This is a genomic window from Janthinobacterium sp. MP5059B (assembly GCF_001758645.1).
In the GTDB taxonomy this organism is placed as follows: Bacteria; Pseudomonadota; Gammaproteobacteria; order Burkholderiales; family Burkholderiaceae_D; genus Janthinobacterium; species Janthinobacterium lividum.
Genome location: NZ_LRHX01000007.1, coordinates 225,747 through 281,154 on the forward strand (window position 1 = coordinate 225,747; position 55,408 = coordinate 281,154).

56 protein-coding genes and 1 riboswitch (2 of these 57 only partly in view) are annotated in these 55,408 nt (G+C 62.8%); of the genes, 33 read left to right on the forward strand and 23 right to left on the reverse strand.

Annotated features, from left to right (window positions below):
- From JAB1_RS11510 to petA, 4 genes are all read right to left on the reverse strand, one after another.
- Nucleotides 1-136, reverse strand: the 5' portion of a protein-coding gene (locus JAB1_RS11510) for a glutathione S-transferase N-terminal domain-containing protein (protein ID WP_010394154.1). Its footprint begins 476 nt before the window's first position; 136 of the gene's 612 nt are visible here — the first part of the coding sequence; the start codon lies at nt 134-136; the stop codon falls past the left edge of the window.
- Nucleotides 137-256: 120 nt separating this feature from the next.
- On the reverse strand, nt 257-1,021 hold the full coding sequence (locus JAB1_RS11515) for a cytochrome c1 (protein WP_070280020.1): 765 nt from the start codon (nt 1,019-1,021) through the stop codon (nt 257-259).
- Nucleotides 1,022-1,057: 36 nt separating this feature from the next.
- On the reverse strand, nt 1,058-2,470 hold the full coding sequence (locus JAB1_RS11520; protein ID WP_034783596.1) for a cytochrome bc complex cytochrome b subunit: 1,413 nt from the start codon (nt 2,468-2,470) through the stop codon (nt 1,058-1,060).
- Between the two features lie 2 nt (nt 2,471-2,472).
- Nucleotides 2,473-3,081: a ubiquinol-cytochrome c reductase iron-sulfur subunit gene (gene petA / locus JAB1_RS11525; RefSeq protein WP_034783594.1), complete on the reverse strand. Its 609-nt coding sequence runs from the start codon at nt 3,079-3,081 to the stop codon at nt 2,473-2,475.
- 412 nt (nt 3,082-3,493) lie between these two features.
- Between petA and mscL the strand changes: the two genes are divergently transcribed.
- From mscL to JAB1_RS11545, 4 genes are read left to right on the forward strand one after another with little or no spacing between them, the layout of a single operon-like run.
- Nucleotides 3,494-3,943, forward strand: coding sequence for a large conductance mechanosensitive channel protein MscL (gene mscL, locus JAB1_RS11530; protein ID WP_070280021.1), 450 nt, complete (start codon nt 3,494-3,496; stop codon nt 3,941-3,943).
- A 41-nt stretch (nt 3,944-3,984) separates the two neighbouring features.
- Nucleotides 3,985-5,145 carry a Do family serine endopeptidase gene (locus JAB1_RS11535; protein WP_070258533.1) on the forward strand — a complete coding sequence of 387 codons (1,161 nt, stop codon included), beginning with the start codon at nt 3,985-3,987 and terminating at the stop codon, nt 5,143-5,145.
- Nucleotides 5,146-5,166: 21 nt separating this feature from the next.
- Entirely contained in the window at nt 5,167-5,859 is a 693-nt protein-coding gene (locus tag JAB1_RS11540; protein ID WP_070258534.1) for a DUF2461 domain-containing protein, read from the forward strand.
- A 15-nt stretch (nt 5,860-5,874) separates the two neighbouring features.
- Nucleotides 5,875-6,219, forward strand: coding sequence for a hypothetical protein (locus JAB1_RS11545; protein WP_254672057.1), 345 nt, complete (start codon nt 5,875-5,877; stop codon nt 6,217-6,219).
- Nucleotides 6,220-6,229: 10 nt separating this feature from the next.
- On the opposite strand, the gene JAB1_RS11550 is transcribed toward JAB1_RS11545, so the two are convergent.
- The 5 genes from JAB1_RS11550 to JAB1_RS11570 all read right to left on the reverse strand — a co-directional run bounded on the left by JAB1_RS11550 (nt 6,230) and on the right by JAB1_RS11570 (nt 9,195).
- Nucleotides 6,230-7,270 (reverse strand): NAD(P)H-dependent glycerol-3-phosphate dehydrogenase, encoded by a 1,041-nt coding sequence (locus JAB1_RS11550; RefSeq protein ID WP_070280022.1) that lies wholly within the window; start codon nt 7,268-7,270, stop codon nt 6,230-6,232.
- A gap of 36 nt (nt 7,271-7,306) precedes the next feature.
- A complete protein-coding gene (locus JAB1_RS11555) occupies nt 7,307-7,768 on the reverse strand; it encodes an SH3 domain-containing protein (RefSeq protein ID WP_070280023.1) in 462 nt (153 codons plus the stop codon).
- 83 nt (nt 7,769-7,851) lie between these two features.
- Nucleotides 7,852-8,325, reverse strand: coding sequence for a protein-export chaperone SecB (secB, locus tag JAB1_RS11560; RefSeq protein WP_034783580.1), 474 nt, complete (start codon nt 8,323-8,325; stop codon nt 7,852-7,854).
- Nucleotides 8,326-8,486: 161 nt separating this feature from the next.
- The gene (grxC, locus tag JAB1_RS11565; protein ID WP_070220900.1) at nt 8,487-8,753 is read right to left on the reverse strand and encodes a glutaredoxin 3; all 267 of its coding nucleotides are present in this window, start codon (nt 8,751-8,753) and stop codon (nt 8,487-8,489) included.
- 25 nt (nt 8,754-8,778) lie between these two features.
- Complete coding sequence (locus tag JAB1_RS11570) at nt 8,779-9,195, reverse strand: rhodanese-like domain-containing protein (protein ID WP_070220898.1); 417 nt, start codon at nt 9,193-9,195, stop codon at nt 8,779-8,781.
- 106 nt (nt 9,196-9,301) lie between these two features.
- On the opposite strand from JAB1_RS11570, the gene gpmA reads away from it, so the two are divergent.
- From gpmA to JAB1_RS11655, 17 genes are all read left to right on the forward strand, one after another.
- Entirely contained in the window at nt 9,302-10,048 is a 747-nt protein-coding gene (gpmA, locus tag JAB1_RS11575) for a 2,3-diphosphoglycerate-dependent phosphoglycerate mutase (RefSeq protein ID WP_070280024.1), read from the forward strand.
- A gap of 77 nt (nt 10,049-10,125) precedes the next feature.
- Nucleotides 10,126-11,589: a peptidoglycan DD-metalloendopeptidase family protein gene (locus JAB1_RS11580; protein ID WP_034783576.1), complete on the forward strand. Its 1,464-nt coding sequence runs from the start codon at nt 10,126-10,128 to the stop codon at nt 11,587-11,589.
- Nucleotides 11,590-11,636: 47 nt separating this feature from the next.
- Nucleotides 11,637-13,130, forward strand: coding sequence for a S41 family peptidase (locus JAB1_RS11585; RefSeq protein ID WP_070280025.1), 1,494 nt, complete (start codon nt 11,637-11,639; stop codon nt 13,128-13,130).
- A gap of 8 nt (nt 13,131-13,138) precedes the next feature.
- Nucleotides 13,139-13,900: a molybdopterin-synthase adenylyltransferase MoeB gene (moeB, locus tag JAB1_RS11590; protein ID WP_070280026.1), complete on the forward strand. Its 762-nt coding sequence runs from the start codon at nt 13,139-13,141 to the stop codon at nt 13,898-13,900.
- A 93-nt stretch (nt 13,901-13,993) separates the two neighbouring features.
- A complete protein-coding gene (gspG, locus tag JAB1_RS11595; protein ID WP_034783572.1) occupies nt 13,994-14,446 on the forward strand; it encodes a type II secretion system major pseudopilin GspG in 453 nt (150 codons plus the stop codon).
- A 12-nt stretch (nt 14,447-14,458) separates the two neighbouring features.
- Nucleotides 14,459-14,953 carry a GspH/FimT family pseudopilin gene (locus JAB1_RS11600; RefSeq protein WP_046681998.1) on the forward strand — a complete coding sequence of 165 codons (495 nt, stop codon included), beginning with the start codon at nt 14,459-14,461 and terminating at the stop codon, nt 14,951-14,953.
- Nucleotides 14,953-15,333 carry a type II secretion system minor pseudopilin GspI gene (gspI, locus tag JAB1_RS11605; protein WP_240317643.1) on the forward strand — a complete coding sequence of 127 codons (381 nt, stop codon included), beginning with the start codon at nt 14,953-14,955 and terminating at the stop codon, nt 15,331-15,333. The genes JAB1_RS11600 and gspI overlap by 1 nt, the downstream gene beginning before the upstream one ends.
- Nucleotides 15,333-15,956, forward strand: a complete 624-nt coding sequence (locus JAB1_RS11610; protein WP_034783569.1) for a prepilin-type N-terminal cleavage/methylation domain-containing protein — start codon at nt 15,333-15,335, stop codon at nt 15,954-15,956. The genes gspI and JAB1_RS11610 overlap by 1 nt, the downstream gene beginning before the upstream one ends.
- On the forward strand, nt 15,953-16,927 hold the full coding sequence (gene gspK, locus JAB1_RS11615) for a type II secretion system minor pseudopilin GspK (RefSeq protein WP_070280027.1): 975 nt from the start codon (nt 15,953-15,955) through the stop codon (nt 16,925-16,927). The genes JAB1_RS11610 and gspK overlap by 4 nt, the downstream gene beginning before the upstream one ends.
- A 19-nt stretch (nt 16,928-16,946) precedes the next feature.
- Complete coding sequence (gspL, locus tag JAB1_RS11620; protein ID WP_070280028.1) at nt 16,947-18,176, forward strand: type II secretion system protein GspL; 1,230 nt, start codon at nt 16,947-16,949, stop codon at nt 18,174-18,176.
- Nucleotides 18,173-18,706 carry a type II secretion system protein GspM gene (gene gspM / locus JAB1_RS11625; protein ID WP_034783565.1) on the forward strand — a complete coding sequence of 178 codons (534 nt, stop codon included), beginning with the start codon at nt 18,173-18,175 and terminating at the stop codon, nt 18,704-18,706. The genes gspL and gspM overlap by 4 nt, the downstream gene beginning before the upstream one ends.
- Nucleotides 18,703-19,485 carry a type II secretion system protein N gene (gene gspN, locus JAB1_RS11630; protein ID WP_070280029.1) on the forward strand — a complete coding sequence of 261 codons (783 nt, stop codon included), beginning with the start codon at nt 18,703-18,705 and terminating at the stop codon, nt 19,483-19,485. Before gspM ends, gspN begins: the two co-directional genes overlap by 4 nt.
- Complete coding sequence (gene gspD / locus JAB1_RS11635) at nt 19,482-21,731, forward strand: type II secretion system secretin GspD (protein WP_070280030.1); 2,250 nt, start codon at nt 19,482-19,484, stop codon at nt 21,729-21,731. Before gspN ends, gspD begins: the two co-directional genes overlap by 4 nt.
- Nucleotides 21,732-21,741: 10 nt before the next feature.
- On the forward strand, nt 21,742-23,163 hold the full coding sequence (gspE, locus tag JAB1_RS11640) for a type II secretion system ATPase GspE (protein ID WP_070280031.1): 1,422 nt from the start codon (nt 21,742-21,744) through the stop codon (nt 23,161-23,163).
- A 10-nt stretch (nt 23,164-23,173) separates the two neighbouring features.
- Nucleotides 23,174-24,394, forward strand: coding sequence for a type II secretion system inner membrane protein GspF (gene gspF, locus JAB1_RS11645; RefSeq protein ID WP_034783560.1), 1,221 nt, complete (start codon nt 23,174-23,176; stop codon nt 24,392-24,394).
- 15 nt (nt 24,395-24,409) lie between these two features.
- Nucleotides 24,410-24,967, forward strand: a complete 558-nt coding sequence (locus tag JAB1_RS11650; RefSeq protein ID WP_070280032.1) for a type II secretion system protein N — start codon at nt 24,410-24,412, stop codon at nt 24,965-24,967.
- Nucleotides 24,968-25,025: 58 nt separating this feature from the next.
- Nucleotides 25,026-27,287: a patatin-like phospholipase family protein gene (locus JAB1_RS11655; protein WP_070280033.1), complete on the forward strand. Its 2,262-nt coding sequence runs from the start codon at nt 25,026-25,028 to the stop codon at nt 27,285-27,287.
- Here the strand turns inward: JAB1_RS11655 and JAB1_RS11660 are convergent.
- Nucleotides 27,260-28,045 carry a helix-turn-helix transcriptional regulator gene (locus tag JAB1_RS11660; protein ID WP_034783557.1) on the reverse strand — a complete coding sequence of 262 codons (786 nt, stop codon included), beginning with the start codon at nt 28,043-28,045 and terminating at the stop codon, nt 27,260-27,262. The genes JAB1_RS11655 and JAB1_RS11660 overlap by 28 nt on opposite strands.
- 167 nt (nt 28,046-28,212) lie before the next feature.
- On the opposite strand from JAB1_RS11660, the gene JAB1_RS11665 reads away from it, so the two are divergent.
- A complete protein-coding gene (locus JAB1_RS11665) occupies nt 28,213-28,827 on the forward strand; it encodes a porin family protein (RefSeq protein WP_034783555.1) in 615 nt (204 codons plus the stop codon).
- A 151-nt stretch (nt 28,828-28,978) separates the two neighbouring features.
- Here the strand turns inward: JAB1_RS11665 and JAB1_RS11670 are convergent, their stop codons facing one another.
- From JAB1_RS11670 to JAB1_RS11705, 8 genes are all read right to left on the reverse strand, one after another.
- Complete coding sequence (locus JAB1_RS11670; RefSeq protein WP_070258561.1) at nt 28,979-29,173, reverse strand: hypothetical protein; 195 nt, start codon at nt 29,171-29,173, stop codon at nt 28,979-28,981.
- Nucleotides 29,174-29,191: 18 nt separating this feature from the next.
- Nucleotides 29,192-30,544, reverse strand: coding sequence for an ATP-dependent protease ATPase subunit HslU (hslU, locus tag JAB1_RS11675; protein WP_070280073.1), 1,353 nt, complete (start codon nt 30,542-30,544; stop codon nt 29,192-29,194).
- A gap of 43 nt (nt 30,545-30,587) precedes the next feature.
- Nucleotides 30,588-31,124 carry an ATP-dependent protease subunit HslV gene (hslV, locus tag JAB1_RS11680; RefSeq protein ID WP_034753065.1) on the reverse strand — a complete coding sequence of 179 codons (537 nt, stop codon included), beginning with the start codon at nt 31,122-31,124 and terminating at the stop codon, nt 30,588-30,590.
- Between the two features lie 211 nt (nt 31,125-31,335).
- Nucleotides 31,336-31,788, reverse strand: a complete 453-nt coding sequence (dksA, locus tag JAB1_RS11685) for an RNA polymerase-binding protein DksA (protein WP_034753066.1) — start codon at nt 31,786-31,788, stop codon at nt 31,336-31,338.
- A gap of 481 nt (nt 31,789-32,269) precedes the next feature.
- Nucleotides 32,270-33,364, reverse strand: coding sequence for a GTP-binding protein (locus JAB1_RS11690; protein ID WP_070280034.1), 1,095 nt, complete (start codon nt 33,362-33,364; stop codon nt 32,270-32,272).
- A gap of 135 nt (nt 33,365-33,499) precedes the next feature.
- A complete protein-coding gene (locus JAB1_RS11695; RefSeq protein ID WP_034783547.1) occupies nt 33,500-34,447 on the reverse strand; it encodes a tyrosine recombinase XerC in 948 nt (315 codons plus the stop codon).
- Nucleotides 34,448-34,454: 7 nt separating this feature from the next.
- Nucleotides 34,455-35,132, reverse strand: a complete 678-nt coding sequence (locus tag JAB1_RS11700; protein WP_034783545.1) for a DUF484 family protein — start codon at nt 35,130-35,132, stop codon at nt 34,455-34,457.
- Nucleotides 35,133-35,311: 179 nt separating this feature from the next.
- A complete protein-coding gene (locus JAB1_RS11705) occupies nt 35,312-36,391 on the reverse strand; it encodes a porin (protein ID WP_070258567.1) in 1,080 nt (359 codons plus the stop codon).
- Between the two features lie 415 nt (nt 36,392-36,806).
- On the opposite strand from JAB1_RS11705, the gene JAB1_RS11710 reads away from it, so the two are divergent.
- Entirely contained in the window at nt 36,807-38,309 is a 1,503-nt protein-coding gene (locus tag JAB1_RS11710) for an SEL1-like repeat protein (RefSeq protein WP_070280035.1), read from the forward strand.
- A 24-nt stretch (nt 38,310-38,333) separates the two neighbouring features.
- Here JAB1_RS11710 and dapF read toward each other — a convergent pair whose 3' ends face one another.
- From dapF to JAB1_RS11725, 3 genes are read right to left on the reverse strand one after another with little or no spacing between them, the layout of a single operon-like run.
- On the reverse strand, nt 38,334-39,197 hold the full coding sequence (gene dapF / locus JAB1_RS11715; RefSeq protein ID WP_070280036.1) for a diaminopimelate epimerase: 864 nt from the start codon (nt 39,195-39,197) through the stop codon (nt 38,334-38,336).
- Nucleotides 39,198-39,208: 11 nt separating this feature from the next.
- Nucleotides 39,209-40,084, reverse strand: coding sequence for a lipid A biosynthesis acyltransferase (locus JAB1_RS11720; RefSeq protein ID WP_034783539.1), 876 nt, complete (start codon nt 40,082-40,084; stop codon nt 39,209-39,211).
- Complete coding sequence (locus JAB1_RS11725) at nt 40,081-40,950, reverse strand: lysophospholipid acyltransferase family protein (protein WP_070280037.1); 870 nt, start codon at nt 40,948-40,950, stop codon at nt 40,081-40,083. The genes JAB1_RS11720 and JAB1_RS11725 overlap by 4 nt, the downstream gene beginning before the upstream one ends.
- Nucleotides 40,951-41,138: 188 nt before the next feature.
- Between JAB1_RS11725 and metK the strand changes: the two genes are divergently transcribed.
- From metK to metF, 4 genes are all read left to right on the forward strand, one after another.
- Nucleotides 41,139-42,305 (forward strand): methionine adenosyltransferase, encoded by a 1,167-nt coding sequence (gene metK / locus JAB1_RS11730; protein ID WP_070280038.1) that lies wholly within the window; start codon nt 41,139-41,141, stop codon nt 42,303-42,305.
- 123 nt (nt 42,306-42,428) lie between these two features.
- Nucleotides 42,429-42,497: riboswitch (S-adenosyl-L-homocysteine riboswitch) on the forward strand.
- Nucleotides 42,498-42,524: 27 nt separating this feature from the next.
- Entirely contained in the window at nt 42,525-43,949 is a 1,425-nt protein-coding gene (gene ahcY / locus JAB1_RS11735) for an adenosylhomocysteinase (RefSeq protein ID WP_070258574.1), read from the forward strand.
- A gap of 192 nt (nt 43,950-44,141) precedes the next feature.
- The gene (locus tag JAB1_RS11740; RefSeq protein ID WP_034783534.1) at nt 44,142-44,498 is read left to right on the forward strand and encodes a phage holin family protein; all 357 of its coding nucleotides are present in this window, start codon (nt 44,142-44,144) and stop codon (nt 44,496-44,498) included.
- Nucleotides 44,485-45,315: a methylenetetrahydrofolate reductase [NAD(P)H] gene (metF, locus tag JAB1_RS11745; RefSeq protein WP_070280039.1), complete on the forward strand. Its 831-nt coding sequence runs from the start codon at nt 44,485-44,487 to the stop codon at nt 45,313-45,315. Before JAB1_RS11740 ends, metF begins: the two co-directional genes overlap by 14 nt.
- Before the next feature lie 15 nt (nt 45,316-45,330).
- Here metF and JAB1_RS11750 read toward each other — a convergent pair whose 3' ends face one another.
- Entirely contained in the window at nt 45,331-45,930 is a 600-nt protein-coding gene (locus JAB1_RS11750) for a 5-formyltetrahydrofolate cyclo-ligase (RefSeq protein WP_175445048.1), read from the reverse strand.
- A gap of 32 nt (nt 45,931-45,962) precedes the next feature.
- Here JAB1_RS11750 and JAB1_RS11755 point away from each other — a divergent pair, with 32 nt between their 5' ends.
- From JAB1_RS11755 to JAB1_RS11770, 4 genes are read left to right on the forward strand one after another with little or no spacing between them, the layout of a single operon-like run.
- Nucleotides 45,963-47,951, forward strand: a complete 1,989-nt coding sequence (locus JAB1_RS11755; protein ID WP_070280041.1) for a lytic transglycosylase domain-containing protein — start codon at nt 45,963-45,965, stop codon at nt 47,949-47,951.
- Between the two features lie 12 nt (nt 47,952-47,963).
- On the forward strand, nt 47,964-48,680 hold the full coding sequence (locus JAB1_RS11760; RefSeq protein WP_034783529.1) for a glutathione S-transferase family protein: 717 nt from the start codon (nt 47,964-47,966) through the stop codon (nt 48,678-48,680).
- A 12-nt stretch (nt 48,681-48,692) separates the two neighbouring features.
- On the forward strand, nt 48,693-49,805 hold the full coding sequence (locus JAB1_RS11765) for a hypothetical protein (protein WP_070280042.1): 1,113 nt from the start codon (nt 48,693-48,695) through the stop codon (nt 49,803-49,805).
- On the forward strand, nt 49,802-50,506 hold the full coding sequence (locus JAB1_RS11770) for a GNAT family N-acetyltransferase (RefSeq protein WP_070280043.1): 705 nt from the start codon (nt 49,802-49,804) through the stop codon (nt 50,504-50,506). The genes JAB1_RS11765 and JAB1_RS11770 overlap by 4 nt, the downstream gene beginning before the upstream one ends.
- Here the strand turns inward: JAB1_RS11770 and JAB1_RS11775 are convergent.
- The gene (locus JAB1_RS11775; protein ID WP_034753092.1) at nt 50,498-51,022 is read right to left on the reverse strand and encodes an Lrp/AsnC family transcriptional regulator; all 525 of its coding nucleotides are present in this window, start codon (nt 51,020-51,022) and stop codon (nt 50,498-50,500) included. The two genes, JAB1_RS11770 and JAB1_RS11775, sit on opposite strands and share 9 nt — an antisense overlap.
- Nucleotides 51,023-51,147: 125 nt before the next feature.
- On the opposite strand from JAB1_RS11775, the gene hppD reads away from it, so the two are divergent.
- Together hppD and JAB1_RS11785 are read left to right on the forward strand one after the other, a co-directional pair.
- Nucleotides 51,148-52,275 (forward strand): 4-hydroxyphenylpyruvate dioxygenase, encoded by a 1,128-nt coding sequence (gene hppD / locus JAB1_RS11780; protein ID WP_034783523.1) that lies wholly within the window; start codon nt 51,148-51,150, stop codon nt 52,273-52,275.
- Nucleotides 52,276-52,470: 195 nt separating this feature from the next.
- Nucleotides 52,471-55,408 carry the 5' portion of an indolepyruvate ferredoxin oxidoreductase family protein gene (locus JAB1_RS11785; protein ID WP_070280044.1) on the forward strand. 659 nt of this gene lie beyond the right edge of the window, so the window shows 2,938 of its 3,597 coding nt (coding positions 1-2,938); its start codon is at nt 52,471-52,473; its stop codon lies beyond the right edge, outside the window.

Here is a 55,408-nt window from a genome sequence, read left to right on the forward strand (position 1 = left end):
GATTCATGGTCGAGATGTCTTCCGGTTTGTTGAACAGGTCGACGTCGCGCACTTCGAAGTCCATGCCTTTTTCAAACAGGACCAGGCGGCAGCGTTGCGAAAATGGGCAGGTTGTACCCGAATAGAGAACCATCATTTTTTATAGTTCCTTAGAAACAAAGGGGGTGAAGCCGCGAACGGCTCACCCCAGGTCGCTTGTCCACTCATGCGGACAACGCAGAAACAGGCATAAACCGGCCTATGGCCGGCGCCTCACTTATTTGACTTCCTTCCAGAACGACGCGTTAAGGCGCCATGCCAGCAGAGTAAAGACCGACAGGAACAGCAGCACCCACACGCCCAGGCGCTTGCGTGTTTGCTGTGCCGGTTCGGCCATCCACTCCATGTAGCCGACCAGGTCGGCTACCGCATTGTCATACTCGATCTTGTTCAACGTACCTGGCTTGACCTGCTCGAAGCCGGCAAATTTGTGGATCTTCTTGCCAGCTTCGTGCGGATCATTCTCTTCCACGAACTTGGCAGTCTGGACACCTTGCAATTCCCATAATACATGCGGCATGGCAACATTCGGCACGACCATGTTGTTCCAGCCGGTCGGACGAGTGTCGTCTTTATAGAACGTACGCAGGTAAGTATACAGGTAGTCGCCGCCTGTGCCAGCGGAAGATGATTTCGCGCGCGAAATTACCGACAAATCCGGCGGTACGACGCCAAAGAAGGCCTTGGCGTCCTGCGGTGCCAGGGCCGTCGTCATCAGGTCGCCTACTTTATCACCTGAGAACAACAGATTCTCCTTGATCTGGATTTCCGTCAAGCCCAGGTCGCGCAGGCGGTTGTAGCGCATCGACACGGCGGCGTGGCAATTCAAGCAATAATTGACGAACAATTTGGCGCCATGTTGCAGCGCTGCCATGTTGGTCTGGCGGTCAGGCGCCTTGTCCAGCGGAAAGCCGCCTTCGCTGGCGAGAGCCATGGCGGGCACGAAGGCCAGGATGGCGAGCAGTTTTTTTGCAATCTTCATATGATGTATGTCCTTTGAGCGTGGCGTGAGAGCGGCTTAGTGCGGGTGAAACGTCACACGCGACGGCACGGTCTTGAACTGGCCCATTGCACTCCACCATGGCATCAACAGGAAGAAGCTGAAGTAAATCAGGGTGCACACTTGCGACACGATGGTCTTCGTATCCGTTGGCGCCTGGGTCCCGAGGTAGCCGAGGATCAGGAACGACAGGCCGAAGATGGCATAGATGTATTTGTGCCAGGTCGGACGGTAGCGGATCGATTTCACGGGCGAATGGTCCAGCCATGGCAGGAAGGCCAGGATCACGACGGAACCGCCGAAGAACACCACGCCCCAGAATTTCGCATCGAGCACCTGCGGCAGCATGCCGATGATGGCGACGATGGCGATGCCGGCGATGATGGATTTGACGGTTGTCGACAGGCGCGACTTGAGCCAGATGAACACCACGTAGGCAGCCACGACACCCATCAGCACGTACATGAAGTCGGCCGTGGTGGCGCGCAGCACCGAGTAGAACGGCGTGAAGTACCAGGTTGGCGCGATGTGCAGCGGGGTTTTCAGCGAGTCGCCCGGCAGGAAGTTGTTGTATTCCAGGAAGTAGCCGCCCATTTCCGGCGCGAAGAAGACGACGGCGCTGAAAATGACGAGGAAGATCGATACGCCGAACAGGTCATGCACGGTGTAGTACGGATGCGATGGAATCGAATCGACCGGGTGGCCGTCGGCGCCCAGGTTTTCCTTCACTTCGATGCCGTCAGGATTGCTCGAACCGACTTCGTGCAGGGCGATCAAGTGCGCTGCAACCAGGCCCAGCAGTACCAGCGGGATGGCGATCACGTGGAAGGCGAAGAAGCGGTTCAGGGTCGCGTCGGAGACGACGTAGTCGCCGCGGATCCACAGCGACAGGTCAGGGCCGATCAGCGGGATGGCGCCAAACAGGTTGACGATCACTTGCGCGCCCCAGTACGACATCTGGCCCCATGGCAGCAGGTAGCCGAAGAATGCTTCGGCCATCAGGCACAGGAAGATGGCGAAACCGAACAGCCAGATCAATTCACGTGGCTTGCGGTAGGAGCCGTACAGCAGGCCGCGCGTCATGTGCAGGTAGACGATGATGAAGAAGGCCGAGGCGCCCGTCGAGTGCATGTAGCGCACCAGCCAGCCCCACGGTACTTCGCGCATGATGTACTCGACGGAATTGAAGGCCAGGGCCGCATCCGGTTTGTAGTGCATGGTCAGGAAGATGCCGGTGACGATCTGCAGCACCAGCACCAGCATGGCCAGCGAGCCGAAGATGTACCAGAAATTGAAGTTTTTCGGGGCGTAGTACTTGCCCCATTGGTCGTTCCACAGCTTGGTCAGGGGAAAGCGGTCATCGACCCAGCCCAGCGCTTTTTCGGCGACGGGAGCGTCTGCCGGGAACTTCGTTTCTTTGAAAGCAGCCATGATCAAGCCTCGCCTTTCTCGTCTTTACCTATCAGCAATTTGGTGTCGCTCAGGTACATATGGCGCGGCACTTGCAGGTTGTCCGGCGCCGGCTTGTTCTTGAACACGCGGCCTGCCATGTCGAAGGTGGAGCCGTGGCAAGGGCACAGGAAGCCGCCTTCCCAGTCATCGGGCAGCGACGGTTGCGGGCCAGGGGTAAATTTCGAGGAAGGGGAGCAGCCCAGGTGGGTGCAGATGCCGACGGCGACGAGAATTTCAGGCTTGATCGAGCGCGCTTCATTCATGCAGTATTCAGGCGTGAATTCGGCGGGATTGCGTTGTGAATTGGCATCGGCGACCTTGCCATCGGTTTGCTTGAGCGACGCGATCATTTCCGGCGTGCGCTTGAGGATCCAGACCGGCTTGCCGCGCCATTCGACGGTGCGCATTTCGCCGGGTTGCAAGGTGGTGATGTCTACTTCGACCGGCGCGCCAGCCGCTTTCGCGCGCTCCGACGGCTGGAAGGTGCTTACCAAGGCTCCCGCGGTTGCCAATCCAACTACACTGCCCGCCGCGCACGTGGCGACGAGCAAGCCGCGACGGCCTGAATCGACCTGCTTTTCGTTACTCATGCAAACCCCAATCAGTCAAAATGCGAATCTTTATTATGAGTGGCAGCCGCGAAAAACCCGTCGCCGAAGCTCTTTCCCACTGTTTGCCGCAACCCGCATCTTTGTACGGTAAAGTGGCAACATCCCTGCGGAACTTCGGCCAATGGCGCAGCCCGTGCCAGTTTCTTGTTGATTATCCGGAAGTGAAAAAGCCACTTCTGGCAACCGCAAATTATAAGTGAAGCAAACAACGAATAAAACAAAAACGTTGCTTGTACCATAATTTATATACTTTTGCAGGAGGTGGCTAGTTCTTTCGAACTAGATGCGCACGGCTGTGCCGGAATTGGTCCTGCTGGCAACCACAAGTTGGTGTCCCCAGGAATCAATAGTATGATCGGCATGTTTTTATATCTATCCGAAGGAGAAATTCATGGCAATGATGAAGGAATTTAAAGAATTTGCAATGAAAGGCAATGTCGTCGATCTGGCGGTCGGTGTCATTATCGGTGGCGCCTTCGGCAAGATTGTCGATTCCCTGGTGCAAGACGTGATCATGCCGCCCATCGGCCGCATTTTCGGCGGCCTCGATTTTGCCAATTACTACCTGCCCCTGAATGGCCAGGCGACAACGATGACCCTGGTGGAAGCGAAAAAGGCGGGCGCCGTGCTGGCCTACGGTAACTTCCTGACCATTTTGCTCAATTTCATCATTCTTGCTTTCATCATTTTCCAGATGGTGCGCCTGATGAACAAGGCCCGCCGCAGCGAACCGGTCGCGCCGGCGCCGGCACCGGCCACGCCGGAAGACATCGTGCTGCTGCGTGAAATCCGCGACTCCCTGCAGAAGAACGGACAGAATAGCAACGATCTGGCAAAATAAGTCGTTCCGGCACGGGCCGGCTGACCTGGGCAGAGAACTGTATGCGACGATTCTGGTTATTGTTTGCGCAAACCGTGACGATCGCGTTGGCGCTGTACTTTGTGTACGGCGCGCTGCGCCCGGCCAGCCGGGTACAGCAGCTGGGTTCTCCTGCGAAACCGGTGCCCGTGGTGGAAACGGCGTCCAGCAGCCTGGCGCCCGGTTCCTACCGCGACGCGGCGGCGCGCGCCATGCCCGCCGTCGTCAATATCCTCACCCTGCAAGTACCCAAGCGCGGCGCCCATCCGCTGGCGCGCGATCCCTTCTTCAAACGTTTCTTCGGCGACCGCGACCCGGACGGCGAGGATGGCGAGGACTTGAAAAACAGCCTCGGCTCGGGCGTCATCGTCAGCCATGAAGGCTATGTGCTGACGAATAACCACGTGGTCGAAGGCGCCGACGAAATCGAAGTCGTGCTCACGGATGGCCGCAAGGCGCCCGCCAAGGTCGTGGGCCTGGACCCGGAAACGGACCTGGCCGTCATCAAGATCGACCTCGACAAGCTGCCCGTCATCGTGCTGGGCCAGTCGGAACTGGCGCGCGTGGGCGACGTGGTGCTGGCCATCGGCAACCCCTTCGGCGTGGGCCAGACGGTGACCATGGGCATCATCTCCGCCCTGGGCCGCAACAACCTGCACATCAACAGCTTTGAAAACTTCATCCAGACGGATGCGGCCATCAACTTCGGCAATTCGGGTGGCGCCCTGGTCGATACGCGTGGCAATCTGATCGGCATCAATACGGCGATCTACTCGCAAAGCGGCGGTTCCGTCGGCATCGGCTTCGCCATTCCCGTCTCGACGGCCAAAACGGTGATGGAAGCCATCATCAAGGATGGCCACGTGGTGCGCGGCTGGATCGGCGTGGAAACGCAGGACATCACCCCCGAGCTGGCGCAAAGCTTCAACTTGCAGCGCACCAGCGGCGCCATCATCGCCGGCGTGGTGCGCAATGGCCCGGCCGACAAGGCGGGCATCGTGCCCGGCGACATCCTGCTGACGGTGGACGGCAAGCCCGTGGGCGATACGACGGAAATGCTGAACCTGATCGCCCAACTGCCGCCCGGCGGAAAAGCTAAAATGACGGTGCTGCGCAAGAATCGCGAAGCGGCGCTCGACGTGATGGTGGGCAAGCGCCCCATCCCGAAAGAGCTTTCCAAATAGTTGCTGATCGGAATTTGACACATGCATGTGCGTGATTTGACCCAATTTTTACGTGAACTGAGCGACAACAACAACCGTCCCTGGTTTGTCATGAACAAGCCCCGCTACGACATCCTGCGCGAGGAATTCCTTGCCCTGGTCACCAGCCTGATCGGTGAGCTGGGCAAGTTCGACCCGGCCGTGAAGTACTGCAATCCGAAGAAGGCGATGTTCCGCATCAACCGCGACGTGCGTTTCGCGCACGACAAGAGTCCGTACAAGACGCGTTTTTCGGCCGCCATCGCGCCGAACGACATGCGCCGTCCCAGCAAGGCGGGCGGCCCCACGTATTATCTGCAGATCGATGGCCAGGGCAACCTGCTGTTCGGCGCCGGCGAATACATGCCGCCACCGGGCCGCCTGAAGGCGCTGCGCGAGCACATGGTCAACGACGCGCCAGGTTTCTCCAAAGTGCTGAAGAATAAGCGCTTGAAGGCCCGCTTCGGCACCATCCAGAACGAGGGCAAATTGCAGCGCCCGCCCAAGGGTTTCGAGGCGGATGCGGAACATATCGAATTCATCAAGCTGAAAAGCTTTTTTGTCTGGACCGAAGTGCCGCTGCCCGTCAACGAGCCCGAGAAACTGCTGCCGACCCTGGCGGAAGGCTTGAAGGATGCATGGCCGCTGGTCGAGTGGATGCGCGGCGCGAAAGAGCCGGAGGAAGTCACCGAGTAATTGCGGAAGGAGCACATGATGGCACTGGAGCACGCAAGTTCAGGACAGGTGATCGAGGTGCTGCGCAGGGACGGCGACGACCTGTCGCAGTTTTCCGCCATTGCGCTGGCCAAGACGGACGAACTGGAATTGATCCGCATGTGCATGCCCAAGGGCAAGACCATGCCCGAGCATCATGTGCTCGGTGAAATCACCCTGCTGTGCCTGCAGGGGCAGGTGGCGGTGACGGCGCATGGCGGCGTGCAACTGCTGGGGCCAGGGCAGCTGCTGTACCTGCTCGGCGGCCAGGCGCACGCCCTGGAAGCGCGCGAAGACAGTTTATTGTTGCTGACTATACTCATGCACAAGGCTGGTCGCTAGGTTTTTCCCGTCAAGCTGCCTCGGCGCGCGGATCGCGCGACAGCAGTTGCTGCACCATCACGTGCGGCAGATCGCCGTCGAACAGCACGCCGGCCACCGCGTTGGTGATCGGCATGTCGACGCCCATGCGGCGCGCCAGTTCGCGCACGGCCTTGGCGCAGGGCACGCCTTCTGCCACATGACCGAGTTCGGCCACAATGGTGGCCAGCGCCTTGCCTTGCGCCAGGCCCAGGCCGACGCGGCGGTTGCGCGACAGGTCGCCCGTGCACGTCAGAATCAAGTCGCCCATGCCCGTCAAGCCCATGAACGTTTCCGTCTGGCCGCCCAGGGCCGTGCCCAGGCGCGTGATTTCCGCCAGGCCGCGCGTGATCAGCGCGGCGCGCGCATTCAAGCCCAGGCCCAGGCCGTCGGCCACGCCCGTGGCAATGGCCAGCACGTTCTTGACGGCGCCGCCCACTTCCACGCCCACCAGGTCTTCGCTCGCATACACGCGGATGGTGCCGCCATGCAAGGCCGAGACGACGGCGCCGCGCAAGGCGGCGCTGTGCGAGGCGATGGTCAGCGCGCACGGCAAGCCGCGCGCCACTTCCTGCGCGAACGAAGGGCCGGACAGGGCGCCTCCGGGAATATTGTCACCCAGCACTTCCTGCACGATCTGGTGCGGCAGCAAGCCCGTGCCGCCTTCAAACCCTTTGCACAGCCACACCAGGTTGCCGATGGCCTTGTCTTTCAATTGATGCAGCATGGGCCGCAAGCCCGCCACGGGGCAGGCGGCGATCAGGATGCCGTGTTCGCCGCCGGCATGCGCGACGGCGGCGTCGAAATCGGCACCGATGCGCAGTTGCGGCGGCAAAGGGAAGCCGGGCAGATAGCTGTTTTCACCGCTGGCGGCAATGGCGGCCATGGCGTCGCCATTGCGGCCCCACAGCAGCACGTCGTGGCGGCCGGCCAGGGCCATCGCCACGGCCGTGCCCCAGGCGCCAGCGCCCAGGATGGTGATCTTGCGGGCGGTGGGAATGATATCGGGAGTGACTTCAGGAGAAACTTGCATGCAACCTCAATGGGGCAGGGGGAACGGGTGCGGTGCTTACATGCCCCACACTTCGCTGGTCTTGACGTAGCCGCTCTGGCCATCCTTGTGGCGCACCTTGACCCAGCCGGAGGTCGGTTGCTCGCTCATTTCCAGCAGCACGCCCTTGTCGACGAGGATGATGGCGGAGGCGGTGTCGTCGGGGCTGGCGCGAACCTTGAGGTTCGCGGCGCGTGCCACGAGGTTGCGCTTGGCCGACAGGCCCTTGGCTTCCGTCCAGGCCATTTCGCCGCTGGCGTCGCGTACCTTGACCCATTCGCCGTAGCTGAGCACGACTTCCAGCGGCATGCCGCGTGGCGCCACGTACAGCTTGCCGCCCTTGGAGGACGGTGCGTCGTACAGGATCACGGGAGCCGCGCCCACCGTTTTGAAATCGACGGCATGGCTGGCGGCGGTCGCCAGCAGCAGTATGGCGCCGGCCATCCAGCGGAACTTGCTCAAGAGCGCACTTTTCAACATGATATTTTTGAACCTTAACGAAACACGGCGGCCAGGCCGCCGTGTCAGGCCAGCCTTGACGGCCGGCGGGGTCTTGCAAGAGCTTAGTGCGTTTCGCTGGCTGCTGGAGCTGCGGCAGCGGCGTCAGCAATAGCTTGCAGACGTTGTTGGTAGAACACTTCGAAGTTGATCTCGGCCAGGTGCACTGGCGGGAAGCCGGCACGGGTGATCACGTCGGCGATGTTGGCGCGCAGGTAAGGGTAGATGATGTTCGGGCAGCCGATTCCCAGCAGCGGATCGAGTTGATCAGCAGGAATGTTGCGTGCTTCGAAGATACCGGCTTGCTTGCCTTCAACCAGGAAAGCGACTTTTTCGCCGACTTTGGCGGTCACGGTGATGGTCACGGTGGCTTCGAAGATGCCGTCGGCCAGAGGCGCAGCGCCCACGTCCAGAGCTACTTCGATCGCTGGTGCTTCTTGTTCCAGGAAAATAGCTGGGGAATTTGGTTGTTCCAGCGACATGTCTTTCAGGTAGACGCGTTGGATTTGGAAGACTGGTTGCAGATTTTCGTCAGACATGGAACGCTTTCGTTGTAAAGGACAAGAACGGCACACCGTTCAAATATGGTGCTTGCGGTATTCAAAACCGCGCCGGGTAGGCGCGGCCAGATCAGGTGCGAGGGCAATTGTATCAAAACAATACGACAAAAAACCAAGCAATTTCTCGAACCTGCTTTATATCAGGCTGCCGTGCCATTTAACAAGGGGTCCAGCTTGCCGGCTTGATCGAGCGCATACAAATCGTCGAATCCGCCCACGTGGGTATCGCCTACATAGATCTGCGGCACTGTGCGGCGGCCCGTGCGTTCCATCATCTTGATGCGCTCTTCCGGGTCGAGGTCCACGCGGATCTTTTGCACGGCGACGCCCTTGGCTTCCAACAGGCGCTCTGCGCGCACGCAATACGGGCACACGGCGGTGCTATACACAATTACTGGGACGGTCATGATGATTCCTTCAGTTAAGGCCGGCTTATTTCGCCAGCGACAAGGTTTTCAATGGCAAACCCTGCTTTTTCCATTCGTCGAGGCCGCCTTCCAGGCTCGTTGCCTCAGCGAAACCGGCTTTGCCCAGCAGGCCGACGGCGGTTGCCGAACGCGAACCTTTCTGGCAAACCACTACAATGGGGCGCGTTTTGAATTTTTCCAGCTCGCCCATGCGTTTTGCCAGTTCCGGCAGCGGAATATTTTTTGCGTCAGGCAAGTGGCCCGTGGCGAATTCTTCCGCGCTGCGCACATCGACGATGATGGTTTTGCCACGGTTGATCAGTTGCGTGACTTCCAGCACGGTCGCGCGCTTGCCGCGCATCGACAGCAGTGGCCAGAGGAGGGCGCCGCCGGAAATAATGACGATGGCAAACAGAAAAATGTGGTCGATAATGAATTTCACGTAGGGTCCAATGGTTTAAGTCAATCCGCGCATTATAAAATAGAAGCTGGACGAGGTCTTTTTACGTTTTGCTTTTTTGATTTGAACCCCTTGAGAAGATAGAACTATGTACAAAATCGTTTTCATGCGTCACGGCGAGTCCACCTGGAACCTCGATAACCGCTTCACCGGCTGGACCGACGTTGATCTGACGGAAAAGGGCGTCAACGAAGCCAAGGCCGCCGGCCAGATCCTCAAGCAGGAAGGTTTTACGTTCGACGTGGCCTACACTTCCGTCCTGAAGCGCGCCATCCGCACCCTGTGGCTGGCGCTCGACGAGATGGACATGATGTATTTGCCGATCAAGAACGACTGGCGCTTGAACGAGCGCCACTATGGCGCCCTGCAAGGCCTGGACAAGGGCGAGACGGCCGCCAAGTATGGCGACGAGCAAGTATTGGTATGGCGCCGCAGCTACGACACGCCGCCGCCGCCGCTGGCGGAAGACGACGACCGCGCCTCGTTCAACGATCCGCGCTACGCTGGCTTGCCGAAAGCGTCGATTCCGCTGACCGAATGCCTGAAAGACACCGTGGCGCGCGTGATGCCGGCCTGGGATGACGAAATCGCCCCGGCCATCCGCGCCGGCAAGAAAATCATCATTTCGGCCCACGGCAACAGCCTGCGCGCGCTGATCAAGATGCTCGATGGCATCAGCGACAGCGACATCGTCGGCCTGAACATCCCGAACGGCCAGCCGCTCGTGTATGAACTGGATGCCGACCTGAAACCGATCCGTCATTACTACCTGGGCGACCCGGCAGCGATTGCGGCAGCGCAAGCGGCCGTGGCGAACCAAGGGAAGGCCAAGTAATTTTGTCGTCTTTCTTCCGCGGCACAGCCATCGCCCCCTCTGCTGAACGACCCCTGCCGGCGTGGCGCGCCGGTGCCATGCTGTGCCTGGCGCTGCTGCTTTCCAGCGGTGCCGCGCAGGGCGCCAAGCCCACCGAACGCAGCAAGCAGAAGGCGGCCGCGGAAGCACAACGTGCTGGATTGCAACAAAAACTGACGGCGCTCAAGCGCGACATCAGCCGCACGGAAAGCGCCAAGGATGACGCGGCCGATACCCTGGCCGAGTCGGAAGAAGCCATTTCCAACGCCAACCGCGCCTTGCGCGACCTGGCGCAGGAGCAAAGCGAGACGGGTGTGAAACTCAATGCGCTGGGGCAAGAGCACCAGCAATTGACGGCCACCGTCGAGAAACAAAAGACGCAGCTGTCGAAGTTGCTGCGTGAACAATATGTCGCCGGCAACGAAGACCGCATCAAGCTGCTCTTGTCGGGCGACAACCCCAACCGCATCAACCGCGACTTGCAATTGATGGCATATGTGTCGCAGGCGCAGGCGCGCCTGCTGGAAGCCTTGCGCGCCAACTTGCTGGCCGTGGAGAAAAACCAGGCGGACGTGCAGAACGCCAAGGATGAGCTGGAAGAAATCGCGCAGGAAGAGCGCGACCAGAAAGCCCTGCTGGTGCAGGAGAAGGCGCGCCGCGCGGCCTTGCTGACGAGCCTGTCTCAGCGCCTGGTGGCACAGCGCAAGGAAGTGGGCAATGTCGAGCGCGACGAACAGCGCATGGGCAACCTGGTCGACAAGCTGGCAAAACTGATCGAAGAGCAGGCCGCCGCTGCCGCAGCGGAAAAGAAACGCCAGCAATTGCTGGCCGAGCAACGGGCCGCCGCCAAGGCAGCCGCCGACGCCAAGATAGCGGCGGAAAAACGCGAACGCCTGCTGGCCGCGCGCGCCAAGGCCGCACAGGCGCAGGCTGAACGCGAACGCATTGCGAAAGAGCAACAAAACAAGTCGGGCAAGATCAAGCCGCAAACGCCGCCACCACCGCCCGTGAAACTGGAACCGATCGACGACGACGAACCGCCGCAAGTGGCGAAGGTGACGCCGAAACCCGAACCGAAGCCGGAACCGGAGCCCGAGCGCCCAAGCCTGGGACCGGCCGCGCCAGCCGGCGCCTTTGCCAGCCTGAAAGGGCAGCTGCGCGCCCCCGTGGCGGGCAAGATCGCGGCCCGTTTCGGCAGCAAGCGCGGTGACGGCCCCAGCTGGAAGGGCGTGTTCATCCGCACGGGCGAAGGCAGCGAGATCCACGCCATCGCCGGCGGTCGTGTCGTGTTTTCCGACTGGCTGCGCGGTTTCGGCAATTTGATCATCGTCGATCATGGCGGCCAGTACATGAGTATTTATGGCAATAACCAATCGCTGCTGAAACGCGTGGGTGACGCCGTCAAGGGCGGCGACGCCATTGCCAGCGCGGGCAACAGCGGCGGCAACGAGGAATCAGGGCTATACTTTGAACTGCGTCATCAGGGCCGCGCCTTCGATCCAGCCACCTGGGTGAAGTTTTAAGTTCCCACCATTGCTGCGGCAGCGAATTTGTAGATTGCGAAGAATACATGGGTATCAAAGTCAAAAGTATCGGCCTGATCGGTCTGGGCGTATTGGCCGGCATCGGCATGTCGCTGCAGTTCCCGGCCGTGGCGCAGAAAATCACGAATGCCCCGCTGCCGCTCGACGAGTTGCGCCAGCTGTCCGACGTCTTTGGCCTGATCAAGACCGATTACGTCGAGAAGGTGGAAGACAAGAAACTCTTGACGGAAGCCATTTCCGGCATGGTGTCGTCGCTGGACCCGCATTCTGTCTACCTCGATAAGAATGCCTTCAAGGAAATGCGCGAAAGCGTGCAGGGCAAGTTTGTCGGCATCGGCATCGAAGTGAGCATGGAAGACGGCTACGTGAAAGTCGTTTCGCCCATCGAGGACAGCCCTGCCGCCAAGGCCGGCATCCAGGCGGGCGACCTGATCACCCGCCTCGACAACATCCCGCTGAAAGGCTTGCAGCTGGAAGAAGTCATCAAGAAGATGCGCGGCCAGCCTGGCAGCAAGCTGGTGCTGACGATGTCGCGCAAGGGCGAGAGCAAGCCGCTGGTGTTCCCCATCGTGCGCGAGGAAATCCGCGTGCAAAGCGTGAAGGCCAAGATGGTCGCGCCCGGCTATGCCTGGCTGCGCATCGCCCAGTTCCAGGAACCGACCGTTGATGACATGGTCAAAAAGATCAACGCGCTGTATGCGCAAGACCCCAAGCTCAAGGGCCTGGTGCTGGACTTGCGCAACGATCCCGGTGGCGTCGTGCCGGGCGCTATTGGCGTGGCAACTGCATTCCTTCCAGGCAACTCCGTGATCGTGTCCACCAAGGGCCAGTTGCCCGAGTCGAAACAGGTGTTCTATGGCCGCCGCGAATTCTATGCGCCGCCGGGCGCCAAGGCCGACCCGCTGGCCAAGTTGCCGGCCGCGCTGAAAACCGTGCCGCTGGTGGTGCTGGTCAATGCCGGCTCCGCTTCCGCCTCGGAAATCGTCGCCGGCGCCTTGCAGGATTACCAGCGCGCCACCGTCATCGGCACGCAAACGTTCGGCAAGGGTTCCGTGCAAACCTTGCGCCAGATCACGGCCGACACGGCCGTCAAGCTGACGACGGCCCGCTATTACACGCCGAAAGGCCGGGCCATCCAGGCGCGCGGCATCGTGCCCGACCTGCTGGTCGATGAAACGGCCGAGGGCGATGGCTGGAACAGCCTGCGCATCCGCGAGGCGGACCTGGAAAAACACTTGAGCAGCAACGATGGCAAGCCGGAAGCGGCCAAGCCGACGATGGAAGGCATGCAGGATCAGCTGGAAGAAGAGCAACGCCTGATCGCCACGGCGAAAAAGCGCAAGCCGCTGGAGTACGGCGCCAAGGACGATTTCCAGCTGCAGCAAGCCTTGAACCACTTCCAGGGCTTGCCGGTGCAGCTGGCCAAGGTGAACCCGAAGGCGGAGAAGATCGGCGCCAAGCCGGAAATTGCTTCCGACATCAAGGCCGATGACAAGAAGACTCCTGTACGGAAACCGTAGTCGCCGCCATGAACGACCATCAGCTGCTGCGCTACTCGCGCCACATCCTGTTAGACGAGATCGGCATCGAAGGCCAGCAAGCCTTGCTCGATGCGCATGTGCTGGTGATCGGCGCGGGCGGGCTCGGCTCGCCCGCGGCCATGTACCTGGCGGCCAGCGGCGTCGGCAAGCTGACCCTCGTCGATGACGACACGGTCGACCTGACCAATCTGCAGCGCCAGATCGCCCACACGACGGCGCGCGTGGGCCAGCCGAAAGTGCTGTCGGCGCGCGAAACCTTGGCCGGCATCAATCCCGAGATCGACATCATCGCCTTGCAGGAACGCCTCGACGGTGCGCGACTGGCCGAACTGGTCTTATCCAGCACGGTGGTGCTCGACTGCACCGACAACTTCGCCACGCGCCACGCCGTCAACCGCGCCTGCGTGGCGGCCGGGGTGCCGCTGGTGTCGGGTGCCGTGATCCGTTTCGACGGACAAGTGAGCGTGTTCGACCCGCGCACGGGCACGCAGCCATGTTATTCCTGCCTGTTTCCGCAGGAGCAGCAGTTCACGGACGAGGCATGCTCGACCATGGGCGTCTTCGCGCCGCTGGTGGGCGTGGTGGGCGCCATGCAGGCGGCCGAAGCGCTGAAACTGATCATGGGCGTGGGAGAGTCCTTGGCCGGACGGCTGCTGCTGCTCGACGGTTTGCACATGGAATGGAGCAGCATGCGCGTCGCGCGCGACCCCGGCTGCGCCGTTTGCGGCGAAGTGGTCTTGCCGGCCTGACAGCCCCCGCAGAAATTTTTCCCTATATGACAGGCTTTGTCATATTTCCGCTTTATACTCTGCACTCATTACTCACCTTCTTCTCTCTTTCTTATGCAAAACGCAGCAAACCGTTCGATACGCCAGCGCCGTGCGCGCGGCTTCACTTTGATCGAAATCATGGTCGTGGTGGTGATCATGGGTATCCTCGCGTCGCTGGTGGTGCCCAAGCTGATCGCCCGCACGGGTGAGTCGAAAGTGGCGGCGGCGAAGGTCGACATCGCCACCGTGATGCAAGCTTTGAAACTGTATCGCCTGGATAACCAGCGCTACCCGACCACCGAACAGGGCTTGCAGGCGCTGATCGAAAAACCGACCACGGGACCGGCCGCGAATGGCTGGAAAGCGGGCGGTTACCTGGAAAAGATGCCGAAGGATCCATGGGGCAACCCGTACCAGTTCCTGTCGCCGGGCGTGAAAGGCGAAGTCGACATCATTTCGCTGGGCGCCGACGGCCAGCCTGGCGGTAGCGGCGACGATGCCGATATCGGCTCGTGGGAACTGTAAGTTTTCCATTGCATGCCTGCCATGACCACCGGCCGTGCACTGCCCCGGCCCCGCGCCAGCGGCTTCACGCTGATCGAGCTGCTGGTGGTGATGGTCATCATTGGCGTCACCCTGGGCCTGGTGTCGCTGAACGCCATGCCGAATGGCCAGCAAGCGCTGCAGAAGGAAGCCGAGCGCATCGCGCTGCTGCTGCAACTGGCGCGCGATGAAGCCATCGTGCGCAGCCGGCAGGTGGCGTTCGAGGCTGACGAAAATCAATACCGTTTCCTGGTCCTCAATGAAAAGCTGTGGCAACCCGTGACGCAGGACGATTTGCTGCGCGAGCGGGCGTTTGCCAACACGCCCATGCTGCTCAGCGTGCAGCCGTCGAACAGCGTAGCCCAGCCTTTGCGCATCATCTTCGGCCGCGAACCGGTCGACAAGCCTTTCGTGCTGACCCTGGCCAGCGGCGAACGCAGCGTGGCCATCCGCGCCGACGGCATCGGCCACTTCACGGTCGAGCAATGATGCGGCTCCCACGTCATGGCCGCCAGCGCGGCTTCACTTTGCTGGAAGTCCTAGTCGCCCTCGTCATCGTCGGCACGGCCCTGGGCGCCTCGCTGCGCGCCGTCGGCAGCCTGACGCAAAACAGCGATGGCTTGCGCAGCGCCATGATGGCCACCTGGTCGGCGGAAAACCACCTGGTGCGCTTGCGCCTGGCAAAAACCTTTCCGCAGACGGGCAAGCGCACGGTCGACTGTCCGCAGGGCGACCTGAAACTGATCTGTGAAGAAGAAGTGGTGGCCACGCCGAATCCCCGCATCCGGCAAGTGCGCGTCAACGTGTATGACGCGCAATATCCGGCCCGGCGCATCGTGCGCCTGGTGTTACTTTCCTTTAACGACTGATGGCGCGCCGCACTGTTCCTGCTGGCGGTTTCACCCTGATCGAGCTGCTCGTGGCGATCGGCATCCTGGCCATGGTCGCCGTGCTGGGCTGGCGCGGCCTGGACAGCATCATGCGTTCGCGCGAAGTGCTGACCAGCCAGCTGGAGCAGGCGCGCGGCATGCAGCTGGCGTTTGCCCAGATGCAGAGCGATTGCGACCACCTGGCCGGCGCCGGCTTGAGCACGAGTTTGCTCAATGGCCGCATCAACCTGTCGGCGGAAAATGACCGCCTGACTCTGGTGCGCCTGGCCGCGTCGGAACAGGAACCGCAACAGTTGCAAGTGGTCACTTACCGCCTGCGCGGCGGCGTGCTGACGCGGCGCGAGTCGAACGGCACGCGCGACCTGGCCGTACTCGACACCTTGTGGCAGGCCGCGCGCGACGATACGGATACCTCCAGCGCCGACGTGGCCCTGATGCAGGGCGTCGACAGCATGGTCATGCGCGGCTGGAGCAATGGCGCCTGGAACGTGCTGACGGCGGGCGCCACCATCTCCAAGCAGGTGCCGGGCCTGGAAGTGACCTTGCAGATGCCGGGGCAGGACGCGGGCCTGTCCAAAGTCTTTTTACTGGGGCCGGGATGAAGCCGTTTACGCGCCCCTCGCGCCAGCGCGGCGTAGCCGTCATCACGGCCTTGCTGCTGACGGCGCTGGCGATTACCGTCGTTGCCAGCCTGTTCTGGCAGCAGCAGGTGCAAGTGCGTTCGATGGAAAACCAGCGTTTGCGCCTGCAGACGCAGTGGGCCATGCGTGGCATGGTCGACTTTGCCCGCTTCTGGCTGCGCCAGGACAATCCCATGCTGACGGCCGCCGACGGCGTGTGGGCCACGCCCATCGAGGAAGCGCGGCTCGACGATTATGTGGACCGCGAAAAGGTCGACACGGAAAAATTCGACGCCACCGTCTCGGGCCGCGCGCTCGATGCGCAGGCGCGCTTCAATATCACCAACCTGGTCGACGCCACGGGCAGCATCAATCCGAAACAGGTGCTGGCCTACCAGCGCCTGCTGGCCAACATGAAGCTCGATAGCGGCCTGGCGCAAGCGACGGCCGACGCCGTGCTGCGCGCGCGGCCGAAACCACGCGCTGCCGACAGCGGCGCCGATGGCAAGACGCCCGTTGCCACGCCTGCCACAGGCGGCGGCAGCGAGCCGGTGGCCTTCACGCAGGTCGAGGATTTGCTGGCCGTGCCCGGCTATACGCCGCAGATGGTCGAGCAGCTGCGCGATGTCGTCATCATCTTGCCGGAGATCACCGGAGTCAACGTGAATACGGCGCCGGCCGAGGTGTTGGCGGCCGTGACGATGATGTCGCTGTCCGAGGCCAGCGCCCTGACCTTGAGCAATCCGCGCAAAAAGTTTGTCGATAAAGCAAATTTCCAGAATAATATTAATGCTGAACTGATTGAAGGCGTGGAACTCGATGTGAAGAGCCGCTATTTCCTTACCGTCATCCGCGTGCGGCTGGACCGTGCCGCCCTGGATGCCGTGGCGCTCATCAATCGAAAAACGGATCCGCAGCGCACCACCAGCCTGGTCTGGTTGCGGGAAAATTAACAGCTGAAAGCGAGTCACTTTGACAATATTGTATATCCGTCACCCGGCCAAGGCCTCCACCGACAGCGCGCCTGCCTGCTCCTTCGTGCTGGCCGGCGACGGCGGCGCCCTGCTGCAGCAAGGCAGCGCGCCGCTGGGCAGCCTGGGCCAGCTGATCGCCGGCGCGAAGCAGGTGGTGCTGCTGCTGGCTGCGGCCGACGTGACCCTGCTGCGCCTGAAAACGCCGCCGCTGGCCGGCGCCCGCTTGCGCGCGGCCTTGCCCGGCCTGGTGGAAGAACACATCCTTGGCGACACCCAGGATTGCCTGCTGGCCGCCGGCGCGCCCGATGCCGCCGGCATGCGCACGGTGGCCGTGGCGCAGCGCGCCTGGGCCGAGGTACTGGTGAAGGCCTTGCTGGCGCAGGGCGCGCGCAAGGTGGCGCTGCTGCCGTCGCAGCTGTGCCTGCCTTTGCAGCCGGGCAGCGTGACGGCCGCCCTGCAGGCAAGCGGCGACGGCCTGGAACTGGCCTTGCGCCAGGCGCCGCAAGAGGGCCTGGGCCTGGTCTTGCCAGCCCAGCCGCAGCAGGCGCTGCTGACGACGCGCGCCTTTGCCGGCGACGTGCCCCTGACGGTGTACGTGGCGCAGGCCGAGCTGGCGCAGTATCAGCAGCTCGCTGCCGGCATGGATGGCGTGACGGTGGAGCTTGACCATTGGGCGCACTGGATCGCCGGCGCCAAAAATGCGGGGCTGGACCTGGCCGCCGCCCTGGGCACGGCGACGGGATCGGCCACCGAATGGCGCCGCTGGCGCTGGCCGCTGCGCCTGGCGTTGCTGGCCGTGATCGTCAACCTGGCCGGCATGAATATCGAATGGATGCGGCTGAAGCGCGAGGCCGCCACCGTGCGCACCTCGATGCAGCAAACCTTCAAGGCTGCGTATCCGAACGAAGCGCCCGTGTATGGCCTGGAAGCGGAGCAGATGCGGCGCAATATCGCTGCTGCCCGCCTGCAGGGCGGGCAAGCCAGCATGGATGACTTCACCAGCATGAGCGCGGCGCTGGGCGAAGCGCTGGGCGGCCTGGCCGGACGCGGCGTGGTGGCGTCGCTGGAATACCGCGAGCGCAGCCTGATCGTCAGGCTGAAGCCGGACATGGTCGACGCCAGCGCCCAGGCGCAGGTGCGCGACGGCCTGGCCGCGCGCAAGCTGGCCTTGAATGAAACGGCGCCGGGCGTGTGGAAGATCACGCCGGCCACGGGAGCAAAAGCATGAGTGCAGCAGTCAACAAGGCGCGCGCCGCGTGGGCGGGGCAGCAGCAGGCCGTGCAGGCCTTCTGGGCCGAACGCACGCAGCAGGAGCGCAAGCTCTTGAGCATCGGCGGCGTGGTGGCGGGGCTGGCCCTCGTCTACGCCGTATTCTTCGAGCCGGCCTGGACGGGCCGCATCGCCTTGCAAAAGAGCTTGCCCGAGCTGCGCCAGAACGCGGCCCAGCTGCAGGCGCTGGCGCGTGAAGCGGGCGACCTGGCGCGCCAGGCGCCCGTGCAGGTGGCACCCATGAGCCGTGACAGCATTGACGCTTCGCTGAAAGCGCGCGGCCTGGCGCCGCAATCGCTGTCGCTGACGGGAGAGTACGCGCGCGTGCAGCTGAATGGCGTGCCATTTGCCAGCGTCATGCTGTGGCTGGACGGCTTGCGCCGCGAAGGCCGCGTGGCGGTGCAGGAAGCAAAAATTACGGCGCAGGGCAAGGCGGGACTGGTCGATGCCAGCCTGACCCTGCACCAGAGCCCGGGCGCGGCGCGATGATGCGCTTGCTTGCCTGGCTGCTGGCCATCATCGTCAGCGTTTGCGTCACCCTGCTGGTGTTTTTCCCGGCCGGCTGGGTGGCCAGTATCGTGGAAAAGCAGACGGGCGGACGTTTGACCTTGGGCGACGCGCAAGGTACCCTGTGGCGCGGCTCGGCCTTTATCGGCGGGGCGGCCAGCGCGAATGGCGCCGTGACGCCGCTGCTGCCGGGGCGCTTCAGCTGGCGCATTTCGCCATCCGTGCTGTGGGGATCGGTGGATGTGGAATTGCAGAATGCCCAGGCGCTGTCGCAGGCGGTGAACCTGCGCGGCTCATGGTCGCACTGGCAGGTCAGCCCGGCGGCCCTGCTGCTGCCGGCCGATGGCCTGGGCGGCCTGGGCGCGCCCTTGAATACCGTGGCGCCGACGGGCAGCATGCGCCTGTCGTGGAGCACCTTGCAGCTGGCACTGGAAAAAGCAGCAGTTTTTTTTCCCGCCGTCGGCCGCACGACCTTGCAAATGACGGACATGGCGTCGCGCCTGTCGTCCTTGCGTCCGCTGGGCAGTTATGAGCTCGATTTCGATTGGCAGGGGCAGCAGGCGGCATTGACCTTGCGCTCCATCAGGGGACCGCTGCTGCTCGACGGCAGCGGCAGCCTGCAACAGGGGCGCATGCAGTTTTCCGGCCAGGCCCAGGCCGCAGCAGGATATGAAGAGACCTTGGCGAGTTTGTTGAATTTGCTGGGACAGCGCCGTAGCAATAGCGAAAAAAACATCATCGCCTTAGAGTTCAGACAATGAAAAAACCATCCGTGAGCCCAAATAAATCCACCTTCTCGCTGCGCCGCCTGTCGGCCGCCGCCTTGCTGTGCTGTTCCGTGGCCGGCATGCCGGCGCCCGTCTGGGCCGCGCCCGGCGACGAAGCGGCGCTCAATTTTGTCGGCGCCGACATCGAGTCCGTGATCAAGGCGGTGGGCCATTACACCAACATCAATTTCGTCATCGACCCGCGCGTCAAGGGCACGATCACGCTGGTGTCGGAAAAATCGATCAGCAAGACGCAGGCCTTCGCCCTGCTGGCATCGGCCTTGCGCCTGCAAGGCTATGCGGTGGTCTCCGGCGACGGCTATGCGAAAGTGGTGCCGGAAGCGGACGCCAAGCTGCAATCCGTGCCGACCCAGGTGGGCAACGGCGCCAGCCAGGTGAAGGGCGACCAGATCGCCACCCAGGTGTTTTACCTGAACTACGAATCGTCGGCCAACCTGCTGGCCGTGCTGCGCCCTTTGATTTCGCCGAACAACACGATCAACGCCAACCCGGGCAACAACTCGCTGGTGATCACCGATTACGCGGATAACCTCAAGCGCCTGGCGAAGATCATCGCCGCGCTCGACGTGCCCGCCTCGACGGATCTGGACGTGATCCCCGTGCGCTATGCCATCGCGTCCGACCTGGCCTCGATGGTGAACAAACTGATGGAAGGCGGGAATGCGGGCGGCGCTGCAGGGGCCGATGCGGGCAAGGTCTCCGTGCTGGCCGATCCGCGCACCAATTCGCTGGTGCTGCGCGCACCGTCGGCGGCGCGCGCCAACCTGGCCAAGTCGCTGATCTCGAAGCTGGACCAGCCCACCACGCAGCTGGGCAATGTGCACGTGGTGTACCTCAAAAATGCGGACGCCACCAAGCTGGCGCAAACCCTGCGCTCGGTCGTGACGTCGGACGGCACGGCCGCTTCGGCGCAGCAGCCGACCAGCAACAGCCTGAATACGAATAACCAGAATAACCAGGGCAGCGGCATGAACAGCACTGGCCTGGGCGGCAATACGCAAAGCGGCACCTCGGGCGGCGCTTCGCTGAGCAACGGACCGCAGCAGCTGTCGTCGGGCGGCGCGGCCGGCTTCATCCAGGCCGACGCTTCCACCAACACCCTGATCCTGACCTGCAACGAGGCTGTCTACCGCAACCTGCGCGCCGTGATCGACCAGCTCGACGTGCGCCGCGCCCAGGTCTACATCGAGGCGCTGATCGTCGAAGTGACGTCGGCCAAGGCCTCCGAATTCGGCGTGCAGTGGCTGGGGCTTTCCGGCGACAGCAACAGCAGCTACCGCGTGGGCGCGCTGCAGTCGTTCGCCGGCGGCACCGACAACAATATCGCCAAGCTGGCGCTGGGCGGCGGCAAGGTGCTGCCGACGGGCGGCCTGACCCTGGGCATCTTCAAGCAGATCAACGGCGCGCTGGGCCTGGGCGCCGTGGCGCATGCGCTGGAATCGGACGGCAACGCGAATATCCTGTCGACGCCGAACCTGATCACCCTGGACAACGAGCTGGCCACCATCAAGGTGGGCCAGAACGTGCCTATCCTGACGGGCCAGTACACGAGCACGGCCGGCACCAACACGAATCCGTTCCAGACCATCGACCGCAAGGAAGTGGGCCTGACCCTGAAGGTGCGTCCGCAGATTTCCGAAGGCGGCACCATCAAGCTGGGCATCTATCACGAAACGTCGAGCGTGGACAAATCCACGTCGACGGCCGTCAGCGGCATCACCATCAACAACCGCGTGATCGAAAACAATGTGCTGGCCGACGATGGCCAGATCATCGTGCTCGGCGGCCTGATCGAGGACAGCACGGGCGACAATGCGGAAAAAGTGCGCGGCCTGGGCGACATTCCCCTGATCGGCAACCTGTTCAAGTACCAGACGCGCGAGCGCAAGAAAACCAATCTGATGATCTTCCTGCGCCCTGTCATCGTGCGCAACAAGGAGCAGAGCGGCAGCCTGGCGGCCGACCGCTACGACTACATGCGTTCGGCCGAGACGGCTGCCGTGCCGGCTTCAGGCAATTTGATGCTGAAAGACCTGGGCACGCCTGTGCTGCCGGCCTTGCAGGATGGCCAGCCGGTGGGCGGCAACATGGTGACGCGTCCCGTGCCGCCAGCGCCGACGCCGCCGCCAGGCGCGCCGGCCAACGCGGCCACGCCGCCGCAGTCGCTGCTGCAGCAATACCAGCAGCAGCCGCAACAGATGCCGCAGCCGCAGAAGTGATGGGACAGCCATGAGTAATCTGCTTCCCTACGCCTACGCGCGCGATTTCGGCTTGCTGGCCCGGCCCGGTGCCGTCGACGGCGCACCCGTCGACGTGCTGGTGGCCGCATCGACGGCGCCGGCGGCGATCGCCGAAGTATCGCGCCGTTTCGGCCAGATCCAGTTGACGGTGCTGCCGCGCGCCGAACTCGATGCGGCTATCGCCGGCGCCTACGCGGGCGGCGGCGGCGATGCGTCGCAGATGGCCGATGAATTCGACGCCGACCTGGATTTGACCAAGCTGCTGCAGGACGTGCCGGCCATCGAGGATTTGCTCGAATCGTCCGATGACGCGCCCGTCATCCGCATGATCAACGCGCTGCTCACGCAAGCGCTGCGCGAAGGCGCGTCCGACATCCACATCGAACCGTTCGAGCAGACCTCCGTCGTGCGCTTCCGCATCGACGGCAGCCTGCGCGACGTGGTGCGCCCCCGTAAGGCCATCCACGGTTCGCTGATCTCGCGCATCAAGATCATGGCGCAGCTCGACATCGCGGAAAAGCGTTTGCCGCAGGATGGCCGCATCACCCTGCGCGTGGGCGGCAAGCCCGTCGACGTGCGCGTCTCGACCCTGCCTACCGGGCATGGCGAACGGGCCGTACTGCGTTTGCTGGACAAGGAGGCGGGCCGCCTCGACCTGCAGCACCTGGGCATGAGCGCGCCCATGTTGGGGCAGTTCGATGGCCTGATCACGCAGCCGCACGGCATCGTGCTCGTCACGGGCCCCACCGGCTCGGGCAAGACGACGACCTTGTACGCGGCGCTGTCGATGCTCAACGCCACCACGACGAACATCCTGACGGTGGAAGACCCGATCGAGTACGACCTGGCCGGCGTAGGCCAGACGCAAGTCAATCCGCGCATCGACATGACCTTTGCCAAGGCGCTGCGGGCGATCCTGCGGCAGGACCCGGACGTGATCATGATCGGCGAGATCCGCGACCTGGAAACGGCGCAGATCGCCGTGCAAGCGTCGCTGACGGGCCACCTGGTGCTGGCGACCCTGCACACGAACGACGCTTCGGCGGCCGTCACGCGTTTGCTCGACATGGGCATCGAACCGTTCCTGCTGTCGTCGTCGTTACTCGGCGTGCTGGCGCAGCGTCTGGTGCGCAAATTGTGCGGCTCCTGCAAGACCTTCGACGGGCAATACTGGCAGGCCGTCGGCTGCGAGCATTGCGGCCAGACGGGCTACCAGGGCCGCGTGGGCGTGTATGAGCTGCTGCGCACGACGGAGCAGATCCGCGCGCAGATCCACAACCGCGCGTCGGAAGCGGAAGTGCGTGCGGTGGCCCTGCAGGATGGCATGACGAGCATGCGCGACGACGGCGAACGCTGGCTGCGCGACGGCACCACCACGCAGGCCGAGTTGCTGCGCGTGACCAAAGACTAGGCCCGCCACCATGCCCGCATTCCGCTATGAAGCCGTCGACGCGCAGGGCGCCACCCGCAAGGGCGTGCTCAATGCCGACAGTCCCCGTTCCGCGCGCGCCGAGCTGCGCGTGCAAGGCCTGGTGCCGCTGGCCGTCGAACCGATCGCCGCGCAGGTCGATGCCGCCGGCGTCACCAAACGGCGCGGCTTCGGCGAGCGCCTGTCCAGCACCGAGCTGGCCCTGTTTACGCGCCAGCTGGCCAGTTTGCTGGAAGCGGGCCTGCCGCTGGAGCAGGCGTTTTCCGCCCTGCTGGAACAGGCCGAGCGGCCGTATTTGCGCGACCTGATCGCCTCGATCCGCTCCGAAGTGATCGGCGGCGCCGCGTTTTCCGACGTGCTGGCGCGCCATCCGCGCGATTTCGCGGAGATCTATCGGGCGCTGGTGGCGTCGGGCGAGCAGATCGGCCATCTGTCGCGCGTGCTGTCGCGCCTGGCCGACTACATCGAGCGGCGCAACGCGCTGGTGCAGAAGGTCAAGCTGGCCTTTACGTATCCGGCCATCGTCACGGTGGTGGCGTTTTCCATCGTGATCTTCCTGCTCACCTATGTGGTGCCGCAGATCGTTTCCGTATTCGCCAATACCAAGCAAAAGCTGCCCATGCTCACCGTGATCATGCTGGCGCTGTCGGACTTCGTGCGCAACTATGGCCTCGTCGTGGCCGTGATCCTGGCCGGCGCCTGGTTCGCCTGGCGCCGCGCGCTGCAGCAGCCGGCCCTGAAACGGCGCTGGCATACCTGGCTGCTGACGGCGCCCCTGTACGGCAAATTCGAGCGCAGCCTGAACACGGCGCGCTTTGCCAGCACCCTGGCCATCACCACGGGTTCCGGCGTGCCGATCCTGCGCGCGCTCGACACCAGCCGCGACACGCTCACCAACGTGGCGATGCAGGAACTGGTGCAGGAAGCCAGCGGCGCCGTGCGCGAGGGCGTGAGCCTGGCGCGCGCGCTGTCGGCGCAAAAGCATTTTCCGCCGATGCTGATCCACATGATACGCGCCGGTGAAATCACGGGCGAGCTGCCGGCCATGCTGGAACGCGCCGCCAGCGCGCAGGAACAGGACCTGGAACGCCGCACCCTGACGATTGCCGGCCTGCTGGAGCCGGCCCTGATCCTGGCGATGGGCGTGGTGGTGCTGCTGATCGTGCTGGCCGTGCTGATGCCGATTATCGAAATCAATCAGCTCGTAAGATAAGAATCCAAGGAAGCCATGAAGCGTTTGCCTCAAGTTACAAGTTTGCTCGCCGTCGTGGCGCTGTCCGTATCGCTGGCCTATTGGGCCATGCAGCTGTTCAAGGCGCCGCAACGTCCCATCAACCCGCCCGCCGTGCCGGTGGTGCAGGATGCCAGCGTGGAGGCGGGCGCTTCGCTGTTTGGCGGCCAGGTCAGCGTGGCCACGGCCAGTAATTACCAGCTCAAGGGCGTGGTCGCAGCCGGCAATGGCCGCGGCAGCGTGGCCATCATCTCGACCGATGGCAAGCCTTCCGTGGCCCTGCCGGAGGGCGCCGAGGTGGTGCCCGGCGTGACGGTGCTGGAAGTGCATGCGCGCCACGTGCTGCTGCGCGATGGCGGCGTGAGCAAGCGCATCGACCTGGTGGCCGATGACAAGGCGCTGGCCTTGCCGGGGCAAGTGTCCGCCAGCCCAACGCCGGCCGCAGCCCCTGCGCCGGTCTCGAACCTGGTGCCGCCGCCGCTGCCGATGGAGCAGCAGCGGCCGGCGACCATGATGCCGGCGCCGCAAGTGAGCAGCGTGCCGCCGCCGAATTAACGCTGTTCTTATCGTATTTTGCCGATGGCGCCATGCCGCCATCGCTACAGGAGTCTTCATGTTCTCGATCCGTGCCGTCCTGGCGGGCTGCGTGGCGGCGCTATGCGCCTTGCCGGCGGCTGCCGCAGCCGACGTCCCCGCCGCCGCCACTACCTCTACCCCCGCTGCCACCCTGGCCGTGCCCGCGACCGTGGCGGCGCGCCCGCGCATCGCCCTGGTGCTGTCGGGCGGCGGCGCGCGCGGCCTGGCGCATATCGGCGTATTGAAAGTGCTGCAGGAGCTGCATGTGCCGATCGACATGGTGGTCGGCACCAGCATGGGCGGCGTGGTGGGCGGCGCGTATGCGGCCGGCGCTTCCGTGGCGGACCTGGAAAAGATGGCGCGCGAGACCAATTGGGCGCGCGTGGTGGCCGACCGGCCGCCGCGCGACGAACTGGCGTTCCGCCGCCGCGAGGAAGATCTGTTGCTGCCGTCGCGCATCGAGTTTGGCACCAGCCGTAACGGCATTTCCACGCCGCCGGCGGCGGCCAGCAATGCGGCGCTGGAAATGGCCTTGAACCGCCTGCTGCCGGCCGGCATGCGCGACCGCCCCGCCAGCCAGCTGCCGCTGCCTTTCCGTTCGGTGGCGTCGGACCTGGTCAATGGCGAGCTGGTGGAGCTGGTCGACACGCCCCTGTTCCTGTCGATGCGCGCCTCGCTGGCCGTGCCGGGGGTGTTTGCCCCCTTGCGCGTGAACAACCGGCTGGTGGTCGATGGAGGCCTGGTGCGCAACCTGCCCGTCGACATGGCGCGTGCCATGGGCGCCGACATCATCATCGCCGTCAACGTGGGCACGCCGCTGGCGCCGGAAAAGGAACTGGGCAGCGCCATCGGCGTGGCGCAGCAGATGCTGCAGATTCTCACGGAGCAGAACGTGCAGCGTTCGCTCAAGGAGCTGCGGCCGCAGGATATCCTGGTGGCGCCCGATTTGACGGGCGTCAGCTTCCTCGACTTTGAAAACTATGCGCGCGCCATGCGCGCCGGCGAGCAGGCGGCGCAGGCCTTGGCCGCCCGCCTCGCGCCGCTGGCCCTGCCGCCGGAACAGTATGCGGCGCGCGAGCAGCTGCGCCTGGCCGCGCCGGCCCTGCTGGACGTAGCCCTGCCGCTCACGCGCCTGGCCGTGGAGAGCGAAGGCGATATCAATCCGCGCATCCTGCAGGCGCAATCCGGGCTGGAGGAAGGGCAGTCGGTCAGCCAGGAGGATGTGCTCAAGGCGGCGGCCAAGCTGTATGGCCGCGGCGACGTGGCGCGCGTGGAGACGGAAGTGGTCGACGCGGGCGACCAGCGCACGGTCAATATCAAGGCGGTCGAAGCGCCATGGGCCAGCAACCGCCTGCGCGTGGGCCTGGAAATGGCCAGCGATTTCAGGGACAGCAATACCTTTGCCCTGAAGCTGCTGCACGTGCGCTCGAATTTGAACAGCTGGGGCGGCGAATTGCGCAGCATGGTGCAGATCGGCACCACGCGCAACTTCGGCGTGCAGTACTGGCAGCCGCTCGGCGCCGGCAACCCGTGGTACATCGCGCCATCGATTCAGTACAGTTCGCAGGCAGTCGACCTGTTCGACAAGGGACGGCGCAGCGCGCGCGTCGCCTACAGCGGCCAGGGTGCCAGCCTGGTGCTGGGACGCCAGTTCGGTTTCTGGGGCGACCTGCAGTTCGGCATCACGCGCAGCGAGGTGAAGGCCGGTCTCAGCATCCCCGCCGACCCGGCCTTCCCCGAGGAGCGGGCGCTGGGCACCAACCAGTTCGTCCAGTTCCGCGTCGATACGCTCGATTCGCCCGGTTTTCCCACGCGCGGCGTGCTGCTCGACGCCACCTGGACCCGCTCTGCGACCACCGGTACGGGCGAGTCGGGCCTGGGACGCTCCGCCATCACGGGCCTGAAGGCCTTTGGCCGCGGCAACTGGGCCGGCCACGTGTATGGCGAATGGGCGCGCGCGCAGCGCGGCGAGGCGCCGCTCAGCCTTGGCGGCTTCCTGCGCCTGTCCGGCACCCAGTTCGAATCGGTGACGGGGCGCAGCGTGGCCCTGGCGCGCTTCGTGATGGCGCGCCGCATCGGCTCCCTGCCCAGCACCCTGGGCGGCGCCGTGCGGGCCGGCTTTTCGCTGGAAATGGGCGGCGGCTTCGATCAGAGCGAGCGCTGGAAATCCACCAAATTCACGCAGGCCAGCAGCGCCTTCATCTCCGTCGATACGCGCTTCGGTCCCGTCTACGTGGCCTCGGGCGCATCGAAGGGCGGCGAGAGCACGCTCTATCTGTTCCTGGGACCGGTCTGGTAGGGCGCCGCGGGGGCGGCGGACGCCGTGCTGCGGCGCAGGGCCGTGAAGGCGGCAAATTCCCATGAGCGAAAGCCCAGCAGCAGGGTAAAGCCGTCGCGCTCGGCAGGCGCAAGGCGCCGGTCGTTCTGGTGCAGGCGCGCCAGTTCCTCGGCCAGCTGGCGGATCTTTTGCACCAGCTCCTGCGCGCTCGACAGCGACAGGCGCGCCGGGATGCACATCAGGGTTTCGCCGGCGCCGTCAAAATGCCCGCTGAAATAATCGGCCACCACGTGTTCGCGGAAGTACTGCTGCACCGGGCCGTCGGCCAGCCAGTGGAAGGCGTTCGAGACGCGCAGGCTGTAGCGGTTCAGCGGCTTGAGTTCGATCAAGCCCAGCCGGTCCAGCTCGGCCAGGCAGCCGATGCATTCGGCCTGCGTCAGCGCATACGTTTCCACCACCTGCTCCAGGCTCCAGTGGCCGAGGCAGCAGATCGCCACCAGCAGCAAGCGCGGATGCGCCACCAGCGACTTTTCCTGCACCAGCGTGAGCGTGTCGGCATGCGGCGTGATGTCGGCCGCGCCGCGCAGCACGTCCTCCATGGCGATGCCCGAAGCCTTGCAGATCAGGGCCAGGCGCGACAGCGACATGTCGTGTTGGCCAAACATGCGCTTGACGCTCGATTCGCTCATGCCGATGCGTTCGGCCAGTACCTTGTAGGTGATGCCGGCGGCGCGCAGTTGGGTGCGCAGTACGCGCAAAACCAGTTCAGGTGAACTCACGATAGTTCCTTTATGCAATTTTGGTGGCGGATGACGGTACCGAATGTAGCCGTTAACGGCACTTTGCACAAGGTGATAGTACTTTTCGGCAAAAGCGATGACACTCCCGCTTGTGGCTCGCGCAGCGCGCTACAACCAGGCAATCCATCCACTTGTAGAGGTTATCCATGTTCCCATCTTTCCGTTTCCCCGCAGCGCTGCTGGCGCTGGCCACCATCGCCCCCCTGCATGCCGTCGCAGCTGAACCGGCACCGGGTCCGTTCTACGCGGGCGCCAGCTATGGCTTTCGCGCCAGTAGCGGCCTCGATTGCATCGCCGGACAAAGCGATTGCGACAAAAGCAGCAAGCGCAATGGCAAGGCCTACCTGGGTTACAGTTTCGACGCGCTGCCGTTTCAGGGCGGCGTGGCCCTGCCTTCGATTGAGCTGGTGGGGTACATGGGCGGCGAGGTCAAGTCCGGCTTCGACACGGACGCGGGCAAGCGCGCTGGCCGCGGCAAGTTCACGGGCCTCGGCATGCAGGGCGTGCTCGGTTACCAGTTTGACGCGTTTACATTGAGTGGCCGCGCCGGTGCGGCATACACGCAGGGCAAGGTCGATTATCTGGGCGGCGGTTCGGACAAGAAGAGCAAGATCGGCCTGACCTACGGCATCGGCGCGGCGTATGCGCTGAACAAGAATTGGTCGCTGCACCTCGACTGGGACCGCGTGCCCGTCAAGTACAACAGCAAGCAAACGACCAAGGTCGACATGTTTTCGCTGGGCGCGTCCTACCGTTTCTAAGGGGGACGTTCAGCAGACGATGGCCTGATGGCGGACGCCCCCAGAACGGGGTGTCCGCGGGCGGCCTGAAATGTTCATGGCGGCGTTGCACGGCCTCGCCGTATTGCTCATACTGTCTTCGTCCATGCGCCTTGCCATGGACATTTCCAGATCAGTCTTTGACGTCAACCTTCTGCAGCAATTTCGCCAGCAGGCGTTTTTCCTGCTGGCGCTGGCCTGACACGGTTTTCACGTGCGCTCCGGCGGCGCGCTGCAGGGCGGCAGTGGCGACCGGGTTGCGCGGTTTTTGCGAGGGTTCGACGCGGAACTGCATTTTCTGCCGCGTCGCCAATGCCTTGTTTGCCATCGGTTTCCCCCTTCTTTCCTACAGCACGTAGCGCGACAGGTCCTCGTTGACCGACAGCGCTTCCAGGCGTTCGTTGACATACGCGGCATCGATCACCAGCAGGTTTTCCGTGCTGCTGCTGTTTTCGCTGGCCGTAAACGACACTTCTTCCAGCAGTTTTTCCATCACCGTGTGCAGCCGGCGCGCGCCGATGTTTTCCGTGCGCTCGTTCACCGCATAGGCGATTTCCGCCAGGCGCGTGATGCCTTCCGGCGCGAATTGCAATGTGAGGTTTTCCGTCGCCAGCAAGGCTTCGTACTGCATCGTCAGGCAGGCGTCGGTACTCGTCAAAATGCGCTCGAAGTCCGAGATCGACAGCGATTCCAGTTCCACGCGGATGGGGAAGCGTCCCTGCAGTTCCGGGATCAGGTCCGACGGCTTCGACAGGTGGAAGGCGCCCGAAGCGATGAACAGGATGTGGTCCGTGCGTATCATGCCGTACTTGGTGTTGACGGTCGTGCCCTCGACCAGCGGCAGCAGGTCGCGCTGCACGCCGGCGCGCGAGACGTCGGCGCCGCCCGATTCCGAACGCGAGGCGATCTTGTCGATCTCGTCCAAAAAGACGATGCCGTTCTGCTCGACGTTCTGGATCGCCTTCTGTTTCAGTTCATCCTCGTTGAGCAGCTTGGCCGCTTCTTCCTCGAGCAGCAGTTTCAAGGCTTCGCGGATCTTGACCTTGCGCGCCTTCTTGCGCTGCCCGCCCACGCCCGAAAACATGGACTTGATCTGCTCCGTCATTTCTTCCATGCCTGGCGGCGCCATGATTTCCATCTGCGGACCCGCCTCGGCCAGCTCGATCTCGATTTCCTTGTCATCGAGCTCGCCCTGGCGCAAGCGCTTGCGGAAGGTCTGGCGCGTGCTGTCGCCGCTGCCGCTGTCCACGGCCGCTGCCGTATTCGGCGTGAAGCCGAAGTCGCGCGCCGGCGGCACGAGGATGTCGATCACGCGGTCTTCGGCCGCATCTTCGGCGCGTGCGCGCACTTTCTTCATTTCCAGCGCGCGCGTCTGCTTGATGCCGATGTCGATCAGATCGCGGATGATGGTGTCGACGTCGCGCCCCACATAACCGACTTCCGTGAATTTGGTCGCTTCGATCTTGATGAACGGCGCTTCGGCCAGCTTGGCCAGGCGGCGCGCGATTTCCGTCTTGCCGACGCCCGTGGGGCCGATCATGAGGATGTTCTTGGGCGTGATTTCATGGCGCAGGGGCTCGGCCACCTGCTGGCGGCGCCAGCGGTTGCGCAGGGCGATGGCGACGGCGCGCTTGGCCTTGGCCTGGCCCACCACGTGCTTGTCGAGTTCGGTGACGATTTCCGACGGGGTCATGTTCATGATCATAGTTGGCTTTCTATTCTTTGCTCAGGCGCGCTTAGGTTTAGTCTAAGGTCTCGATAATGTGGGACATATTCGTGTAAATGCACAGCTCGGCGGCGATGGTCAGCGATTTCTTGACCACGTCGGCCGGCGACAAGTCCGTGTTTTCCTGCAGCGCCTTGGCGGCGGACTGGGCGTAGGTGCCGCCCGAGCCGATGGCGCCGATGCCGTCTTCCGGTTCCAGCACGTCGCCATTGCCCGTGATGACCAGGGTCGACTCGCTGTCGGCCACCAGCAGCATCGCTTCCAGGCGGCGCAGCACGCGGTCGGTGCGCCAGTCCTTGGCCAGTTCGACGGAGGCGCGCAGCAGGTTGCCCTGGTGTTTTTCCAGCTTGCCTTCAAATCGGTCGAGCAGGGTGAAGGCGTCGGCGGTGCCGCCGGCAAAGCCGACCAGGACCTTGCCCTGATACAACTTACGCACTTTGCGGGCCGTGCCCTTCATGACGATGTTGCCGAGCGTTACCTGGCCGTCGCCGCCCAGGGCGACCTGCTTGCCGCGCCGGACGCAGAGGATGGTGGTGCCGTGAAATTGTTCCATAGTGACCTCAAAAGATTCGTGCCGATGCGTGCAAGGCCATGCGATTGCGCGCCCATGCCCCAAAAGTGGGGATGGAAAAGGCAATTGCAAGCGGCAGTGCCTGCTTCAGTGTAGTCGGCGCGGGACGAAAAAAAAGCACGCAACCGAAGGTTGTGTGCTTTTTTATTCGCCATCGCGTGGCCGCCGGGGCGACCGCGCAAGGGAGGGGCGATCAGTCGCCGTAGAGTTTTTGCTTCAGTTCGCGCCGTTGCTGGGCTTCCAGCGACAGGGTGGCGGTCGGACGGGCGATCAGGCGCGGGATGCCGATAGGCTCGCCCGTTTCTTCGCACCAGCCATAGTCGCCGGCGTCGATGCTGGCGATCGATTGCTGCACTTTCTTCAGCAATTTGCGCTCGCGGTCGCGCGTGCGCAGTTCCAGCGCATGCTCTTCCTCGATGGTGGCACGGTCGGCAGGATCCGGTACGAGCACGGTTTCACGCAAGTGTTCCGTGGTTTCGCCGGCGTTTTTCAGCAGATCTTTTTCGAGCTGCTGCAGGCGCGCCTTGAAGAATGCCAGTTGTGCCGGATTCATGTAGTCATCTTCGCTCATGGCGCGAATTTGGTCTTCGCTGATGAGAGGGATGTCTTGGTTGGCGGCCGGGGTCGATTTATTAGTTTTGGTCATAACTTCGCTTACCTTCGATACGACAGAGTTTTCAAATTGATCAGTTGATGCGGCGATACCGAGCAACTGTACAGGTTCCGCTTGGCATTGCTGTCCCGCTGTACTGCGTGCGACCTTGGCTTGCCGGCGAAAGCCAGGACTACCGGCCGGCTAAGGTGCCATGTTGATAACTTTTTACCGCTCTATGCCAGTCGCGCTATGCGCGCGTCAACAGGCGTGTTGGGTGGATCGGTTGCATGCCTGGCATGCGGCCAGCGGCAGTTTGCCAGCATTTCATGACAGGCGAACGACATGGGCCGTTTTCGTCGCTGATTTTGGCACGCTTTGCTTTATATTGCCATCCCGATTTGTTGACTAGCCGATCAGAAACGGCTACTTGTTGGTTTATGCCAGCAAGATGGGTGTCGGACAGCGGGAAAGCGTGCTTAACTTTCCCTTTTGTTTCTGCTTTGCAACGGATACTTTGCAAAACCCGGCTAGTTTATACCAAACATTGTTCGAGTCCGCGAATAAAAATGTCTTTTGGTAGATTCTTGCCAATAAATACCATTTTGCTGCCACGCACTTCGTTTTCGCCCCATTTGGCGCCCAGGTCGCTGCCCATCAGCTGGTGCACGCCCTGGAAGACCACCTTGCGCTCGGCGCCCTGCATCAGCAGCACACCCTTGTAGCGCAGCATGCGCGGACCATACACTTGCACCAGGCCGCCGAGGAACTCGTCGAGCTTGGCGCTGTCGAACGGTTGCGTGCTCTTGAAAACAAAGGCGGCGATATCGTCGCTGTGTTGGGCATGGTGGTGGTCGGCATGGCCGCAATCGGTGGCGCAGGCGTCGCTGTGCTCGTGCTTATGACCATGCTCGTGCTCATGTCCGTGTGCATGGTCGTGCGCCTTGTCGTGATCATGCACGTGCGCCGTTTCCGTCGCCAGGAAATCCGGGTCCAGTTCCAGTTTTTCATTCAGGTTGAAACCGCGGATGTCGAGTACTTCGGCCAGCGGGGCGCGGCCGAAATCGACCTTGGCGATGGGCGCGCGCGGGTTGATGCGCTTCAGGCGGCGCGTCAGGGCGGCCACGTCCTCTTCACTGACGAGGTCGGTTTTCGACAGCAGCAGCTTGTCGGCAAAGCCCACTTGCCGCTGAGCTTCCTCGTATTCATCGAGTTGCTTCATGGCATGGCGGGCATCGACTACCGTGATAATGGCGTCGAGCATGTAGTGGCTGCCCACTTCTTCGTCGACAAAGAAGGTTTGCGCCACGGGGCCGGGATTGGCCAGGCCCGTCGTTTCGATGACGACGCGGTCGAATGCCAGCAAGCCGGCGTCGCGCTTGCGCGCCAGTTCCGTCAGGCCCACGATCAGGTCGCCTCGCACGGTGCAGCAGATGCAGCCGTTGTTCATCTCGATGATGTGTTCGTTGCTGTCCTGCACCAGGATCTCATTGTCGATGTTTTCCTGGCCAAACTCGTTCTCGATCACGGCGATGCGCATGCCATGGTCTTCCTGCAGTATGCGGTTGAGCAAGGTGGTTTTGCCGGCGCCCAGGAAACCGGTGAGGATGGTGGTTGGAATCAGTGCCATGAGAGATGCCTTGTAATCGGTGGTGCCGCCGCGCAAGCGGAAGAATGCGGACGATTATGCCGGAATTTTGCAAAAGCTTGCAAATGCGCGCCCATCCGCTTGATATGGATCAGGCCGTCCAGCAGGAGCGGCTGCCTACTTGAGCTTGGCGCGCGGGTGTGCCTGGTCATACACGTGCGCCAGGTGCTGGAAATCGAGGGCCGTGTAAACCTGGGTCGAGGTGATGCTGGAATGGCCCAGCATTTCCTGCACGGCGCGCAAGTCGCCCGACGATTGCAGCACGTGCGAGGCAAACGAGTGGCGCAGCACGTGCGGGTGCACATTCGCGGGAATGTCCGTCGCCAGCGCATGCGCCTTCAGGCGCAGCTGCAGTACGCGGGGCGAGATGCGCGTGCCGCGCGTGCTTAAAAACAAGGCAGCGCTGCCATCGGCCGCTGGCGGGCGCACGCCCAGCCAGGCCGTCAAGGCCACGAGGGCCGCCTTGCCGACGGGCACCTTGCGCATCTTGCTGCCCTTGCCCGTGACGATGACTTCGAAGCTGGCCATGTCGAGCCAGCCCAGCGAGGCGGGCTGGCCGCCGTCGGCCTTGCAGTAATGGGTGTCCAGGCTGGTCAGTTCGGACACGCGCAAGCCGCTCGAATACAGCAGTTCGAACATGGCGCGGTTGCACAGTTGTTCCGGCTCGGCGGCGCCTTGCTGGTGTTGCGCGGGCGCCACGAGGCGCACGGCGTCATCCACCGACAGGGCTTTCGGCAACGTTTTGGCCCGCTTCGGGGCGCGAATGCCGTCGACGGGATTGGCGTCGAGCTTGGTCTCGCCGCTGAGCCAGTTGAAGAAGCCCCGCCACGACGACAGCTTGCGGGCGATGGAACGCGGGTCGAGGCCGCCAGCGTGCAGCTTGGCCGTGTAGCGGCGCACTTCGTTGTGGGCAAGAGCCGTCCAGGGCGTGTTGCCGCTCAGTTCCAGCAAGGCGCGCAGGTCGCGCCCGTAGGCGTCAAGCGTATGCGGCGACAGCTTGCGTTGCGTGGCCAGCTGCGCCAGATAGGCGTCGAGCCACTCGGCCTTGCCGCGCGCCTCATTCATGGCGTTCTCAGGCAGGCGTGCCGGCGCGCAGCGCGGCCAGGGCGGCGCTGGCCGTGGCGCCGATATGCACGAGGAAGTCCGTGCCCATGCTGGACGTAAAACGTTCGCTGTCGGGCGAGCCGAGCACCAGCAAGCCGAAGGTGCCCGTGGTGTTTGGCGCGCGCAGGGCGATCATGACGGTCGATTCGATCTTGTCGGCCTGCAACCAGTGCACGGCTTCGAAATCGCGGTTGCTGCCGCAGTACGGCGTTTGCAGGCTGTTGGCGAACATGCGCACATCGGCCGTGACATCTTCCGTGAACCAGCCGTTGGCGTGTTCCGGCAGCACTTGCCACAGGCGCAGGCTGACGTAGGGCACGTCGAAATTGCTTTGCAAGGCGTCGACCAGCACGCGCGGCATGTCCGCATCGTTGCGCACTTGCAGCATGGCCTGGTTCCAGCCGTGGAACTTGCTGGCGATGTCGCCATTTTCCTCGGCCACGCGGCTCAGCTTGGACATGCGCAGTTCGAGCGCCTTGTACTTGTCGCGCATCACTTCCATCTGCCGCTCCTGCAGCGAGATGGTGCGTCCCGTCAGCGGGCTGCTCAGTTTGACCTCGCCGAGCAGAGCGGTATGCTCTTCGAAGAAATTCGGGTGCTCGCTCAGGTACTGGGCGACGGTGCTGGAATCGAGTGTGGCGGTCATTGATAATATCTGTCAGTGAAAGTTGAACACTTCATTCTAACCGAGAGTGCGCCGGCATAGGCGCAAAGGGCATGGCGCCCGTGCATTTTCCGCGCGCCCATGAAAAAAGCGGCATGGTTGCCCATGCCGCTTTGTATTTCCTGGTCAGCTGTCACCCGCGGAGGGGGACAGGCGGGCCATTAGAAATTGTGGTGTACGCCCAGGCCGATGTAGTTGACCGAGGTGGTGTTGTTGTAGTTGGCGACGCTGGCCGATTTCTTGTTCGAAATATCTGCGTACAGGTAGGTACGCTTCGACAGATTGTAGTCGTAGCCCAGCGATGCTTGCTTGGTCTTGGCGACGCCATCCGGCGTTTTTTGACCGTAGCCAGCGCGGATCTTGCCTGGGCCGACGTCATAGTTGGCGCCCAGCACCCACGATTTGGTGTCGGTGTTGACGATCTTGAAGTTGCCGTCATCCTGATGTTGGTACGTTGCCATCAGTTTCAATTCCGCGATCGGATTGAACGATGCGCCGACCGACCACAGCTTGGCTTGCAGGCCGTTACGCTCGTAGGCAGCCATGGCAGCGAACTGGGCGTTGTTGTACGTTGCCGACACCGAGTACGGATTCGATGCTGGCACCACATTGGCTGGCAGGGCGAAGTTGCCGGTGGCATTCGTCGTCAGGTTGCGCACGGTGGCTGCAACGGCGGTGTTGTTGTTCGCTTCTTTGGCGGCCACGGTGGCGTTGAACTGGAAGCCGCTGATGACTGGCGAGTTGTAGAACACGGCATTCGAGAAGCGGTTACGCGAGTTGCCTGGCGCGCTCAGCGGATCGCTGGTGTAGCCGGCAACGGTCAGGTCGGTCTGGAAACCGGCTGGCGTAGGCATGCCCGACCATGGTTCGAAACCGGTACTCGTTTCCTGGAAGGCGGTGAGGCCACGGCCCAGGCGCACGGTACCGAAGTTGCCTTGCAGGCCGACGCGGCTTTGACCCTGGAACAGCGGACGCGAATTGGCGCCCGACGTGTTTTCTACGGTGCCAGTGTCGGATTCATAGCGAATTTCCAGTTGGAAAATGGCTTTCAAGCCATTGCCCAGATCTTCCGTGCCCTTGAAACCCAGCTTGTTGTTGTCGCGCTTGGTGACGGCGGTGGTCGAACCAGTCGCTTTGCCCAGGCCTGCATCGATCGTGCCGTAGATTTGGACGGACGACTGCGCTTGTGCGGTTGCGGCAAAGGCGCCGAAGAGTGCGAGGGCAACGAGTGATTTTTTCATGTCTTATTCCCTATTAAAAGTGAGTTCCGTCCGAGATCCGAGCAGATTGAAATGCGCTAACTGTCGCGTTTCGATGAATGAACCTTAATTCGTCGGCGCGCAAGACGTGCGGGATTGGTCAAATGTGCGTGAAAAGATTGGTGAAAAGCGGCATAACTGCATGCCCCTGTTGTATTTTTGTAACGCGCGGTTTCTGCCGATCCTGCGCCGATGGACAGCGTTCTCCCACCGCCACGCTGGCGGCGCCTTGCCATATTGGCATGTCCGCGCCAGGACATTGTTGCGTTGAATCAAGTTCTTGAGGCGGCTTTGGCGGATTTATGACACAAGGACGGTACACTAAGGGAAGGCCTGCGTTGATGGGCCTGGAGACGGCTCACTATTATTAGAATCATTGACTCAATATCGAGAATCGATGGCAAATCGCGAAACATTAGGATTGATCAAGGGCGCACGTGCGGGCGATGTTGCCTGCCAACTGGCGTTGGGGCGGGTGTATCTGTTTGGACAGGGCGTGCCGCAAAGCCTGCCCACGGCCTTGCACTGGCTGGCGCGGGCGGCCCAGGAGGATAGCGAGGAAGCGTGCTTGCTGATTGGCACGCACGTGCCGTTCGAAGTGGCGCAACCGGCAGCCAAGGCGCTGATTCCCTATTATGCGCAGGCGTTCGATGCAGGCCTGGTGCAGGCGGGCCTGGTGCTGGCGCAGCTGGTGCTGGGCAATACCGCCAGTCACTGTGAATCCCTGCGCGCCAAGGCGCGCGTGGCGCTGGATGCCGCCGTGCGGGCCGGCTTGCCCGATGCACAATGGTTGTTATCCATGCAAGAAGGCTCGCTTGCCGCTGCCGGGCGGGACACCGGCCTGGCTGGCGAGAAAGCCATCGATGGCGACGCGCCGCTGCACGCCTGGCTGGAGCAGGCATGGCGCCAGGGCAACCATGCCGGATTCCTGTCGCAAGGCTTGCCGCTGGCGCGCGAGCTGCTGCAGCGCCAGGCGGCGGCCGGTGCGCGCACGATCGCCCTTGACGCGCAGCAGGTGCTGTTGCTGTCCCGTTGTGCCCAGGCATTGGCGCCTGGCGGCGACGCCGAAGGCTGGCAGTGTTGCGAGCTGGCAGCGCATGGCGGCGACCGCACGGCGCAGCTGGAGCTGGGGCTCGGCTATGCGCGCATGGATGCGCATGGCCAGCGGCTGGCCACGCGCAATGGCGCGGCCAATTTCAAGCGTGCCGTGCGCTGGCTGACGCAGGCTGGCGAGCAGGGGCTGGCCGAAGCCTGGTTCGTGCTGTCGCGCATCTACACGAAACCGGAATTTTCCCAGCGCAATGTGGTTGAAGCCCATTCCTGCCTGGAGCGTGCCGCCGACCTGGGGCATGGCCCGGCCCAGCTCGAGTGCGGCATGCATGCCTGGCGCAATCGCCGCGATGGCGTCAACAATGATGTGCGGGCCGCGTACTGGCTGCTGCAGGCGCAGGCGCAAGGCAGCAGTGAAGCGGAGGCGGCGCTGGCAAAGATCGCGCCGCAGGGCGAAGCCGGCGACTGGGGCCAGTGCACCGCCATGCAGGCCGATGGGCACTTGCGGCAATTGGGCCAGAGCCACCCCTTGCTGGCGGCGCGGCTGGCGCTGGCGCGCTGCTTCCATCTGTCGCGTGCCGAGGCGCTGCTGCTCGATATCCACGCGGCTGATCAGGGACATTGTCTGTTGATCGATATCAGTGCCACACATGGGCGAGGCAAGCGGCGCCTGGTACTGATCCGCACGGCGCAGGAGCGCCAGCTGCTCGATCAGGTGGTGCGCCTGTTCGAGCGCGTCGATTGCGGTGTGGCGGGGCCGGAAGGCAATTACCGGCAGCGCCTGTACCGCCTGAAGTGCTACCTGGCCGAACTCGATGTCGCACAGGAACAGCAGTTCCTGGCGGCCTGACTCAGACTGCTCACTTTCACCCGTTTACAGCTCGATCGTGCCCTCGAACACGGTCACGGCCGGGCCCGTCATCAGGACGGGATGGCCGTCGCCTTGCCAGGCGATCGACAGTTCGCCGCCACGCGCGCTGATGCGCACGGGGGAATCGAGCAAGCCGCGCAGGATGCCGGCCACGGCGGCGGCGCAGGCGCCCGTGCCGCACGCCAGGGTTTCGCCCGCACCCCGTTCAAACACGCGCAGTTTCACGTGCTGGCGGTCGACGATCTGCATGTAGCCGGCGTTGACCCTGCGGGGAAAGCGCGGGTGGTGCTCGATGCGCGGGCCCGTCACTTCCAGGTCTTGCGCATCGACATCCTCGACCACTTGCACGGCATGCGGATTGCCCATCGACACGACGGACACCAGCACGGGCGACGTTTGGCCCGGCAGCGCCAGGTCCAGCGGCCACAAGGTGTCGTTGCCTTGCGCTACACCGTCCAGCCCGTTTGCATCGAACGGCACCAGCGCGGGGTCGAGCACGGGCGCGCCCATGTCGACCGTGATGCTGCCATCGGGCTCCAGGCGTGGCGCGATGACGCCGGCCATGGTTTCCACGCGGATGCTGTCCTTGCTTGATAGCCCTTTTTCGCTGACGAACTTGACGAAGGCGCGCGCGCCATTGCCGCACTGCTCGACTTCGCCGCCATCGTTGTTATAGATGCGGTAGCGGAAATCGCAGCCGGGCAGGCGCGGTTTTTCCACCACGAGGATCTGGTCGGCGCCGATGCCGAAACGGCGGTCGGCCAGGCGCTGCCACTGGGCTGGCGTGAAGTCGATATCTTGATGGATGGCGTCGATGACGATGAAGTCATTGCCGGCGCCATGCATTTTGGTAAATTGGAGTTTCATGGTCTGCCGTATCACTTGTGCTGGTTATAGAACGACGCTTCGCCTTCCGGACGCGTCTTGAAGCGTTTATGCGTCCAGAAATACTCGGCCGGCGCTTCGCGCACGCGCTCTTCGATGAATGCGTTCATGCGGCGCGTGGCGGCCGTGATGTCGTCGCCCGGATAGTCATCCCACGCTGGATAGTAGGTCACTTGCCAGCCCTGGTAATTGGGCAGGAAGGTGGCGATGACGGGAATGACTTGCGCCTTGGCGGCCAGCGCCAGGCGCGCCGTGGCCGTCAGGGTGGCGGCGGGCACGCCGAAGAAGGGCACGAATTCCGCATCCTTCTCGCCGAAATCCATGTCCGGCAGCATGAAATACGGCAGGCCGTCGCGCAGCGCGCGCAGGATCGTCTTGATGCCGTCCTGGCGCGTAAACAGCTTGGGCGGCTTGAAGCGCGAACGGCCGTTGCGCAAGGCCTGGTCGAAGGCGGCGTTCTTTTGCTGCACATACATCGACGAAGCGGAAATTTCCATGGCCGTGGCGGCGCCTGCCACGTCGAGGCAGACGAAGTGCGGACACAGCAGGATGGTCGGCTTGGCCGCGATCTGCTGGCCCGGGAAGGCGGGCACCTTTTTGATCAGGCGGTTCAGGCGCGCTTCCGACGACCACCACAGGATGCTGCGTTCCCATACGCTGCGCGAATAGGCCTGGAAATGCTGGCGCGCCAGCGCCACGCGCTGGGCTTCCGTCAATTCCGGCATGCACAGGCGCAGATTCGTCAGGGCAATCTTGCGCCGCGTGGGCATGGCGATGAACAGCAGGCTGCCGACGGCCACGCCGAAACGGCCGAGGATGGGCAAGGGCAGCCAGTGCAGCAGCCACATGAAGGCGATCAGCAGTCTCATGCCTGCTCCCCGGCGGCATTCGGCGTCGCGGGCGTGGGCGGCGGCGCGCCGCGCGGCACTTTATAGCGGTTGTAGCTCCACAGGTATTGCGCCGGGCTGCGCGCGATCAATTGTTCCATGGCGGCATTGATGGTGCGCGCCTGTTCCGCCGAGGTGCTGTCGAGGGACTCGGTGAAGGGCACGAAATGCACGATATAGCCGCGCCCGCCCGGCAGGCGTTCCGCGTAGGTGATGATGACTTCGGCGCCGCCCATCTGCGCCAGCTTGGCCGGCAGGGTCATGGTGTAGGCGGGACGGCCAAAGAAATCGGCCCACACGCCTTCGCCTTCCTGCGGCACCTGGTCGGGCAGCAGGCCGATGGGCTGGCCTTTTTTCAGGCATTTGGCGAAGATGCGCACGCCCGACATGTTGGCCGGCGCCAGCATCAGGTTTTCGCGCGCGCGGGCCCCTTCGATCAGCGGTTTCAAGGCGGCGCGCTTGGGCGGACGGTACATCACGGTGAGCGGCGTGCGCAGCGCGATTTGCTGGGCGACGATTTCAAAGCAGCCCAGGTGCGGCGTCAGGAAGACGATGCCGCGGCCGTGCTGCAGCGCTTTTTCCACCAGTTCCCAGTTTTCCACCGTCGCATGGCGCGCCACGCGCTCGGCTGGCGCGCACCAGATGAAGGGCAATTCCAGCACGCTCTTGCCCGCTTCGGCCACGGCCGCGTGCAAGTGTTGCGAAAACCCCGCACCTTGCATGTTCTCGCGCATGCGGCGGCGGTAGGACGGGGAAATGGCGTAAATCACCCAGCCAAGCGCAGTGCCCAGGGCATGCAGGACGGGCAGGGGAAAGATGGACAGGAAGCGGAAAATTGGGACTAACATGTATAAGCGGTTTCCAGGAATGGCGTGTTGCCGTGCCAAAATTTTTTAAGAAGCGTAAAATACCACGTATGCAGTAACCGCTGAGTTAATAGACAACTTGCGATGCGGAATATAAATCTCGCTAAAGCGTCGCAGGCAAAATCCTCTTTACTGCGACAGAACATTCACATAGTAAACAGGAGCTTGCAATGTCAAACGACTATCTCTTCACTTCCGAATCCGTTTCGGAAGGCCATCCCGACAAGGTTGCCGATCAAATTTCCGACGCCATCCTTGACGCCATCCTGACCCAGGATCCAGCCGCCCGCGTGGCTGCCGAAACCCTGTGCAACACGGGTCTGGTGGTGCTGGCTGGCGAGATTACCACCCACGCCAATGTGGATTATATTCAAGTTGCGCGCGAAACCATCAAACGCATCGGCTACGACAACACGGAATACGGCATCGACTACAAGGGTTGCGCCGTGCTGGTGGCCTACGACAAGCAATCGCCGGACATCGCGCAAGGCGTCGATGAAGGTGCGGGGATTGACCTGGATCAAGGCGCTGGCGATCAGGGCCTGATGTTCGGCTACGCCTGCGATGAAACGGCCGAGCTGATGCCTGCCGCCATCCACTACGCGCACCGCCTGGTCGAGCGCCAGTCGCAGCTGCGCAAGGATGGCCGTTTGCCATGGCTGCGTCCGGACGCGAAATCGCAAGTGACCCTGCGCTACGTCGATGGCCGTCCGGTCGGCGTGCACACGGTCGTGCTGTCGACCCAGCATGCGCCGGAAATTTCGCACAAGCAGATCGAAGAAGCCGTCATCGAAGAGATCATCAAGCCGATCTTGCCGCGCGAATGGCTGGCGGAGACCAAATTCCTCGTCAACCCGACGGGCCGTTTCGTCATCGGCGGTCCGCAAGGCGATTGCGGTTTGACCGGCCGCAAGATCATCGTCGACACCTACGGTGGCGCAGCCCCGCACGGCGGCGGCGCGTTCTCGGGCAAGGATCCTTCGAAAGTCGACCGTTCGGCAGCTTACGCGGCCCGCTACGTGGCGAAAAACATCGTCGCGGCCGGCCTGGCGCGCCAATGCCAGGTGCAGGTCAGCTACGCTATCGGCGTGGCCAAGCCGATCAACATCACCGTCTACACGGAAGGCACGGGCGTGATTCCCGATGCGGAAATCGCCAAGCTGGTGCTGGCGCACTTTGATCTGCGTCCAAAAGGCATCGTGCAAATGCTCGACCTGTTGCGCCCGATCTACCAGAAGAGCGCCGCCTACGGCCATTTCGGCCGCGAAGAGCCGGAATTCACGTGGGAACGCACGGACAAGGTCGCCCTGCTGCGCGACGCTGCCGGCCTGAAGTAATCTAGTCGGATTTGCAAGAAAAGCGCCCCGGCCTGCTGGCCGCGGGCGCTTTTTTTATGTGTTGTTACGTGGCAATGTATGGCGAACAAGCTGGCGCGCCAGCCTTGACAATGTTAAAATCCCCCGTCCGAGGAGCGTTGCGACGAAGAAATTCGCCAGGCTCGGAATATCCTGCAACTGCGCTCACGTACCTTTTTCAACAACTGAAAGGAGGGCGTGATGAACGCCGTACTCAAATCGCAACACGACTACACCATCGCCGATATCACTCTGGCCGCATGGGGCGACAAAGAAATCAAGATTGCTGAAACGGAAATGCCTGGCCTGATGGCCATCCGCGAAGAATTCGCGGCAGCGCAGCCTTTGAAAGGCGCGCGCATCACCGGTTCCATCCACATGACCATCCAGACCGCCGTGCTGATCCAGACCCTGGAAGCACTGGGCGCGCAAGTGCGTTGGGCATCGTGCAACATTTACTCCACGCAAGATCATGCCGCCGCCGCCATCGCTGCCGCCGGCACGCCTGTGTTCGCCGTCAAGGGCGAGTCGCTGGACGACTACTGGGAATACACGCACCGCATCTTCGAATGGCCGAACGTGGACGGCAAGGCCGTCTACTCGAACATGATCCTCGACGATGGCGGCGACGCAACCCTGCTGCTGCACCTGGGCGTGCGCGCGGAAACCGACCTGTCGGTGCTGGCGAATCCAGGTTCGGAAGAAGAAATCTGCCTGTTCAACTCGATCAAGAAACACTTGCTGGCCGATCCGACCTGGTACTCGAAACGTCTGCCGGAGATCCTCGGCGTGACGGAAGAAACCACCACCGGCGTGCACCGTTTGTACCAGATGCACAAGGAAGGCAAGCTGGCTTTCCCTGCGATCAACGTGAACGATTCCGTCACGAAATCGAAATTCGACAACCTGTATGGCTGCCGCGAATCGCTGGTCGATGGCATCAAGCGCGCCACCGACGTGATGATCGCCGGTAAAGTGGCCGTCATCGCCGGTTACGGTGACGTCGGCAAGGGTTCGGCCCAGGCCATGCGCGCCCTGTCGGCCCAGGTATGGGTAACGGAAGTCGATCCGATCTGCGCACTGCAGGCGGCGATGGAAGGCTACCGCGTCGTGACCATGGATTACGCGTGCGAACACGGCGACATCTTCGTGACTTGCACCGGCAACTACCATATCCTCACGCACGATCACCTGACGCGCATGAAAGACCAGGCCATCGTCTGCAACATTGGTCACTTCGACAATGAAATCGACGTTGCTTCGCTGAAGCAATACGAGTGGGAAAACATCAAGCCGCAAGTCGACCACATCATCTTCCCGTCGGGCCGCCGCATCATCCTGCTGGCCGAAGGCCGCCTGGTCAACCTCGGCTGCGGCACGGGCCACCCGTCGTACGTGATGAGCTCGTCGTTCGCCAACCAGACGATCGCCCAGATCGAGCTGTACGCGAACACGGCCAACTACCCGGTCGGCGTGTACACCTTGCCAAAACACCTGGACGAAAAAGTCGCTCGTTTGCAACTCAAAAAGTTGAATGCGCAGCTGACGGAACTGACGCAAGAGCAAGCCGACTACATCGGCGTGCGCACGGAAGGTCCATACAAGCCAGAGCACTACCGTTACTAAGATGGTTGCCTCATGAACCTACGGCGCGGCGCGGGGCGCGGCCGGCGATGCTCACTGTGCTACAGCACAGTTGCGCTTCTCGGCCACGCCGCGCATCCGCTCGCTACGGTTCGCGAGGCAAGGAGACTCACTTGTGTAATCTGAACAGTCCGGCCGTCGCCGGTCGATTATCATTTTTGACAGGCTAGAGAAATGCGCTTGCTACTGATTTGGTTTATCAATGCGGCAGCCCTGTTTGCCGTCCCTTACCTGATGCACTCGGTGACGATGAGCAGCGGCTGGACCGCGCTGCTGGCCGCTGCCGTGCTGGGGCTGGTCAATGCGCTGATCCGTCCTTTGCTGATCCTGCTGACTCTGCCCGTGACGTTCCTGTCGCTGGGCCTGTTCATTTTGATCATCAACGGCTTCCTGTTCTGGCTGGTGGCGCAGGTGATCGATGGTTTCCATGTCGCCAGTTTCTGGTCTGCCGTGGGTGGTGCCATTCTGTACAGCATCATTTCCTGGGCCTTGTCGACCTTACTTTTGAGTAACGACGATGGAAAAGCATAACTTCAGTATTGAGTTTTTCCCGCCGAAAACCCCGGAAGGGGCGGAAAAGCTGCGCGCCACGCGTGTCAAGTTGTCTAAATTGCATCCGAAGTATTTCTCGGTGACCTTTGGCGCCGGCGGCACCACGCAGCAGGGCACGCTGGACACCGTGCGCGAGATCCTGGCGGCCGGCGAACAGGCCGCGCCCCATCTGTCTTGCGTCGGCGGTTCGCGCGAATCGATCCGCGCCGTGCTGGCCGACTTCAAGGCGGCGGGCGTGAACCGTATCGTGGCCTTGCGCGGTGACTTGCCGAGCGGCTATGGCGCCTCGGGCGAGTTCCGCTATGCCAACGAGCTGGTGGAATTCATCCGCGCCGAGACGGGCGACCATTTCCATATCGAAGTGGCCGCCTATCCGGAAGTGCACCCGCAAGCCCGTTCGCCGCAGGACGACCTGAACGCGTTTGCGCGCAAGGTGCAGGCCGGCGCCGATGCGGCCATCACCCAGTACTTCTACAATGCCGACGCGTATTTCCAGTTTGTCGAGCAGACGCAGAAGATGGGCATCAACGTGCCTATCGTGGCCGGCATCATGCCGATCACGAATTACACGCAGTTGATGCGCTTTTCGGACATGTGCGGCGCGGAAATTCCACGCTGGGTGCGTCTGAAACTGGCCAGCTTCGGCGACGACAGCGCGTCCATCAAGGCTTTCGGCCTGGACGTGGTGACGGGCTTGTGCGAGCGTTTGCTGGAAGGCGGCGCGCCAGGCTTGCATTTCTATAGCATGAACCAGGCGGCGCCCACGACCGCACTGTGGCAGCGCCTGGTGAAGTAAATCGTTCTGCTGTTATCAGAACAGATCGCCCTCGGTCACGATGTGATCGAGGGCGATGTCGTATTCGCCGTTGGGAAAGCTTGCCGCCAGGCAGGCATAGGCGATACCGAGGGTGCGCGGACGGGGGACCTGCGCCAGGGTGCGGTCGTAATAGCCGCCGCCATAACCGAGCCGGTAGCGTTCCCCATTAAACCCCAGGCAGGGCACCAGCAGGGTGGCGGGTGCCGGGCGCAGGCGTAATCGGGCCGGCACGGCCACGCCCATGCCATCCTTGACCATGGCTTCGCCCGGCGTCCAGTCGCTGAATGCCAGCGGTGCATGTTTTTCCAGCACGACCGGCAAGCTTAATTGCACGCCGCGCGCGGCCAGCTGCGCATAGGCGCCGTGCAAGTCCGGCTCGCCATGCAGGGGCCAGTACACGCCCAATTCCTCGACGTTTTCCTGCGCGCACCAGTCCAGCAGGCGCTGCGCGATGGCCGCATCCCACGTTACTCGCGTGGCGTCGGGCAGGGCGCGCCGGGCCGCCAGCAGGGCCTTGCGCAAGCCGGCTTTGTCCTGTGGCGCAATGGGTGGCCGTGCAGCCGGATCGCATGTTATTCTAGGGTCGCTATTCATATCACCATCAAGTTAAGATTGAGAGTCGTACATTGATTTCCCCACTGAAATGGATTGCCGGCACGATGCTGTGTGTTGCATCGGCCTTGTCTCCCCTGGCAGCCCTGGCCCAGGTATCGGCCACCGTAGCCCCAGCCGCCCCCGACACGCGCAGCGAGGACGATGCCTTCCTGCTGCTGCGCGACGCCGCGCGCAAGGATGACGTCGAAAAAGCCGACTTTTATGCGGGGCGCCTGACGAATTACCAGATTCCATCGTATGTTGACTATTATCGGCTGAAACCGCGCATCAAGCTGCTGACCGAGGCGCAATTTCGCGATTACCTGAACCGCTACAAGGGCAGCGCCATCGCCGACCGTTTCCGCAACGACTGGCTGCTGGAGCTGGGCCGCAAGCGCGACTGGGTCGTATTCGATGAGCAATATCCGCAATTCGCCCTCGACGACGACACCCAGCTCAAGTGCTACGCGCTGATGTCGCGCGCGGCCAAGGGCCAGAACGTGGCGTCCGAGGCGCGCAACCTGCTCGTCTCGCCGCCTGGCTATGGCGAAGCGTGCGGCAGCCTGATCGCGGCATTGGCGCAAAATGGCCAGTTTGACACGAATGACCTGTGGGCGCAGATCCGCCTGGCGGGCCAGACCAATGCCACGGGCCCGGCGCGCCGCATCGCGCTGCTGCTGGGCGCGTCCGACGCGAAGATGGCGCAAGCCATCGACTTGCCGGCGCTGGTGCTGGCCAAGGGACCGGGCGCCAGCCGCGCCGACCATGAGATGTACCTGGTGGCCGTCGGCCGCATGGCGAAAAGCACCTTGAAACTGGGCGTCGTGGCCCTGCAAAAGGCCAGCGCGCAGCTGACGCCGCAGGAACAGGCCATCGGCTGGGCCAGCCTGGCCTTGCAAGCGTCGTATTCGCTGGCGCCGGAAGCATTTGAATATTGGCAAAAAACCAATGGCGCGCCCTTGACCCAGGAGCAGATGCAGTGGAAGGCGCGTATCGCCTTGCGCGAGGGCAACTGGCCACTCGTGAAGGCTGCCATCCAGGCCATGCCGGCTTCGCTGCGCGCCGACCCCACCTGGGTCTACTGGCTGGCGCGCGCGCAGCAGGCGGAAACGCCGGGTCGCCCGAACCCGCAGGCCGACGCCCTGTACCGCACGATTTCCGAGCAATCGAATTTCTATGGCTTGCTGGCCAATGAAGAGCTGGGCAACCACCTGGTCTTGCCGCCGCCGGGCCAGCCGATTTCGCCGGCGGAAATCGCCGCCATGGCTGCCAATCCGGGCTTGCAGCGCGCCTTGAAATTCTTCAATATGCGCTTGCGCTTCGAAGGCACGCGCGAGTGGAACTGGGAATTGCGTTCGATGACGGACCGCCAGCATCTGGCGGCCGCGGAATTTGCGCGCCAGAACAATGTGCTCGACCGCATGGTCAACACCTCGGACCGCACGCGCCTGGAAGTGGACTATACGCAGCGCTATCCGACGCCGCATGACGACGTCATGCATCCGGCCACGCAAACCCTGGGGCTGGATAAAGCCTGGGTGTATGGCCTGATCCGCCAGGAATCGCGCTTCATCATGGATGCGCAGTCGCATGTGGGTGCATCCGGCCTGATGCAGGTGATGCCGTCGACGGCCCGTTATGTCGCCAAGAAGATCGGCCTTACCGATTTCGTTACGGAAACCTTGAGCGACGTGCGCACCAACGTCTTGCTGGGCACGAATTACCTGAACATGGTGCTTGGCGGTCTCGACGGTTCGCAAGTGCTGGCCAGCGCCGCCTACAACGCGGGGCCGGGGCGCTTGCGCATCTGGCGCGCCACCATGACGCGTCCGCTGGAAGGCGCTGTCTTTGCCGAGATCATTCCGTACACGGAAACGCGCGGCTACGTGAAAAACGTGATGGCCAACGCCACCTATTATGCGGCCCTGTTCGAGAAGAGCCCGCAGTCGCTGAAAGCTCGCCTGGGTACCGTCGGGCCGAAAAACAGCGCTGTTTCTGCCGATTTGCCATCATCCAACTAAAGTTCGCCGACCATGCAAACGACCATCCTTGATCCCAGCCTGACGCAAACCCTGGCCGCCGCGCGCGAACCGGGCCTGACCCTCATCATCGGCAACAAGAATTACTCATCGTGGTCGATGCGCCCGTGGGTGGCCATGACGGCCTTCGGCATCCCGTTCCAGGAAGTGCGCGTACTGCTCGACCAGAGCGACACGGCCACCAAAATTGCCGAGTATTCCGCCTGCGGCCGGGTTCCCGTGCTGCTGGCCGGCGAGATCACGATCTGGGACAGCCTGGCCATCTGCGAATACCTGGCCGAGCAGTTTCCCGATAAACACATGTGGCCGCAAGACGTGGCCGCGCGCGCCATGGCGCGTTGTGTCTGCGCGGAAATGCATTCCGGTTTCGCCGGCTTGCGCACGGATATGTCGATGAATATCAAGGCGAAATTGCCGGGACGGGGCCGCACGGCCGCCGCGCAGGCCGACATTGGCCGCATCAGCGAAATCTGGGAAGAGTGTCTGTCCCGTTTTGGCCACCACCAGTTCCTGTTTGGCGACTTTTCCATCGCCGACGCGTATTTCGCGCCCGTCGTCATGCGTTTCCGCACGTACGGCGTGAGCCTGGCGCCGGCCTTGAACGCGTATTGCGAGCGCGTGCAGGCGCACCCGGCCGTGGCCCGCTGGATCACGGAAGCGCTGGCGGAAACGGAAGTCGCTGCCAAGCACGACGCGGAACTGCCTGATTAAGAAAAGAGTGTTATGAAGATATACACGGTCGGTGGCGCGGTGCGCGACCAACTGCTGGGCTTGCCTGTGAAAGACCACGATCACGTCGTTGTGGGCGCCACGCCGGAAGACATGCTGCGCCAGGGCTTCCGCCCCGTCGGCAAGGATTTCCCCGTCTTTCTGCACCCGAAGACGCAGGAAGAATACGCCCTGGCCCGCACGGAACGCAAGACGGCGCCCGGCTACCGGGGCTTTGTCTTCCACACGGCGCCCGACGTCACGCTGGAAGACGACCTGGTGCGGCGTGATCTCACCATCAACGCCATCGCGCAAGCCGGGGACGGGACCTTGACCGACCCGTTCGGCGGCATCGAGGATATTCGCAACAAAATCTTCCGCCACGTCTCCGACGCGTTTGGCGAAGACCCCGTGCGCATCTTGCGCCTGGCCCGCTTTGCCGCCCGTTTTCATACTTTCACTGTCGCACCCGCCACCATGGAGCTGATGCGCCGCATGGTGGCCGACGGCGAAGTCGACGCCCTGGTGGCCGAGCGCGTGTGGCAGGAAGTGGCCAAGGGGCTGATGGAAAGCCATCCATCGCGCATGCTGACGGTGCTGCACGAGTGCGGTGCCCTGGCGCGCATCATGGGGGAAATCGCGCTGAGCGAACGCTTGCTGCACGTGATCGACCATGCCGCTGCGCAAGGTCATGACTTGCCCGTGCGCTTCGCCGTACTGATGCTGGCTGTGCCGTTGGCGCAGATCAACGTGCTGAGCGAGCGCCTGCGCGTGCCCAACGACTGCCGCGAGCTGGCGGTGATGGCGGCGCGCGAGCAGGCGGCGGTCGCTGGCGCGCTGGCGTTGAGCGCCGAGGAACTGGTGAGCTTGTGCGAGCGCTGTGACGGACTGCGCAAGCCGCAGCGTTTCGTGCAGATGCTGGACGCCATCGCCTGCGATGTGCATGCACGGGATCCCGTGTTTCCACAGTCCGCCTGGCTGCAAGCCATGCTGGCGGCCGTGCGCGGCGTGGATGCGGGTGCGCTGGCGCAAGCGTGCGCACAGGAACCGAAGCGCATTCCGGCCGTCATCCATGCTGCGCGGGTCGAGGCCGTCACGAACGTGATCAGCAGCCGGGAACTGCCATGACCCTGCCCAAATTGTTCCAGAACCCGTTTCGCCGCTGGCTCAGCCGTAGCGGCGGTGGGCGTCCGAGCGTGCTCGTCAAGCAGTTGCATGAGCGCGACCGGCGCCGCATGATGAAGCATTTCCTGTCGCTCGAGAAAAGCGACCGCTTGCTGCGCTTCGGCAGCGCCTTGCCCGATGAATTGGTGGCCCAGTACGTGCAGAAGATGGATTTCTCGCGCGACATGATCTACGGCGTCTACAACAGCCTGTTCAAACTGGTGGGGGTGGGGCATCTGGCGTTCGCGCCGAAGGACAAGTCGCCGGCGAAAAGTGTCGTCACGGACAAGGAGCAGGTGGCCGAGTTTGGCGTGTCCGTGTCGAAATCCATGCGCGGCATGGGGGTCGGTTCAAAGCTGTTCGAGCGGGCGGCGATTCACTGCCGTAACAACGATGTCGATACCCTGTACATGCATTGTTTGTCGTCGAACAAGACGATGATGCATATCGCCAAGAAGGCGGGCATGGAAATCCAGCGCGACTATGGCGAAGCCGATGCATACCTGAAACTGTTGCCGCCAAACCCGTCGAGCATGCTGCAGGAAGCCGTGCAGGAACAGTTCGCCATGTTCGACTACACGTTCAAGGCCAACGCGCGCGCCGCGTTCAAACTGTGGGATCGCTTGCCGGGGCGTAGGAAGAAGCCCGGGCCGCCATCACAATAAGGGCAGGGCCGTCGTATCCTTGATGCGCTGCAAGGCAAAGCTTGATTTCACATCCAGCACGGCCGGGTGGCGCAGCAGCGTCGCCATCATGAAGCGCGAAAAGTGCTCCATGTCTTCCACGTGCACGCGCAGCAGGTAATCCATCTCACCCGTCATCGCATAGCAGGCCACCACTTCCGGCCATTGCGCCACGGCCACGGCGAAGTCGGCGCGCGGCGACGTGTTCGTCACCAGATTGGGCGCCAGCACGCGCGCCGTGCTGTGCGCGGTGGCGTCGCTGTGCTTTTCCAGCCGCACGTTCACGTAGGCCAATAGCCCCAGGCCGATCTTTTCCGGGTCCAGCAGGGCCACGTACTGGCGGATCACGCCCGCTTCTTCCAGCCGTTTGACGCGGCGCAAGCATGGCGACGGCGACAGGCTGACCTGCTCGGCCACGTCCTGATTCGACAGGCGGCCATCGGCCTGCAGGACGGCGAGGATCTTGCGATCCGTTTTATCCAGCGTAATTTTGCTCATGCTTCCTCCGGTGGTTCTTGTTTCACGCAATATTATTGCGCAAATCATGATTGTTCGGGAGATCTTTGGCATTTAATGCCCACAGACCGCGCCTATACTGTGCGCTACTTCTTGGAGGAGACATCATGCAATTTCAGCCTTGGGATAACCCGATGGGTACCGATGGTTTCGAGTTCGTCGAGTATGCAGCACCAGACCCAAAAGCATTGGGCAAGCTGTTCGAGAACATGGGCTTCACGGCCATCGCGCGCCACCGCCACAAGGATGTGACCCTGTACCGTCAGGGCGACATCAATTTCATCATCAATGCCGAACAAGATTCGTTCGCGCAGCGTTTTGCCCGCCATCACGGCCCGTCCGTGTGCGCCATCGCCATCCGCGTCGACGACGCGGCCTTCGTGTACCGCCGCGCGCTGGAACTGGGCGCCTGGGGGTTCGATAACAAAACAGGTCCGATGGAGCTGAATATCCCCGCCATCAAGGGCGTGGGCGATTCGCTGCTGTACTTCGTCGACCGCTGGCGCGGCAAGGGCGCCGACAAGCCGGACGCGGCCGCACCAGGCGGCATCGGCGACATCAGCATCTATGACGTCGACTTCGTCGCCATTCCCGGCGCCGTCGCCAACCCGGTCGGCCATGGCCTGACCTATATCGACCACCTGACGCACAATGTGCACCGTGGCCGCATGAAGGAATGGGCCGGTTTCTATGAAAACCTGTTCAACTTCCGCGAAGTGCGCTACTTCGATATCGAAGGCAAACATACGGGCCTGAAGTCGAAAGCCATGACTTCGCCATGCGGCAAGATCCGCATCCCGATCAACGAATCGTCGGACGACAAGTCGCAGATCGCCGAATACCTGGACCAGTACCATGGCGAAGGCATCCAGCATATCGCGCTGGGCACCGATGATATCTACGGCTCCGTGCAAGGCATGCGCGATACGGGTATCGATTTCCAGGACACGATTGAAACTTACTATGAGCTGGTCAACCGCCGCCTGCCGAACCACGGCGAGCAGCTGGAAGAACTGCGCCGCCTGCGCATCCTGATCGATGGCCACAGCACGGAAAACGAACGCGAACTGCTGCTGCAAATCTTCACGCAGACGGTGATCGGCCCGATCTTCTTCGAGATCATCCAGCGCAAGGGCGACCAGGGCTTCGGCGAAGGCAATTTCCGCGCCCTGTTCGAATCGATCGAGCTGGACCAGATCAAGCGCGGCGTGCTGAAAGATACGAACGCGGCGTAATGTTGCTTTGTAACAAATAGTAGTAAAAAGAGTACCGGCCCGGGAGTGCAGCGCAGCAAAGAACTGCGCGCATTCCTGTGGTAGTCTACGACAAACAAGTCATTTTTCCGCACCGGCATGCTCACAAAGCGCGGCCGGTACGTGTGAGTTCAACCGACTTTGCACGCGTAGCACAGAGAATAATGGAGACAAGTAATGAATGCACCAATCATGGGCTCGAGTCTTGAGCCGGGCGCGCACGCGTCTGAAATTTCCCTGAACGACAAATACACCTTGGAGCGTGGCCGCGCCTTCATGACGGGCACGCAAGCGCTGATCCGCCTGCCGATGCTGCAGCGCGAGCGCGACCTGAAGGCTGGCCTGAATACGGCCGGCTACATCACCGGTTACCGCGGTTCGCCTGTGACGTCCGTCGACATGACGGCGATCAAGGCCAAGAAATACCTCGATGAGCACCACGTCAAATTCCACCCGGGCCTGAATGAAGACCTGGCCGCCACGGCCGTCTGGGGCACGCAGCAAACGAATCTGTTCGAAGACGCGAAATACGATGGCGTGTTCGGCATGTGGTACGGCAAGGGTCCCGGCGTCGACCGCTGCGGCGACGTGTTCAAGCACGCGAATAACGCCGGTTCCGCCAAGCATGGCGGCGTGCTGGTGCTGGCCGGCGACGACCATGCGGCCAAGTCCTCGTCCACGGCGCACCAGTCCGACCATATCCTGAACGCCTGCGGCATCCCCGTGCTGTATCCGTCGTCGGTGCAGGAATACATCGACTACGGCTTGCACGCCTGGGCCATGAGCCGCTACACGGGCCTGTGGGTGTCGATGAAATGCGTGACCGACATCATCGAGTCGGGCGCCGCCGTCGACTTCGACCCGGACCGCGTGCAGATCACCCTGCCGACCGACTTCGAGATGCCGGCCGGTGGCCTGAACATCCGCTGGCCCGACACGGTGCTGGAACAAGAAGTACGCATGAATAGCTACAAATGGTATGCGGCGCTGGCGTATGCGCGTGCCAACAAGCTCAATAAAATCATCTGGGACAGCCCGAAGGCGCGCATCGGCATCATCACGGCCGGCAAATCCTACCTCGACACGCGCCAGGCGCTGGCTGACCTGGGCATCGACGAACAGACGGCGTCCGACATCGGCATCCGCCTGTACAAGATCGGCATGACGTGGCCGCTGGAAGCGGATGGCGTGCACGAATTTGCCAAGGGCCTCGATGAAATCCTCGTGGTGGAAGAAAAGCGCCAGATCCTCGAATACGCGCTGAAGGAAGAACTCTACAACCTCAAAGACGGCGAGCGTCCGCGCGTGGTCGGCAAGTTCGACGACACGGGCGAGTGGAGCAACCAGAAGGGCACGGGTCACGGCGACTGGCTGCTGCCGGCCACGTATGAGCTGAACCCGGCCATGATCGCGCGCGCGATTGCCAGCCGCATTTCGCGCTATTACGCGGGCCACCCGGTGGAGCAGCGCGTGAAGGAACGCATCGCCTACCTGGAAGCGAAGGAAAACGTCCTCAAGGCCATCAGCGTGAAACCCGATCCGCAAAAGGACCGCACGCCGTTCTTCTGCTCCGGCTGCCCGCACAACAGCTCGACCAAGGTGCCGGAAGGCTCGCGCGCGCTGGCCGGCATCGGTTGCCACTACATGGTGCTGTGGATGGACCGCGAAACGTCGACATTTACCCATATGGGCGCCGAAGGCGTCACGTGGGTGGGGCAGGCGCCGTTCACGAATGAAAAGCACGTGTTTACCAACCTCGGCGACGGCACGTATTTCCACTCGGGCATCCTGGCCATCCGCGCGGCCGTCTCGGCCAAGGTGAACATCACCTATAAAATCCTGTTCAACGATGCGGTGGCCATGACGGGCGGCCAGGAATTCGACGGGCCATTGTCTCCGGCCATCATTTCGCGCCAGATCGCCGCCGAAGGCGTGGGCCCGATCATCGTCGTCACGGACGAACCGGAAAAATACCCGGACGATTACGCCTGGGCCGAAGGCGTCACCGTGCGCCACCGCTCGGAACTGATGGACGTGCAGCGCGAACTGCGCGATATGCCCGGCGTGTCGGCCATGATCTACGACCAGACCTGCGCCTCGGAAAAACGCCGCCGCCGCAAACGCAATGAATATCCGGACCCGGCCAAGCGCGCCGTCATCAACGAAGCCGTCTGCGAAGGCTGCGGCGACTGTTCCGTGCAATCGAACTGCCTGTCGGTGGAACCGCTGGAAACGGAACTGGGGCGCAAGCGCCAGATCAACCAGTCGTCCTGCAACAAGGATTTCTCGTGCACGACGGGCTTCTGCCCGAGCTTCGTGACGGTGGAAGGCGGCGGCCTGAAAAAGCCGAAAAAAGCGGCTACCGCCGACAAGGATGCGCCAGCCGTACCGGCCTTGCCGACGCCGACGATTCCATCGACGGCCGAGCCGTTCGGCATTCTGGTCACCGGCATCGGCGGCACGGGTGTCGTCACCGTCGGCCAGATCCTGGCCATGGCGGCCCACGTGGAAGGCAAGGGCTGTTCCGTGCTGGACATGAGCGGCCTGGCGCAAAAAGGCGGCCCTGTCATGTCGCACGTGCGCCTGGCGGACCGCCAGGAAGATATCCACTCGACGCGCGTCGGCACCGGTGCGGCCGATCTCGTGATCGGCTGCGACCTGATCGTCACGGCCAGCCGCGACGCCCTGTCGCGCATGGGTGAAGGACGCAGCTGGGCCATGATCAACTCGACCAGTTCGTCGACGGCTGCCTTCGTGAAGAACCCTGACTGGCAATTCCCCGGCGCTTCCGCGCGCATGGAAATCGAAAAAGCGTGCGGCAACGACCACGTGGACTTTATCGACGCGGGCCAGATCGCCACGGCGCTGATGGGCGACTCGATTGCGACGAATATGTTCATGCTGGGCTACGCCTGGCAAAAGGGCAAAGTGCCATTGAGCGAAGCGTCCATCATGAAGGCCATCGACTTGAACAACGTCTCGGTGGCGTTCAACAAGGCCGCCTTCAACTGGGGCCGCGCCGGCGCCCACGATGCGGCCAGCCTGGTACGCATGACAACGCCAGCCAAGGTGGTCGAATTCAAGCGCATCGACACGCTCGACGACATCATCGAAA

What these genes read in the sequence shown, in the direction of transcription:
- JAB1_RS11750 (WP_175445048.1), bottom strand. Translation starts at nt 45,930, where the DNA reads ATGAATAGCGACCCTAGAATAACATGCGATCCGGCTGCACGGCCACCC.
- JAB1_RS11765 (WP_070280042.1), top strand. Translation starts at nt 48,693, where the DNA reads ATGAAGATATACACGGTCGGTGGCGCGGTGCGCGACCAACTGCTGGGC.
- secB (WP_034783580.1), bottom strand. Translation starts at nt 8,325, where the DNA reads ATGTCTGACGAAAATCTGCAACCAGTCTTCCAAATCCAACGCGTCTAC.
- JAB1_RS11775 (WP_034753092.1), bottom strand. Translation starts at nt 51,022, where the DNA reads ATGAGCAAAATTACGCTGGATAAAACGGATCGCAAGATCCTCGCCGTC.
- JAB1_RS11670 (WP_070258561.1), bottom strand. Translation starts at nt 29,173, where the DNA reads ATGGCAAACAAGGCATTGGCGACGCGGCAGAAAATGCAGTTCCGCGTC.
- hslV (WP_034753065.1), bottom strand. Translation starts at nt 31,124, where the DNA reads ATGGAACAATTTCACGGCACCACCATCCTCTGCGTCCGGCGCGGCAAG.
- gspK (WP_070280027.1), top strand. Translation starts at nt 15,953, where the DNA reads ATGAAGCCGTTTACGCGCCCCTCGCGCCAGCGCGGCGTAGCCGTCATC.
- gpmA (WP_070280024.1), top strand. Translation starts at nt 9,302, where the DNA reads ATGTACAAAATCGTTTTCATGCGTCACGGCGAGTCCACCTGGAACCTC.
- JAB1_RS11740 (WP_034783534.1), top strand. Translation starts at nt 44,142, where the DNA reads ATGCGCTTGCTACTGATTTGGTTTATCAATGCGGCAGCCCTGTTTGCC.
- dapF (WP_070280036.1), bottom strand. Translation starts at nt 39,197, where the DNA reads ATGAAACTCCAATTTACCAAAATGCATGGCGCCGGCAATGACTTCATC.
- JAB1_RS11760 (WP_034783529.1), top strand. Translation starts at nt 47,964, where the DNA reads ATGCAAACGACCATCCTTGATCCCAGCCTGACGCAAACCCTGGCCGCC.
- grxC (WP_070220900.1), bottom strand. Translation starts at nt 8,753, where the DNA reads ATGACCGTCCCAGTAATTGTGTATAGCACCGCCGTGTGCCCGTATTGC.
- gspE (WP_070280031.1), top strand. Translation starts at nt 21,742, where the DNA reads ATGAGTAATCTGCTTCCCTACGCCTACGCGCGCGATTTCGGCTTGCTG.
- gspI (WP_240317643.1), top strand. Translation starts at nt 14,953, where the DNA reads ATGCGGCTCCCACGTCATGGCCGCCAGCGCGGCTTCACTTTGCTGGAA.
- JAB1_RS11580 (WP_034783576.1), top strand. Translation starts at nt 10,126, where the DNA reads ATGCTGTGCCTGGCGCTGCTGCTTTCCAGCGGTGCCGCGCAGGGCGCC.
- JAB1_RS11545 (WP_254672057.1), top strand. Translation starts at nt 5,875, where the DNA reads ATGATGGCACTGGAGCACGCAAGTTCAGGACAGGTGATCGAGGTGCTG.
- JAB1_RS11700 (WP_034783545.1), bottom strand. Translation starts at nt 35,132, where the DNA reads ATGACCGCCACACTCGATTCCAGCACCGTCGCCCAGTACCTGAGCGAG.
- JAB1_RS11600 (WP_046681998.1), top strand. Translation starts at nt 14,459, where the DNA reads ATGCCTGCCATGACCACCGGCCGTGCACTGCCCCGGCCCCGCGCCAGC.
- JAB1_RS11665 (WP_034783555.1), top strand. Translation starts at nt 28,213, where the DNA reads ATGTTCCCATCTTTCCGTTTCCCCGCAGCGCTGCTGGCGCTGGCCACC.
- JAB1_RS11540 (WP_070258534.1), top strand. Translation starts at nt 5,167, where the DNA reads ATGCATGTGCGTGATTTGACCCAATTTTTACGTGAACTGAGCGACAAC.
- gspG (WP_034783572.1), top strand. Translation starts at nt 13,994, where the DNA reads ATGCAAAACGCAGCAAACCGTTCGATACGCCAGCGCCGTGCGCGCGGC.
- metK (WP_070280038.1), top strand. Translation starts at nt 41,139, where the DNA reads ATGTCAAACGACTATCTCTTCACTTCCGAATCCGTTTCGGAAGGCCAT.
- gspF (WP_034783560.1), top strand. Translation starts at nt 23,174, where the DNA reads ATGCCCGCATTCCGCTATGAAGCCGTCGACGCGCAGGGCGCCACCCGC.
- mscL (WP_070280021.1), top strand. Translation starts at nt 3,494, where the DNA reads ATGGCAATGATGAAGGAATTTAAAGAATTTGCAATGAAAGGCAATGTC.
- JAB1_RS11555 (WP_070280023.1), bottom strand. Translation starts at nt 7,768, where the DNA reads ATGTTGAAAAGTGCGCTCTTGAGCAAGTTCCGCTGGATGGCCGGCGCC.
- moeB (WP_070280026.1), top strand. Translation starts at nt 13,139, where the DNA reads ATGAACGACCATCAGCTGCTGCGCTACTCGCGCCACATCCTGTTAGAC.
- JAB1_RS11520 (WP_034783596.1), bottom strand. Translation starts at nt 2,470, where the DNA reads ATGGCTGCTTTCAAAGAAACGAAGTTCCCGGCAGACGCTCCCGTCGCC.
- JAB1_RS11585 (WP_070280025.1), top strand. Translation starts at nt 11,637, where the DNA reads ATGGGTATCAAAGTCAAAAGTATCGGCCTGATCGGTCTGGGCGTATTG.
- JAB1_RS11535 (WP_070258533.1), top strand. Translation starts at nt 3,985, where the DNA reads ATGCGACGATTCTGGTTATTGTTTGCGCAAACCGTGACGATCGCGTTG.
- gspM (WP_034783565.1), top strand. Translation starts at nt 18,173, where the DNA reads ATGAGTGCAGCAGTCAACAAGGCGCGCGCCGCGTGGGCGGGGCAGCAG.
- JAB1_RS11550 (WP_070280022.1), bottom strand. Translation starts at nt 7,270, where the DNA reads ATGCAAGTTTCTCCTGAAGTCACTCCCGATATCATTCCCACCGCCCGC.
- JAB1_RS11650 (WP_070280032.1), top strand. Translation starts at nt 24,410, where the DNA reads ATGAAGCGTTTGCCTCAAGTTACAAGTTTGCTCGCCGTCGTGGCGCTG.
- hslU (WP_070280073.1), bottom strand. Translation starts at nt 30,544, where the DNA reads ATGAACATGACCCCGTCGGAAATCGTCACCGAACTCGACAAGCACGTG.
- JAB1_RS11690 (WP_070280034.1), bottom strand. Translation starts at nt 33,364, where the DNA reads ATGGCACTGATTCCAACCACCATCCTCACCGGTTTCCTGGGCGCCGGC.
- metF (WP_070280039.1), top strand. Translation starts at nt 44,485, where the DNA reads ATGGAAAAGCATAACTTCAGTATTGAGTTTTTCCCGCCGAAAACCCCG.
- dksA (WP_034753066.1), bottom strand. Translation starts at nt 31,788, where the DNA reads ATGACCAAAACTAATAAATCGACCCCGGCCGCCAACCAAGACATCCCT.
- gspN (WP_070280029.1), top strand. Translation starts at nt 18,703, where the DNA reads ATGATGCGCTTGCTTGCCTGGCTGCTGGCCATCATCGTCAGCGTTTGC.
- JAB1_RS11610 (WP_034783569.1), top strand. Translation starts at nt 15,333, where the DNA reads ATGGCGCGCCGCACTGTTCCTGCTGGCGGTTTCACCCTGATCGAGCTG.
- petA (WP_034783594.1), bottom strand. Translation starts at nt 3,081, where the DNA reads ATGAGTAACGAAAAGCAGGTCGATTCAGGCCGTCGCGGCTTGCTCGTC.
- JAB1_RS11770 (WP_070280043.1), top strand. Translation starts at nt 49,802, where the DNA reads ATGACCCTGCCCAAATTGTTCCAGAACCCGTTTCGCCGCTGGCTCAGC.
- JAB1_RS11720 (WP_034783539.1), bottom strand. Translation starts at nt 40,084, where the DNA reads ATGAGACTGCTGATCGCCTTCATGTGGCTGCTGCACTGGCTGCCCTTG.
- JAB1_RS11655 (WP_070280033.1), top strand. Translation starts at nt 25,026, where the DNA reads ATGTTCTCGATCCGTGCCGTCCTGGCGGGCTGCGTGGCGGCGCTATGC.
- JAB1_RS11705 (WP_070258567.1), bottom strand. Translation starts at nt 36,391, where the DNA reads ATGAAAAAATCACTCGTTGCCCTCGCACTCTTCGGCGCCTTTGCCGCA.
- JAB1_RS11515 (WP_070280020.1), bottom strand. Translation starts at nt 1,021, where the DNA reads ATGAAGATTGCAAAAAAACTGCTCGCCATCCTGGCCTTCGTGCCCGCC.
- gspD (WP_070280030.1), top strand. Translation starts at nt 19,482, where the DNA reads ATGAAAAAACCATCCGTGAGCCCAAATAAATCCACCTTCTCGCTGCGC.
- JAB1_RS11710 (WP_070280035.1), top strand. Translation starts at nt 36,807, where the DNA reads ATGGCAAATCGCGAAACATTAGGATTGATCAAGGGCGCACGTGCGGGC.
- ahcY (WP_070258574.1), top strand. Translation starts at nt 42,525, where the DNA reads ATGAACGCCGTACTCAAATCGCAACACGACTACACCATCGCCGATATC.
- JAB1_RS11725 (WP_070280037.1), bottom strand. Translation starts at nt 40,950, where the DNA reads ATGTTAGTCCCAATTTTCCGCTTCCTGTCCATCTTTCCCCTGCCCGTC.
- JAB1_RS11695 (WP_034783547.1), bottom strand. Translation starts at nt 34,447, where the DNA reads ATGAATGAGGCGCGCGGCAAGGCCGAGTGGCTCGACGCCTATCTGGCG.
- hppD (WP_034783523.1), top strand. Translation starts at nt 51,148, where the DNA reads ATGCAATTTCAGCCTTGGGATAACCCGATGGGTACCGATGGTTTCGAG.